We start from the raw sequence: 57671 nt of genomic DNA, 5'->3' as shown, positions 1-57671 counted from the left end.
GGCGTCGCCTGCGACCTGCCCGCGGGTCTGACCGACCGCATCGCGGTGTGGTGCGACGAGGCCTCCGCCTTCATCGTCGATATGGAGCGCATGCTCACCGGCAACCGCATCTTCCGCCAGCGCACCGTCGATATCGGGGTGATCGACGAAGAGGACGCCATCGCCTGGGGGTTCTCCGGGCCGTGCCTGCGCGCCTCGGGCGTGCCGTGGGATTTGCGCAAGGCGCAGCCCTACGACTGCTATGCCGACCTCGACTTCGACATTCCGGTGGGCAAGAACGGCGACTGCTTCGACCGCTATCTGGTGCGCGTCGAGGAGATGCGGCAGTCGATCCGCATCATCCGCCAGTGCCTGCAAAAGCTCCCCGGCGGCCCGGTGAAGGTGGACGACCACAAGATTTCCCCGCCGCCGCGCGCCGAGATGAAGCGCTCGATGGAGGCGCTGATCCACCACTTCAAGCTGTTCACCGAGGGCTACCACGTGCCCGCGGGCGAGACCTACTCCGCGGTCGAGGCGCCGAAGGGCGAGTTCGCGGTGTACCTGATCTCCGACGGCACCAACCGGCCGTACCGCTGCCACATCCGCTCCCCGGGGTTCGCCCACCTGCAGGCGACGGACAAGCTGTCGAAAGGGCACATGCTCGCCGACATGACGGCGATCATCGGGTCCCTGGATATCGTGTTCGGGGAGATCGACCGATGAGCGAGACCTACCACGTGGAGACGATCGAGACCGTGGAAACGCCGGAAACCTTCGCCTTCACGGCGGAAAACCGGAAGCGGGCGGAGGCGGTGATCGCCAAGTACCCGGCGGGGCGGCAGCGTTCCGCGGTGATGCCGCTTCTCGACCTGGCGCAGCGCCAGGCGGGCTGGCTTTCGCGCGACGCCATGGATTGCGTCGCCGGGATGCTGGGCATGCCGCCGATCAAGGTGTACGAGGTGGCCACCTTCTACACTATGTACAACCTGAAGCCGGTGGGCAGGCTGCACGTGCAGATCTGCACCAACATCTCGTGCTGGCTGCGCGGCGCGCCGGAAATCGTGCGCGCGGCCAAGGACGTGCTCGGCGTGGCGTTCGGCGAAACCACCGCGGACGGAGCGGCGACGCTCTCCGAGGTGGAATGCCTGGGCGCGTGCGCCAACGCGCCGGTGATGCAGGTCAACGACGACCTTTACGAGGACCTCACCTACGACACCGCCAAGGCGGTGCTGGAGGCGCTGTTGAAGGGCGAGGCCCCGCCCTTCGGTTCGCAGACCGGGCGGCGCGGCTCGTGCCCGTGCAAGGGCGCGACGACTCTCAAGGAGCTGGCCGGCGAGCATGCGGCCGCGGAGTCCGCGCCCGCCCCCAAGGCCAAGACGGCGAAATCCGCCAAAGCCGGGAAGGAGACGAGCTGATGCTGCGCGACGAAGACCGCATCTACACCAATCTCTACGGCTTTCAGCCCTGGGCGCTCAAGGCGGCGAAGAAGCGCGGCGACTGGGACGGCACCAAGGCGATCCTGGAGAAGGGGCGCGACTGGATCGTCGGCGAAATGAAGGCCGCGGGCCTGCGCGGCCGCGGCGGAGCAGGGTTCTCGGCGGGGTTGAAGTGGTCGTTCATGCCGAAGGGCGAGGGGCCGCTGCCGCACTACCTGGTGGTCAACGCCGACGAGGGCGAGCCCGGCACCTGCAAGGACCGCGACATCCTGCGCCACGAACCGCACAAGCTGGTGGAAGGCTGCCTGATCGCCGGTTTCGCCATCGGCGCGCATGCCGCCTACATCTATGTGCGCGGCGAATACTACAACGAAACCAAAGTTTTGCAGGAGGCGATCGACGAGGCCTACGCCGCCGGTCTGCTCGGCCCCAACGCCTGCAAGAGCGGCTGGGCGATGGATGTCTACATCCACCGCGGCATGGGGGCCTATATCTGCGGCGAGGAAAGCGCCCTGATCCAGAGCCTGGAAGGCAAGAAGGGCCAGCCGCGCGCCAAGCCGCCGTTCCCGGCGGGGGTGGGCGTGTGGGGCTGCCCGACCACGGTGAACAATGTCGAGACCATCGCCGACGTGCCCACCGTGCTGCGCCGCGGCGCGGCGTGGTTCGCCGACCTCGGGCCGGAAAACAACAACGGCACCAAGATCTTCTGCATCTCCGGCCACGTCGAGACGCCGTGCTGCGTCGAGGAGGAGATGGGCATTCCGCTCAAGGAGCTTCTGAAGAAGCACGCGGGCGGGGTGCGCGGCGGCTGGGACAACCTGCTCGCGGTGATTCCCGGCGGTTCGTCCACGCCGATGATCCCCAAGGACGTCTGCGACGACGTGCACATGGACTTCGATTCGCTGCGCAACGTGCGCTCCGGCCTCGGCACCGCGGCGGTGATCGTGATGGACAAATCCACCGATCTGGTCGCCGCGATCACCCGGCTGGCGCGCTTCTACATGCACGAAAGCTGCGGCCAGTGCACGCCGTGCCGCGAGGGCACCGGCTGGCTGTGGCGCACCATGGTGCGCATGGAGAAGGGCGAGGCGACGGTAGCGGAGATCGACCAACTGCTGGAGGTCACCCGCCAGATCGAGGGCCACACCATCTGTGCGCTCGGCGATGCGGCGGCCTGGCCGATCCAGGGGCTGTTCCGCCACTTCCGCCCGGAAATCGAAAAACGCATCGCCGCCCGCCGGGCGGACGCGAAGCATCGCGCCGCGTAGGAGACTGAGAATGCCGAAACTGACCATCGACGGATTGGAAGTCGAAGTCCCGGCCGGCACGTCGGTTTTGCAGGCGGCGGAAGAGCTGGGTATCGAGATTCCGCGGTTCTGCTACCACCCGCGCCTGCCGGTGGCGGCCAACTGCCGGATGTGCCTGGTGGAAATCGAGAAGGTGCCGAAGCCGGTGGCCTCGTGCGCGCAGCCCGTGGGCGAGGGGATGGTGGTGAAGACCAACTCCCCGGCGGCCTTGCAGGCGCGCAAGAACGTGATGGAACTGCTGCTGATCAACCACCCGCTCGACTGCCCGATCTGCGACCAGGGCGGCGAGTGCGACCTGCAGGACCAGGCGGTGGCCTACGGCAAGGACAAGGGCCGCTACATCGAGGAAAAGCGCGCGGTGACCGAAAAATACCTCGGCCCGCTGATCAAGACCGCGATGACGCGCTGCATCCACTGCACCCGTTGCGTCCGCTTCCTCACCGAGATCGCAGGCGTGCCGGAACTCGGCATGGTCAACCGCGGCGAACACGCCGAGATCACCACCTACGTGGAGCGGGCGCTCACCTCCGAGCTTTCCGGCAACATCGTCGATCTCTGCCCGGTCGGCGCGCTGACCAGCAAGCCCTACGCCTTCACCGCGCGGCCGTGGGAGTTGAAGAAGACCGAATCCATCGACGTGCTCGACGCGGTGGGCAGCAACATCCGCATCGATACCCGCGGCAACCAGGTGATGCGCGTGCTGCCGCGCCTGCACGAGGACGTCAACGAGGAGTGGCTGGGCGACAAGAGCCGCGCCGCCATCGACGGCCTGGCGAAACGCCGCCTCGACACCCCCTACGTGCGCCGCGACGGCCAGCTCCGCCCGGCGACCTGGGCCGAGGCCTTCGCCGCCATCGAGGCCGGGCTCTCCGGCCTCAAGGGGGCGGAGATCGCCGCGATCGCGGGCGACCTGGCGGACGCCGAGTCGATGTTCGCGCTCAAACTGCTGATGCAGGCCCTGGGCTCGCCCAACCTCGATTGCCGTCAGGACGGCGCGGCCCTGGACCCCAAGGTTTCCGCCTCCTGGCGCTTCAACACCGGCATCGCCGGGATCGAGCAGGCCGACGCGCTGTTGATCGTCGGCTCCAACCCGCGCATCGAGGCCCCGGTGCTCAACGCGCGCATCCGCAAGCGGGTCCTCAAGGGCGGCTTCAAGGTCGCCACCGTCGGCGTCAAGACGGACCTCACCTACGCGGCGCAGCACCTCGGCGACGGCGTGGAGGCGTTTCAGGCGGTGGTGGACGGCGAGAACCCGTTCTTCGACGTGCTGAAGACCGCGGAACGCCCGATGATCGTTCTCGGCATGGGCGCGCTCGCCCGCGCCGACGGCGCGCGCATCCTCGGCGCGGCGCGGCACCTGGCGGAGAAGGCGGGCCTGGTCAAGGACGGCTGGAACGGCTTCAACGTGCTGCACACCGCGGCGGCGCGGGTCGGCGGCCTGGAGATCGGCTTCGTGCCCGGCAAGGGCGGCCTCGACACCCGCGGCATCCTCAAGGCCGCGGCGGCCGGCAAGGTGAAGGCGGTGTGGCTCTTGGGCGCGGATCAACTGCCGACCAATCCGCTCGATTCCGCCTTCGTGATCTATCAGGGCCATCATGGCGATGTCGGCGCGCAGGTGGCGGACGTGATCCTGCCCGGCGCGGCCTATACCGAGAAGGACGGCACCTACGTCAACACCGAAGGCCGGGTGCAGCGCGCGCAGCGCGCGGTGTTCCCCCCCGGCGAGGCGCGCGAGGACTGGAAGATCCTGCGCGCCGCCTCCGAAGTGCTGGGCCACGTGCTGCCCTTCGACAGCCTGGATGCGCTGCGCGATGCGCTCGCCGCCGCCGTGCCCGCGTTCGCCACGCCGGACGCCGCGGCGCCCGGGGCCTGGGGCGACTTCGGCGAGGCGGGCGCTCTCGACGCCGCGCTCGGGCCGCTCGGCTCGGCGGTGTCCAACTACTACATGACCGACCCGATCAGCCGCGCCTCGCCGACGATGGCGGCGTGCACGCTGGAGATCATCGAGGCCGGAAACGCGAGGACGGGGACCCATGGCTGAGTTCTGGACCGATTTTCTCTGGCCGCTGATCCTCATCCTGGTGAAGATCCTGGCCTTCATCCTGCCGCTGCTGCTGGCCGTGGCCTATCTCACCTATGCCGAACGCAAGGTCATCGCCGCGATGCACCTGCGCAAGGGCCCCAACGTCGTCGGCCCCTTCGGTCTGCTGCAACCGATGGCCGACGGCCTCAAGCTGTTCATCAAGGAAACCGTGGTGCCCACCGGGGCCAACCCGGTGGTGTTCCTGATGGCGCCGGTGGTCACCTTCACCCTGGCGCTGGTCGGCTGGGCGGTGATCCCGGTTTCCGAGGGCTGGGTGGTCGCCGACATCAACGTCGGCATCCTCTACCTCTTCGCGGTGTCCTCGCTCGGCATCTACGGCATCATCATGGCGGGCTGGGCGTCGAACTCGAAGTACGCCTTCCTCGGCGGACTGCGCTCCGCCGCGCAGATGGTCTCCTACGAGGTCTCGATCGGCTTCATCATCGTCACCGTGCTGCTCTCCGCCGGTTCGCTCAACCTCTCGCAGATCGTGCGGGCGCAGAGCGGCCTGTGGTACTGCATCCCGCACTTCCCGATGTTCGTGCTGTTCCTCATCTCCGCCCTGGCGGAGACCAACCGCACCCCCTTCGACCTGCCGGAAGCGGAATCCGAACTGGTGGGCGGCTACAACACCGAATACTCGGCGATGACCTTCGCCATGTTCTTCCTCGGCGAATACGCCAACATGATCCTGATGAGCAGCCTCTGCGTCATCCTCTTCCTCGGCGGCTGGCTGCCGCCGATCGCGGTGGCGCCGTTCACCTGGATTCCCGGGGTGATCTGGTTCGCGCTCAAGGTTTCGGCGGTGTTGTTCTTCTATCTGTGGGCGCGCGCCACCCTGCCGCGCTACCGCTACGACCAGCTGATGCGCCTGGGCTGGAAGGTGTTCCTGCCGATGTCGCTGGGCTGGGTGGTGATCACCGCGGTGGCGTTGCACCTGTTCGGCTGGCTGCCGCCCCGGGCGTAAAAGGAGAGAGCGAAAGATGACGACCTTGGACCGCACGCTGCGCTCGTTCCTGCTGACGGAACTCGTCTCCGGCTTCGCCCTGACGCTGAAGTACATGTTCAAGCCGAAGGTGACGCTGAACTACCCCTACGAGAAGGGGCCGCTTTCCCCGCGCTTCCGCGGCGAGCACGCGCTGCGCCGCTACCCGAGCGGCGAGGAACGCTGCATCGCCTGCAAGCTGTGCGAGGCGATCTGCCCCGCCCAGGCGATCACCATCGAGGCGGAACCCCGCGCCGACGGCAGCCGCCGCACCACGCGCTACGACATCGACATGACGAAGTGCATCTACTGCGGCCTCTGCCAGGAGGCCTGCCCGGTGGACGCCATCGTCGAGGGGCCGAACTTCGAGTTCGCCACCGAACGCCGCGCCGAAATGATCTATTCCAAGCAGAAGCTCCTGGACAATGGCGACCGCTGGGAAGCCGAACTCGCCATGCGCCAGGAAGCGGACGCGCCGTACCGTTGAAGAGAAGTGTGAATAAACCCATGCAACGGACTGAAGACATGTTCATCTGGGGGAAGACAAACGCGCCGTCCGGCGTGCGCCATCCCGTCCTGTCCAGGGGAGGCCTCGGCAAATGACCGCCTTCGTATTCTACCTCTTCGCGGCGCTTGCGATCGCCTCCGGCGCGATGGTGGTGACCGCCAGGAACCCGGTGCACTCGGTGCTGTTCCTCATTCTCACCTTCTTCAACGTCGCGGGGCTGTTCATCCTTCTCGGGGCGGAGTTCGTGGCGATGATCATGGTCATCGTCTACGTCGGCGCGGTCGCCGTGCTCTTCCTCTTCGTGGTGATGATGCTCGATATCCACGCGGTGACGCTGCGCGAGGGCTTCACCAAGATCTTGCCGGTGGGCGCGGTGGTCGCCCTGGTGCTGTTCGTCGAACTCGCCCTGGTGTTCGGCACCTGGCTGATGGCGCCGGACCTCGACGCGGTGCGCGGCGCGCCCACCCCGGCGGTGGGCGAGCTTTCCAACACCCAGGCGATCGGCGCGGTGCTCTACACCGACTACGTCTACCTCTTCCAACTGGCGGGCATCGTGCTGCTGGTCGGCATGATCGGCTCGATCATGCTGACCCTGCGCGCCCGCGTCGGGGTGAAGCGGCAGAACCCGCGCACCCAGGCGAACCGCCCGCTGGAGGACTGCATCGAGGTGAAGAAAGTCGCGACGGGGAAGGGGGTCTGACGCCATGACCATCGGATTGACGCACTACCTCACCGTCGCCGCCATCCTCTTCACCCTGGGGGTGTTCGGCATCTTCCTGAACCGCAAGAACGTCATCATCATCCTGATGTCGATCGAGCTGATGCTGCTCGCGGTGAACATCAACTTCGTCGCCTTTTCCGCCTTCCTGCACGACCTGGTGGGGCAGATCTTCGTGATGTTCGTGCTCACCGTCGCGGCGGCGGAGGCGGCGATCGGCCTGGCCATCCTGGTGGTGTTCTTCCGCAACCGCGGTTCGATCGAAGTCGAAGACATCAACGCGATGAAAGGCTGAGGACAGATCATGACCGTTGCGATTGTCTTTCTTCCTCTGCTGGGAGCCATCCTCGCCGGGCTGTTCGGCCGGTTTCTCGGGCGGCGCGGATCGCAGATCCTCACCTGCCTGCTGCTTGCGGTGTCCGCCCTCCTCAGCATTCCGCTGCTCTACAAGGTCGGCTTCGGCTCCGGCCCGTTCACCGTGGTGCTGCTCGACTGGATTCACGTCGGCACCTTCAACGTCTCCTGGGCGCTCAAGGTGGATACGCTGACCGCGGTGATGCTGTTCACCGTGACGATGATCTCGGCGCTGGTGCACATCTATTCCATCGGCTACATGAGCCACGACCCCTCGGTGCCGCGCTTCATGTCGTACCTGTCGCTGTTCACCTTCTTCATGCTGATGCTGGTGACCGCCGACAACCTGGTGCAGATGTTCTTCGGCTGGGAGGGCGTGGGCCTCTCCTCCTATCTCCTGATCGGCTTCTGGAGCGACCGGCCCTCGGCCAACGCCGCGGCGATCAAGGCGTTCGTCGTCAACCGCGTCGGCGACTTCGGCTTCATGCTCGGCATCGCCGGGATCTACCTCTCCTTCGATTCCGCCCACCTCGACACCATCTTCGCCGCCGCGCCGGCGATGGCGGGGCAGAGCCTGCACCTCTTCGGCATGGATCTGCCGCTGATCACCACGCTGTGCCTGCTGCTCTTCCTCGGCGCGATGGGCAAATCGGCGCAGATCGGCTTGCACACCTGGCTGCCGGATGCGATGGAAGGCCCGACCCCGGTCTCCGCGCTGATCCATGCCGCCACCATGGTGACGGCGGGCGTGTTCATGGTGGCGCGGATGTCGCCGCTGTTCGAACTGAGCGAGGCGGCGCTTTCCACGGTGGCCTTCATCGGCGCGACCACCGCGATCTTCGCCGCCACCGTCGCCTGCACGCAGAACGACATCAAGAAGGTGATCGCGTATTCCACCTGCTCGCAGTTGGGCTACATGTTCTTCGCCCTCGGCGTCGGGGCGTATCCGGCGGCGATCTTCCATCTGATGACCCATGCCTTCTTCAAGGCGATGCTCTTCCTCGGCGCGGGCTCGGTGATCCACGCGATGTCCGACGAGCAGGACATGCGGCGCATGGGCGGCATCTGGAAGAACATCAAGGTCACCTACGCGATCATGTGGATCGGCTCCCTGTCGCTCGCCGGTCTGCCGGTGTTCGCCGGGTACTATTCCAAGGACATGATCCTCGAGGCCGCCTGGGGCGCGCACTCGGCGATCGGGCAGTATGCCTTCTGGATGGGCGCGGCCGCCGCGCTGCTCACCGCCTTCTACTCCTGGCGGCTGCTGTTCATGACCTTCCACGGCGCGCCGCGCGCCGACGAGAAGGTGATGGCGCACATCCACGAGTCGCCGCTGGTGATGCTGATCCCGCTCGGCCTGCTGGCGGTCGGCGCGGTGTTCGCGGGCATGGCGGGCTACGACGCCTTCGTCGGCGAGGACCGGATGCACTTCTGGAAGGCGGCGCTCGCGGTGGTCGGCCCCGATCCGATCGAGGCGGCGCATCACGTGGGCGAGGCGGTGAAGCTTCTGCCCGTGGTCATCGCGCTCGTCGGAATCGGCGTCGCCTATGCCTTCTACATGGCGCGGCCCGCCTGGCCGGGGCGTCTGGCAGCGATGCTGCCGGGGGTCTACCGGCTGCTGCTCAACAAATGGTACTTCGACGAAGCCTACGAGGCCCTGTTCATCCGGCCCGCCTTCGCGCTCGGCCGCATCCTGTGGAAGCAGGGCGACGTCGGCATCATCGACCGCCTGGGGCCGGATGGCGTGTCCTGGGCGGCGCGGCAGGTGGCGCGGCGCACGGCAAGGCTGCAGAGCGGCTACGTCTATCACTACGCGTTCGCCATGATCATCGGGCTGGCGGTGTTCGTGACGGCCTACGTCATCGGAATGGAAGGTTGAGGCGATGAACGAGTGGCCCCTTTTGAGCATCATCACCTTCCTGCCCTTGGTGGGGGTGGTCTTCATCCTGATGATCCGCGGCGACGAGGAGATCGTCACCCGCAACGCCCGTAACGTCGCGCTGCTCACCGCGGGGGCGACCTTCGTGATGTCGCTGTTCCTGTGGTTCGGCTTCGAGAACGGCACCGCGGAGTTCCAGTTCGCCGAACAGAACGACTGGCTGCCCGGCACCGGCATCTCCTACCACATGGGCGTGGACGGGCTTTCCGTGCTGTTCGTGCTGCTGTCCACCTTCCTCACCCCGATCTGCATCCTGGCGAGCTGGGAGTCGATCAAGACGCGGGTGAAGGAATACATGATCGCCTTCCTGATCCTCGAAACGATGATGGTCGGGATGTTCTGCGCGCTCGATTTCGTGCTGTTCTACGTGTTCTTCGAGGGCGTGCTGGTGCCGATGTTCATTCTCATCGGCGTCTGGGGCGGCTCGCGGCGCGTCTATGCGGCGTTCAAGTTCTTCCTCTACACCCTGGCCGGTTCGGTGCTGATGCTGGTGGCGCTTCTCGCCATGTTCATGGATGCGGGCACCACCGACATTCCGGCGCTCCTCGCCCACCACTTCGCGCCGGGGCTGCAGATGTGGCTGTTCCTCGCCATGCTCGCCTCCTTCGCGGTCAAGGTGCCGATGTGGCCGGTCCACACCTGGCTGCCGGATGCGCACGTGGAGGCGCCGACCGCGGGCTCGGTGATCCTGGCGGGCGTGCTGCTGAAAATGGGCGCCTACGGCTTCGTGCGCTTTTCGGTGCCGATGCTGCCGCAGGCGGCCGCCGAGTTCACGCCGCTGATCTACGGCCTCTCGGTGGTGGCGGTGATCTACACTTCGCTGGTCGCCCTGGTGCAGGAGGACATGAAGAAGCTGATCGCGTATTCCTCGGTCGCGCACATGGGCTTCGTCACCATCGGCATCTTCACCATGACCACCCAGGGCGTCACCGGCGCGCTCTACCAGATGCTCTCCCACGGCATCGTCGCGGGCGCGCTGTTCCTCTGCGTCGGGGTGGTCTACGACCGCCTGCATACCCGCGAGATCGCGCGCTACGGCGGCCTGTTGCACCGCATGCCGAAGTACGCGCTGGTATTCATGCTGTTCATGATGGCCTCGGTCGGCCTGCCCGGCACCTCGGGCTTCGTCGGCGAGCTTCTGGTCATCCTCGGCGCGTTCCAGGTCAACACTCCGGTCGCCGCGCTGATGTCCACCGGCCTGGTGCTCGGGGCGTGCTACATGCTCTACCTCTACCGCCGCATCATCTTCGGCAAGCTGGAGAAGGAAGACCTCAAGGCGCTGCCCGACATGAGCGGGCGCGAGGTCCTGATGTTCGCGCCGCTCGTCGTCGTGGTGCTGTGGATGGGAATCTATCCCATGCCGTTCCTGGACATGATGTCGGCATCCGTCGATAACCTGATCGCCAATTTCGAGACCGCGCGCGCCGCCGCCGAGACCGCGCCGGCGCTCCTGGCGCTGAACTGAGGGCGAGGAGAGGATGATGAGTGAACTTCCGAACCTGATCCCGGCTCTCCCCGAGATATTCCTCGCCTTGGCGGGCATGGCGCTCCTGATGCTCGGCGTGTTCCGCAAACGCGACGCGACGCGGCAGGTCGGCCATCTGGCGCTTGCGGCCTTCGCCGCCGCCGCGGTGCTGGCGCTGACGTTCGGCGGGCCGCGCCAGGTCACCTTCAACGGCCTGTTCATCACCGACGCGTTCGCGGTGTTCGCCAAGCTGATGGTGTTCGGCGCTTCGGCGGCGACGCTCATCCTCGCGCTCAAGTGGATGGAGCAGGAGAACGCGGCGCGCTTCGAGTTTCCGGTTCTGGTGGTGTTCGCGGTGCTCGGCATGTGCGCGATGATCAGCGCCAACGACTTCCTCTCCCTCTACATGGGACTGGAAACCCAAAGCCTGGCGCTCTACCTGATCGCCGCCTATCAGCGCGACGCCACGCGCTCCACCGAGGCGGGACTGAAGTATTTCGTCTTGGGCGCGCTCGCCTCCGGCCTCTTCCTCTACGGCGCGTCGCTGATCTACGGCTTCACCGGCACCACCAACTTCGACTCCCTGGCGCAGGGGTTCGAAGGGGCGGAGACGGTCTCCCCCGGCGTCGTCGTCGGCCTGGTGTTCATCATCTGCGCGCTCGCCTTCAAGGTCTCGGCGGTGCCGTTCCACATGTGGACGCCCGACGTCTACGAGGGCGCGCCGACCCCGGTCACCGCGTTCTTCTCGGTGGCGCCCAAGGTGGCGGCGCTCGCCCTGTTCCTGCGGGTGATGTCCGCGCCGTTCGGCGACCTCCTGGCGCAGTGGCAGCAGGTGATCGTGGCGATCTCGGTGGCCTCGATGATGCTCGGCGGCTTCGCCGCGATCGTCCAGACCAACATCAAGCGCCTGATGGCCTACAGCTCCATCGGCCACGTCGGCTATGCCCTGGTCGGCCTCGCGGTGGGCAGCGCCGAGGGCATCGGCGGGGTGCTGGTCTACATGACCATCTACCTGTTCATGAACGTCGGCACCTTCGCGGTGATCCTCTCGATGCGCGCCAACGGCCGCCTGGTGGAAGGGATCAACGACCTCTCCGGCCTGTCGAAAAACCGCCCGGTGATGGCGGCGGCGCTGGCGGTGATGATGTTCTCCATGGCGGGGATTCCGCCGTTCGCCGGCTTCTTCGGGAAGTTCTTCATCTTCAAGGCGGCGGTGGATGCGGGGCTGATCCCGCTCGCGGTGGTCGGCGTGCTGACCAGCGTGGTGGCGGCGTTCTACTACCTGCGCATCGTCAAGATCATCTACTTCGACGAGGCGGGCGACCAGTTCGAGCCGATGACCGCGCAGGCGCGGCTGGTGCTGGGCATCGCCAGCGTGTTCGTCGCGGTGTTCTTCCTCTTCCCGCTGCCGCAGATCGTGCTTGCGGCGGACACCGCGGCCAAGGCGCTGTTCGGGGGCTGAGGTGGAGAACAGCCACACCGTGGCGCTGCCCGCGGGCTGGCGGCTCTTCCGCCGCGGCACGGTGGGCAGCACCAATCGCGAAGCGCGCCTGCTTGCCGATGCGGGCGAGCCGGAAGGCGCGGTGGTCTGGGCCGACGCGCAGACCGAGGGCCGCGGCCGCCAGGACCGGGTGTGGGAAAGCGGCGGCGGCAATCTTCTGTTTTCGCTGATCGTGCGGCCGGAGTGCGGCCTGGCCGAGGCCGGGCAACTGAGTTTCCTCACCGCGGTGGCGCTTGCCGAGGCGGTCGCCGAGGTGGCGCCCGCGGTGCCGGTGACGTGCAAATGGCCGAACGACCTTCTCGGCGCGCACGGCAAGATCTCCGGCATCCTGCTGGAAGGCTGCCTGCCGAAGGGCGCTCTGCCGCCCGCGGTGGTGGTCGGCGTCGGCGTCAACATCGCCTGGCAGCCGGGCGAAGGGACGCTCTATCCCGCGTCCTCGCTCGCCCGCGAGGGGGCGGAGGTCTCCCGCGAGGCGGTTCTGGCCGCGTTTCTCGCGCGGTTTTCCGCCTGGCTTGCGCATTGGCGGGCGGAGGGGTTCGCCCCGCTGCGCGCCGCCTGGCTCGCCCGCGCGCGCGGCGTGGGACAGGCGATCACGGTGCGCCTGCCGGGAGAAACCGTCAAAGGCGTGTTCGAAAACCTGGACGGCGACGGCGGTCTGGTGCTATCCGGGCTGCCGGAGGGCGAGCGCGTGATCCACGCCGGGGACGTTTTCTTCGGCTGAGCCAGGGTCCGCGCCGCACAAAAGGGGCGGGAGCGACACCGAAATGATCCTGACGATCGATTCCGGCAACACCAATATCGTGTTCGCGGTCTACGACGGCGGACGCCTGCGGGCGAGTTGGCGCGCCGCCAACGACACCCGCAAGACCCCAGACGAGTTCGGCATCTGGCTGGCGCAGCTGATGGGGCTGGAAGGGCTGAAGCGCGAGGACGTCACGGGGGCGATCATCGCCTCGGTGGTGCCGGGCATCGTCTATTCGCTGAAGAGCCTGTGCCTGCGCTATTTCCAGGTGGAGCCTCTGGTGGTGGGCGAGGCCAACGTCGATGTCGGCATCCGCCTGCTTCTGGAAAGCCCGGAAGAGGCGGGCGCCGACCGCATCGTCAACGCGGTGGCGGCGTACCAGACCTATGGCGGCTCGCTGATCGTGCTCGACTTCGGCACCGCCACCACCTTCGACGTGGTGACGGCGGAGGGCGCCTACGCGGGCGGCTGCATCGCGCCCGGCATCAACCTGTCGCTGGAGGCGCTGCACATGGCGGCGGCCAAGCTGCCGCGCGTCGCCATCGAGCCGCCGCAGAAGGTGATCTGCACCTCCACCGTTTCGGCGATCAAGTCCGGGGTGTTCTGGGGCTATGTGGGCCTGATCGAAGGCCTGGTGGCGCGCATCCGGGAGGAATACGGCGCGCCGATGACGGTGATCGCCACCGGCGGCCTGGCGCCGCTGTTCCACCGCCACACTCCGGTGATCCAGCATCTCGACCCCGACCTCACGTTGCGCGGCCTGGAAATGATCTATCGCCGCAACGCGGGGAAGACGGCATGACCTGGGCGACCCACGATCCGGAAGAAGGACTGGTTCTCGTGCCGCTCGGCGGCGTCGGCGAAATCGGGATGAATCTCTATGCCTACGGCTGCGACGGCCAGTGGCTGGTGGTGGACTGCGGCATCTCCTTCCACGACGACGCGACGCCGGGCGTCGATGTCCTGATGGCCGACCCCAGCTTCCTCGCCGAGCGCAAGGAGTCGGTGTGCGGCCTGGTGCTCACCCACGCGCACGAGGACCACATCGGCGCGGTGGGGCACCTCTGGCCGTCGCTGGACTGCCCGATCTACGCCACGCCGTTCACCCTGGCGATGCTGGACGGCAAGCTCAAGGAGGCGGAGCTGGACCCGCCGGTGGTGACCGTGCCGGTGGGCGGCTCCTGCACCTGCGGGCCGTTCGACATCCGCTTCGTCGCGCTCACCCATTCCATCCCCGAGCCGAGCGCGCTCCTGATCAAGACTCCCTACGGCGACGTGGTGCACTCCGGCGACTGGAAGCTCGATCCGGACCCGCTGCTCGGCCACGCGGTGGCGGAAGAGACGCTGGGCGCCATCGGCGACGCCGGGGTGCTGGCGGTGGTGGGGGATTCCACCAACGCGCAGGTGGAAGGGCATTCCGGCTCCGAGGCGGACGTGCGCATCGCGTTGACGCGCGAGATCGCCAAGTGCAAGGGCCGCGTCGCGGTTGGCTGCTTCGCCAGCAACGCGGCGCGGGTGGAAAGCATCGCCAAGGCGGCGCGCGCCGCGGGGCGCGACGTCTGCCTGCTCGGACGCTCGCTGCACCGCGTGGTGGAGGCGTGCGAGACGATCGGCCAGCCGCTGGATATCGGCCCCCTGGTTGCGGAAGCCGACGCGGGCTACATCCCCGACGACCGTATCCTGTTCATCGCCACCGGCTCGCAGGGGGAGCCGCGCGCCGCGCTGGCGCGCATCTCGGGGGCCACCCACCCCAACGTCAGGCTGGGGGAGGGGGACACGGTGATCTTTTCCTCCCGCGTCATTCCGGGCAACGAACGCGCGGTTCTCGACGTTCAGAATCGCCTCGCCGGGATCGGAGTCGAGGTGGTGACGGTGCGGGATTTCCCGGACATTCACGTTTCCGGTCATCCGGCGCGGGAAGAACTGGAAACCTTCTACCGCCTCTTGCGGCCGCAGGCTCTGGTCACCGTGCACGGCGAGAATCTCCACATGGAGGCGCATGCCCGCCTCGCCCAAAGCTTGGGGATTCAGAAGGTTATCGTTCCGTTCGACGGGGTGGTGGTGCGCCTTGCCCCGGGCGAGCCGGGAAAGGTTGGAACCGTTCCAAGCGGCCGTCTAGCTTTAGACGGCAACAGACTCCTCGACCGCAACTCGGAAATACTTCGCAACCGGCGGCGCATCATGTATAACGGCTGCGCCGTTGTGACGATTGCGGTGGATGACAAGGGGGTTATGTTGTCGCCACCGCGCATAACGGCTCCAGGGTTGCTAGAGGCAGGGGACGTCGCCGCCGACAAGGCGTCGAACGCTGCCGTCGAAGCGGTTTCTGCGTTGCCCGCGAGGGGGCGCCGTTCCGACGAAACGCTTCAGGAAGCTGTCAGGCGGGCCGTCCGCCGTGTCCTGTTCGTCGAGACGGGGAAGAAGCCTGTCACCTATGTGCAGGTTCTGAGGGTATAACACTTCAAGTTTCGCAGGAGAGTGAAAATGAAACTCAGGTTGAACCACGTGGCGATCGCCGTGCCGGATCTGGACGCCTCCGCCGCGATGTATCGCGATGTGCTCGGCGCCGACGTGTCCGGTCAGATGGACTTGGCGGAGCATGGCGTGAGCGTTGTGTTCGTGCAGTTGCCGAACACCAAGATCGAGCTGATCCACCCCTTCGGTGAGAAGTCCACGATCGCGGCCTTCCTCGAGAAGAACCCGAACGGCGGCATCCACCACATCTGCCTCGAGACCGACGACGTCGTGGCCGCCGCTGCCGAAATGCAGAAGGCCGGCAAGCGCGTCCTCGGCCCGCCGAAGATCGGCGCCCACGACCACCCGGTGATTTTCCTTCACCCGAAGGATTTCAACGGCGCTCTGGTCGAGCTCGAAGAGGTCAAGGACTGAACGCGAAGCCATCCGAGCCGGGGGGCGTGGCTCCCCCGGCCAACTGGTATTGCGACATCGCACCCGGTCATCCCTGGCACGGGCCGTATCACGATTGTGAATACGGCTTTCCCGTCGCCGATGACCGGGTTCTTTTTGAGCGCCTGAGTCTGGAGATCTTCCAGGCGGGACTCTCGTGGCTGACCGTGCTGAAGAAGCGCGAAGCCTTCAAAGCCGCCTTCGCCGGTTTCGACATCGCCGCCGTCGCCGCCTTCGGGCCGGAAGACCGCGCCCGCCTGCTGGCGGATGTGGGGATCATCCGCAACCGCCTGAAGATCGACGCGGTGATCGCCAACGCGCAGACCGTCCTCGACATCGCGAGCGAGTCGGGGTCTTTCGCCGCATGGATCGCGGCGCATCACCCGCTGGACCTGCCCGGCTGGGTGAAACTGTTCAAGTCCCGCTTCCGCTTCGTCGGCGGCGAGATCGTCAACGAATTCCTGATGAGTATCGGCTATTTGCCCGGCGCGCACGCACCGGAGTGCCCGGTGTTTGCGGAGATCGCGCGGCTTTCGCCGCCGTGGATGGCCGCGGACAAAAAAAACCGGCAGGATCGGTGACAGATCCTGCCGGGAAGTTGAACTTGGCGTAATCAAGAGAAACGCCGGACCCACGATGTGCGGCGGCCGTCCTCCTCAAACTTGGGCTGAAAGAGAGTGTGCCGGATTTTTTTATGGGTTTCAACAACAATGATGAACGAATTTCAGTTGCCGGGTTATTTTGATTCATCGTTAAGGAGGCGTGCATGCAATTCAACCCAGCGTTTGCCGTGCTCATCGGTCTTGTCCTCGCCGCCGCGCCCGCCGCGGACGCGCAGACGGACGATGCCTGCGCCCGCGCGGTGAAGGCGCAAAGCACCGGCGGCGCGGACTACAAGCCGGGGGTGGACGTCTACGGCCGCCCGGTGGCTCCGGCGGACGCGCAGCCCACCCTGCGCATCGAACCTCCTCAAGTGATCGAGTTTCCGGTGACGCTCGATGTGGCGAAGCGCCTGGGCTTCGACGCGCGCGGCCCCTACGAGGCCAAGACCACGGTGGCCAACGTGCGAATCGACAACGGCCGGGTCACGGTGAACGGCCAGGTGGTCCACACCGATAACGAGGCGGATCTCATCGCCGCCTGCCGCGCGGCGAGGCGCTGAGCCGATGTGGATGACGCGTCTTCGCCTCGGCAGCGGCATCGTCCTCTTCGTCTATGTCCTCGGGCATTACCTCAATCATGCCCTGGGGATCGTCTCGGTCGATCTCTCGGTCGCGGCGCAGGCGATCTTCACCGCGCCGTGGAAGACCGTTCCCGGTTTGATTCTGCTCATCGGCTCGGGGCTCACCCACATGGGCCTCGCCATGGTCGCCCTGGCGCGGCGGCGCACCCTGCGGATGTCGGCGATGGAGGTCACCCAGTACCTCGCGGGCCTGGCGATCCCGGTGATCATGGCGGAACACGTCAGCATCGGCCTGATCGGCAGCCTGGTGGACGGCACCAGCGTCAACTTCTTCGACATGGACCTGATCCACTGGGTGATCTTCCCCTCCAAGGCCTACACCACCATCGGCGCGATCTTCGTGGTGTGGCTGCACGCCTGCATCGGCATTCACTTCAACCTCAAGCTCAAGCCGTGGTACCCGCGCACTGCGCCGTTCCTCCTCGTCGCCGCGGTGCTGATTCCGGTGCTTTCGGTGGCCGGGCACGTGGCGGGCGGCATGGCCGCCGCGGCCCGCGTGCAGGATGTGGAAGAGGCGCGCATGGCGCTGGCCGAGGCGGGGATCAGCCCCGAGGTCTGGGGGTGGATCGTGGCGCGCGGGCGCTGGCTCTCGGCCTCGGTCGGCGCGGTGATCGCCACGGTGCTGCTCTACCGCATGGCGCGCCAGGCGATGCTGCGCGGCGGGCCGATGCTGCGCCTCGCCGGAAGCGGCGGGCGAAGCCTGCCGGTGGACCCCGGCGCCACGGTGCTGGAGGTGCTGCGCGACCATGGCGTGCCGCACGCCTCGGTGTGCGGCGGGCGCGGGCGCTGCACCACCTGCCGGGTCAAGGTGGTGGATGGTGCGGAGTCCCTGCCGGAGCCGCACCCGGGCGAGGCCGCCGCCCTGCACCGCATCGAGGCGGAGGCGGGGGTGCGGCTGGCCTGCCAGCTGCGCCCGCACGCGAACCTCGCGGTGTTGCCGCTGCTGCCGCCCGGCGTCACCGCGCGCCAGGGTCGGCAGAAGGCGCACCTCGCCGGGCGCGAGCAGACGGTGGCCTGCCTGTTCATCGACCTGCGCGGCTCCACCCGCCTCGGCGAGAGCCGCCTGCCTTACGACGTGCTGTTCATCCTCAACCAGTTCTTCACCGAGATGGAAGCGGCGCTCACCGCGCATCGCGGCCACTACGCCACCTTCACCGGCGACGGCCTGATGGCGCTGTTCGGGCTTGCGGGCGGCGAGGAAGCGGCCTGTGCCGACGCCTGGGGCTGCGGCTGCGACATGCTCGGCCGGGTGGCGCGGCTGAACCAAGCCCTGGCGGAGGAATTGCCGTTCCCGCTGCGCATCGGCGTCGGCATCCACTTCGGCGTCGCCATCGTCGGCGATATCGGGCCGCCTGCGGTGCGCCACGTCTCGGCGATCGGCGACACCATCAACACCACGGCGCGGCTGGAGAGCATGACCAAGGACCTCGGCGTGCCGATGGTGATCTCCGCCGCGGCGGCGGAGCGCGCCGGGCTGGCCCCGCCGCCGGAAACCCGGCGCGAGGTGGAGGTGCGTGGCCGCGTCGGCACGCTTGCGGTGCACGCCCTCTCCGAGGAATCCATTGCGGCCTTGCGCGGCGCGGAGGCCACGCCCTGAGTCTTTCCCCGAACAACCGTTGCAAAGCCTTTCCGGACCCGCTATCCCCTTGGGGCAAACCCGTCAATTGCCGAGTGGTCGTGACATGCGTCTTTCCGCCTATTTCCTGCCCGTCCTCAAGGAGACTCCCAGCGAGGCGCAGATCGTTTCCCACCGTCTGATGCTGCGCGCCGGGATGATCCGGCAGGCGAGCGCCGGCATCTATTCCTGGCTGCCGATGGGGCTTCGGGTGCTGCGCAAGATCGAGGCGATCGTCCGCGAGGAGCAGGACCGCGTGGGCGCGCAGGAGCTTCTGATGCCGACCGTCCAGTCGGCGGAGCTGTGGCGGCAGAGCGGGCGCTACGACGCCTATGGGCCGGAGATGCTGCGCATCCGCGACCGCCACGAGCGCGAGATGCTCTACGGTCCGACCAACGAGGAACAGATCACCGAGATCTTCCGCGACCTCGCCAAGAGCTACCGCGACGTGCCGCGCATGCTCTACCACATCCAGTGGAAGTTCCGCGACGAGGTCCGCCCGCGCTTCGGCGTGATGCGCGGCCGCGAATTCCTGATGAAGGACGCCTATTCCTTCGATCTGACGCCGGAGGCGGCGCGGGTGTCCTACTACAAGATGTTCGTCGCCTACCTGCGCACCTTCGCCCGCATGGGCCTGAAGGCGATCCCGATGCAGGCCGAGACCGGGCCGATCGGCGGCGATCTTTCCCACGAATTCATCATTCTGGCGGAAACCGGCGAAAGCCGGGTGTTCTGCCACAAGGCCTTCCTGGAGAAGGACCCCCTGGCGCAGGAACCGGACTACGAGGCCGACCTGGAACCGGTGTTCAAGGATTGGACCAGCCATTACGCCGCCACCGAGGACGTGCACGACCCGGCGAAGGCCGCCGAACTGGGCGACGACCTGATCACCGCGCGCGGCATCGAGGTGGGGCAGGTGTTCTATTTCGGCACCAAGTATTCCAAGCCGATGAACGCCACCGTGGCGGGGCCGGACGGCCAGCCGATTCTCCTGGAAATGGGCTCCTACGGCGTCGGCGTCTCCCGCCTCGCCGGTGCGATCATCGAGGCCTGCCACGACGACGCCGGGATCATCTGGCCGGAGAGCGTGGCCCCGTTCAAGGTCGGCCTGGTCAACCTCAAGAGCGGCGACGCGGACACCGATGCGATGTGCGAAAAGCTCTACGGCGAACTCGCTGCGGCGGGCGTCGAGGCGCTCTACGACGACCGCGACGAGCGCGCGGGTTCGAAATTCGCCACCATGGACCTCTTGGGTCTGCCCTATCAGCTCGTCGTCGGCCCGAAAGGGTTGAAGGACGGCGTCGTCGAGATCAAGGCGCGCGCCACCGGCGCACGTGATACGCTGTCGCCCGAGGCCGCCATCGCGCGGCTCACCGCCTGAGCAGGAGTTCGTTCGTGTTCGGTCCCTTCGAGCGCATGGTCGCCTTCCGGTACCTGCGGGCGCGCCGCAAGGAAGGCTTCGTGTCGGTGATCGCCGGGTTTTCGTTTGCCGGGATCATGCTGGGGGTGGCCACCCTGATCATCGTGATGTCGGTGATGAACGGCTTCCGCGCCGAGCTTCTCGGCCGCATCCTCGGGGTCAACGGCCACCTCGCGGTCTATGCCCTGGCGGGGCAGGGGATCGCCGGATACGACGAGATGGCGCGCAACATCCGCGGGATTCCGGGCGTCACCTACGCCATGCCGGTGGTGGAGGGGCAGGTGATGGCCTCGGCCAACGGCGTCAACCTCGGCGCCCTGGTGCACGGCATCGCGCCGGGCGACCTGCGCGCCCGGCCGATCTTCGCCGACAACATCACGGAAGGCGACCTGCGCTCCTTCGGCGGCGCCGATGCGGCGGTGATCGGCGAGCGCATGGCGCGCAAGATGGGGCTTTCCGTCGGCGACCGCATCACCCTGATCTCGCCCAAGGGGCAGGCCACGGTGTTCGGCTCGGTGCCGCGGGTGCGCGCCTACACCGTGGTGGCGATGTTCAAGGTCGGCATGTCGGAATACGACTCCACCTACGTGTTCATCCCGATGGACGCGGGGCAGCTGTTCTTCGCCATGCCGGGCCTGGCCTCGCAGATCGACATCGGCCTCGCCGATGCCGACGATACCGGCCGCGTCGGCCGCGATGTCAACCGGATGATCGGCCAGTCGCTTTCGGTCTACGACTGGCGGCACGCCAATTCGTCGTTCTTCAACGCGGTGCAGGTGGAACGCAACGTGATGTTCCTCATCCTCACCCTGATCATCCTGGTCGCGGCGTTCAACATCGTCTCCGGCCTGATCATGCTGGTGAAGGACAAGGGCCGCGACATCGCGATCATGCGCACCATGGGGGCGACGCGGGGCGCGGTGCTGCGCATCTTCCTGATGGCCGGGGCCTCCATCGGCGTCGTCGGCACCGCCGCCGGAGTGGCGCTCGGGCTGACCTTCTGCGCCAACATCGAGCACATCCGCCGTTTCATCGAAACCTTGAGCGGCGCGGACCTGTTCAACGCGGAAATCTATTTCCTTTCCAAGCTGCCCGCCGTGGTGGACCCGGGGGAGGTGGTCTCCGTGGTGCTGATGGCGCTGTTCCTGTCGCTCGCCGCCACGATCTATCCGGCATGGCGCGCGGCACGCCTCGATCCGGTGGAGGCGCTGCGCTATGAGTGAGCGGACCCTCATTCTTTCCGCCGTCTGCCGCCGCTTCGTGCAGGGGGATGCCGCGCTCGAAGTGCTCTCCGGCGCGAACCTTACGGTGCGGGCGGGGGAGATCGTCGCCCTGGTCGGGCCGTCGGGTTCCGGCAAGTCCACGCTGTTGCAGATCGCGGGCCTGCTCGAACGCCCGGACGAGGGCGAGGTGAGCATCTGCGGCCGCGCCTGCGGCTCGTTGGGAGATACGGAGCGCACCCGCCTGCGCCGCGAGTCCCTGGGCTTCGTCTATCAGCACCACCACCTGCTGCCGGAGTTTTCGGCGCTGGAGAACGTGGTGCTGCCGCAGATGATCGCGCGGCAGAACCGCGGCGCGGCGATCAGCCGCGCCTGCGCCCTGTTGGACCGCCTGGGCCTCGCGGCGCGGCGCGGCCACCGCCCGGGGCAGCTTTCCGGCGGCGAGCAGCAGCGCGTCGCGATCGCCCGCGCGCTCGCCAACGAGCCGATGCTGCTGCTCGCCGACGAGCCCACCGGCAACCTCGACCCCGCCACCGCCGATGCGGTGTTCGCCGAACTGCTGGACCTGGTGCGCGCGCACGGCCTCGCCGCGCTGATCGCCACCCACAACCCCGACCTCGCGGCGCGCATGGACCGCCGCGTCGCCCTGCGCTCCGGCGTTCTGGTCGAAGTGTAGAGGGGCGGGGGATGACGGCCGGGTTCATCCACCTGCGCGTCCACACCGCCTATTCCCTGGCGACCGGCGCGATCAAGATGAAGGAGCTGATCGCCATGGCCGCCGCGGGCGGCTTTCCGGCGGTCGCCGTCACCGACCTCGGCAACATGTTCGGCGTGGCGGAGTTCTCCTCCTACGGCGCGGACGCGGGCCTGCAGCCGATCGTCGGCACGGTGCTCAACCTCACGCCGGTGCGGCCGCGGGTGGACCCGAAAACCGGGCGCGACGCCCGTTTCGACGACCCGGACCGGGTTCTCCTCCTGGTGCAGAACGAGGAGGGCTACGCCAACCTGCTGAAGCTGGTCAGCCATTCCTACCGCGATGCCGACGGCTCGGTGCCGCCGCAGGTGGATTTCGCCTTTCTGGCGGAGCACGCCGCGGGCCTCATCCTCTTCACCGGCATGACCGACGGCGCGGTGGGGCGGGCGCTTCTCGCCGGAAACGCGGCGGAGGCCGCCGCCTCTCTCGCCGCGCTCGCCGCCGCCTTTCCGGGGCGGACATATGTGGAGGTGCAGCGCCACGGCCTGCCCGACGAGGAGCGCATCGAGGCCGCGCTGGTGGACCTGGCCTATGCCCGGGACCTGCCGCTGGTGGCGACCAACGACGTCTATTTCGGCCCGCGCGAAATGTTCGAGGCGCACGATGCGCTGATCTGCATCAGCGACGGCGTGACGCTGAATCAGCCGGACCGCCGCCGCTTCACCGCGGAGCACGGCTTCAAATCCGCCGCGGAGATGCGCGAACTCTTCGCCGACCTGCCGGAGGCGTGCGACAACACCCTGGTCGTCGCCCGGCGCTGCGCCTTCCGCGTGCCGCAGCGCAAGCCCCTGCTGCCCGCATTCACCGACAACGGCGCCTCGGAGGAGGATATCCTCCGCGAGAAGGCGAAAATCGGCCTGGATAAACGTCTTGAGGTGCATGTCTTCACACCGGAGATGAACCAGGGGCAACGCGAGGAGGCGGCGAAGCCCTACCGCGAGCGCCTGGACTACGAACTCGGCGTGATCGTGCAGATGGGGTTTCCCGGCTACTTCCTCATCGTTGCCGACTTCATCCAGTGGTCCAAGGCGAAGGGCATTCCGGTGGGACCGGGGCGCGGCTCCGGCGCGGGCTCGGTGGTCGCCTGGGCGCTCACCATCACCGACCTCGACCCCCTGCGTTTCAACCTGCTGTTCGAGCGGTTCCTCAACCCCGAACGCATCTCCATGCCCGACTTCGACATCGACTTCTGCCAGGACCGCCGGGAAGAGACGATCCGATACGTGCAGGAGCGCTACGGGCGGGAGAAGGTGGCGCAGATCATCACCTTCGGCAAGCTCCAGGCGCGCGCGGTGCTGCGCGACGTCGGCCGCGTGCTCGGCATGCCCTACGGCCAGACCGACAAGATCTGCAAGCTGGTGCCCAACAACCCGGCCAAGCCGGTGACCCTGGGCGAAGCCATCGCGGGCGAGCCGAAACTCCGGGAGATGCGGAATTCCGACTCCCAGGTGCGGCAGCTCTTCGATATCGGCCTGAAGCTGGAAGGGCTCTACCGCAACGCCTCCACCCATGCGGCGGGCGTGGTGATCGGCGACCGCCCGCTCGACGAACTGGTGCCGCTCTACCGCGACCCGCGCTCCGACATGCCGGTGACGCAGTTCAACATGGCCTGGGTGGAGAGCACCGGCCTGATCAAGTTCGACTTCCTCGGCCTGAAGACGCTCACCGTGCTCGCCACCGCGGTGAAGCACCTGGAGAAGAAGGGGGTGCGCCTGAGCCTGGAGGCGCTGCCGCTGGACGACCGGCCGAGCTACGAAATGCTGACCCGCGGCGACACCGCCGGGGTGTTCCAGCTGGAAAGCCAGGGCATGCGCGACGTGCTGCGCAAGCTGCGCCCCGACACCCTGGAGGACATCATCGCGGTGGTGGCGCTCTACCGCCCCGGCCCGATGAGCAACATCCCGAGCTACATCAACCGCAAGCACGGCGACGAGCCGGTGGAATACATGCACCCGAGCCTGGAGGCGGTGCTGAAGGAAACCTACGGCATCATCATCTACCAGGAACAGGTGATGCAGATCGCCCAGGTGCTGGCGGGCTACACCCTCGGCGGCGCGGACCTGTTGCGCCGCGCCATGGGCAAGAAGAAGCAGTCGGAGATGGACAAGCAGCGCCAGACCTTCCTGGAAGGCGCGGCGGCCAAGGGGGTGAACGCCACCCAGGCGGCGCACATCTTCGAGCACGTGGACAAGTTCGCGGGGTACGGCTTCAACAAGTCGCACGCCGCGGCCTATGCCCTGGTGGCGTACCAGACGGCGTATCTCAAGGCGAACCACCCGGTGGAGTTCCTCGCCGCGACGATGACGCTCGACCTCCACAACACCGACAAGCTGGCGCACTTCAAGCAGGAACTGGACCGCCTGAAGATCAAGGTGCTGCCGCCGGACGTCAACGCCTCGGGCGCAGAGTTCACCGTGGAATACGATGCGGAGGGCAGGGGCGCGGTGCGCTATGCCCTGGCGGCGCTGAAGAACGTCGGCGAGGCGGCGATGCAGGCCCTGGTGGCGGCGCGTGAGGCGGGCGGCCGGTTCAACAGCCTGATGGACTTCGCCGAGCGGGTGGAGCCGCAGGTGCTCAACCGCCGCTCCCTGGAGAACCTGGTGCGCGCAGGAGCGTTCGACAGCCTGGAGCCGAACCGCAGCCGCATCCTCGAAAATCTCGACATCCTCATCAAGTACGCCCAGGCGGCGGCGGAGGAACGCACCTCCAATCAGGTGAGCATGTTCGGCGGCGGCGGGGTGGCGGTGCCGCCGCCGAAGCTCGCGCCCTGCGAGGACTGGCCGCCGATGGAGCGCCTGAACCAGGAGTTCGGCGCGGTGGGCTTCTACCTCTCGGCGCATCCGCTGGATGCCTACGCCTCGCTGATGGAGCGCCTCGGCGTGGTGCACGCCGCCGACCTCGCCGCCTCGGTGCGCAGCGGCGGGGTTTCGCGGGTGAAGATGGCGGGGATCGTCGTGGCGATGCGCGAACGCATCGGCAAGACCGGCAAGCGCTATGCCTTCGCCGAATTCTCCGACGCCACCGGCTCGTTCGAGGTGACGCTGTTCTCCGAGGTGCTGGGGGCCGCCCGCGAGCTGCTGGAGGCCAACCAGCCGCTCCTGATGACCGTGGAGGTGCGGGCCGAGGACGACCAGCTACGCCTCACCGCGCAGGAGGTCTCCTCGCTCGACCGCGCCGCGGCGCGCGCGGTGAAGGGCCTGTGCATCGTCATCGAAGACGCCGCGCCGCTGGCGCAGCTGCGCCGCATCCTCGCCGAGGCGCCCGCCGGGCGGCACCAGATCCGCCTCACCGCGCGGCTGCCCGACCGCGAGGTGGACCTGGCCCTGGCGGAAGGCCGCACCCTCGGGCCGCAGACCCTGGCGGCGCTGCGCAACCTTGCGGGAATCGTTTCCCTGCAAGAGCTGTAATCACAACAGGCTTGCCATTCCGCCCGGAAACGGGTATGACGCGCCCATCACTCACGCGGGCCTCGCGGGCGTGCTTATGCACGGTCGCTCCGGTGAAGGGAGACCTTCTCTCGGCCTGCGGACGTTTCAACCGGAAAAGCGAGGATATCATGGCGCTTCCGAATTTCTCGATGAGCCAGCTGATTCAGGCCGGCGTGCACTTCGGCCACAACACCCGCCGCTGGAACCCGAAGATGGCTCCGTTCCTCTTCGGCGTGCGCGACAACATCCACATCATCGACCTGCAGCAGTCGGTGCCGATGCTCTACCGCGCGATGCAGGCGGTGCAGCAGGTGGTCGCCGGCGGCGGCCGCGTCCTCTTCGTCGGCACCAAGCGCCAGGCGCAGGAGCCGATCGCCGATGCGGCGCGGCGCTGCGGCCAGTACTACGTCAACCACCGCTGGCTCGGCGGCATGCTGACCAACTGGAAGACGGTTTCCCAGTCGATCCGCCGTCTGCGCGAGATCGATCAGCGCATCGCCAACGGCGAGCTCCAGGGCCTGACCAAGCGCGAGCAGCTCAACCTCAACCGCGAGCGCGACAAGCTGGAACGCGCCCTCGGCGGCATCAAGGAAATGGGCGGCCTGCCGGACATCCTGTTCGTCATCGACACGATCAAGGAAAGCCTGGCGGTGCAGGAAGCCAAGAAGCTGGGCATCCCGGTGGTGGCGATCTGCGACAGCAATTCCGATCCGGACGACATCGACTTCCCGGTGCCGGGCAATGACGATGCGATCCGCGCGATCAACACCTACTGCGAACTGGTCAGCGGCGCGGTGCTGGACGGCATCCAGGCGGAGCTCACCGCAGACGGAGTCGATATCGGCGAGGCCGCGGATATCGTGATCGAGGAGGTCGCCGCGGTGGCGGAAGCTCCCGCCGCCGTGGAAGCTCCGGCCGAAGGCGAAGCCCTGCACTGAGGCTTCGAAGCTTTACGTCCTTGGCCGCGGCGCCCCTTCGGGGGCTGCCCGGCCTTGGACTTTTTACGTGTCCACCGCGTTTATCTATCCATCGTTAAGCAATCAAGGGATCGAGAATCATGGCCGCGATTACCGCCGCTCTCGTCAAGGAACTGCGTGAGAAGTCTGGCGCCGGAATGATGGACTGCAAGAAGGCCCTCACCGAAACCGACGGCGACATCGAAGCCGCCGTGGACTGGCTGCGCAAGAAGGGCCTTGCCGCCGCCGCCAAGAAGGCCGGCCGCGTCGCCGCCGAAGGCCTGATCGGCGTCGCCGCCGCGGGCGCCAAGGCCGCGGTGGTGGAGGTCAACTCCGAAACCGACTTCGTCGCGCGCAACGAGATCTTCCAGGCCTACGTCGCCAAGGCGGCGAACTTCGCGCTGGACGCCGAGGGCTGCGTCGATACCCTGGCCGCCATGCCCTATGGCGAGGCCAACCGCACCGTCGCCGAACAGCTGACCGAGATGGTCGGCACCATCGGCGAGAACATGCGCCTGCGCCGCACCGCGTGCCTCGCGGTGGAGAAGGGCGTGGTCGCCTCCTACGTGCATGCGCAGGTGGTGCCGGGTCTCGGCAAGATCGGCGTGCTGGTCGCCCTTGAGTCGATCGGCGACGCCGACGCGCTGGAAGCGCTCGGCAAGCAGATCGCCATGCACGTCGCCGCGGCGAATCCGCTGTTCCTCGACGTTTCCTCGGTGGATGGCGCGTCGCTGGCGCGCGAGCGCGACGTGCTTTCCGAGCAGGCCCGCGCCTCCGGCAAGCCGGAGGAGATCATCTCCAAGATGGTCGATGGCCGCATCCGCAAGTACTACGAGGAGACCGTGCTGCTGGAGCAGATCTTCGTGGTCGATGGCGAGACCAAGATCGCCAAGGTGCTGGCCAACGCCGAGAAGCAGATCGGCGCCCCGGTGAAGCTCACCGGCTTCGTCCGCATGTGCCTGGGCGAAGGCATCGAGAAGGAAGAATCCGACTTCGCGGCGGAAGTCGCGGCGGCGGTCAAGGGCGCCTGAGGCGTCCGCTTCCCATCGCATCGAGGGGGCCTTGCGGCCCCCTTTTTTCAGCCGCTTATCGGTTCATCCTCATGCCGCCGGGGGTGGATTCTCGTAAGACAGGCGGTCATAATCGTGTATCATCGCGCCGGGACGCCAATATCCCGTCGCGGCGTTCCGTATGTGTGTGTTCGGGGGGTGTCATGACCGCGCAGCCGAGTTTTCGCCGTATCCTGCTGAAGTTGTCGGGCGAGGGCCTGATGGGCCAGCAGGAGTACGGGTTGGACGAACGCGTCGTCGAGCGTCTGGCCAAGGAAATCAAGGTGGCGCACGACGCCGGCCTGGAAATCTGCCTGGTGATCGGCGGCGGCAACATCTTCCGCGGCGTCACCGGGGCGACGCGCGGCATGGACCGCGCCACCGCCGACCACATGGGCATGCTCGCCACGGTGATCAACGCGCTTGCGGTGCAGGATGCGCTGGAGCGCGTCGGCATTCCCTGCCGCGTGCAGTCGGCGATTCCGATGTCGGCGGTGTGCGAGCCCTACATCCGCCGCCGCGCCGTCCGCCACATGGAAAAGGGCCGCGTGGTGATTTTCGCCGCGGGCACCGGCAACCCGTTCTTCACCACCGACACCGCCGCCGCCCTGCGCGCCGCGGAGATGAACTGCGACGTGCTGATGAAGGCGACGCAGGTGGACGGCGTCTATTCCGACGATCCCAAGACCAATCCCGACGCGGTGCGCTACGACCGGCTGACCTTCACCGAGGTGCTGGTCAAGGGCCTGAACGTCATGGACGCTTCGGCGATCGCGCTGGCGCGGGAAAACAACATTCCGATCCTGGTCTTCTCCCTGCATGCGGAGCGCTCTCTCGGGCGCGTGCTGGAAGGGGAGAAGGGCATTTGTACGATCATCACGAGGGAGGACTGAGGCCATGTCCGCGGATGCGTTTGATTTCGACGAACTGATGCTCGACATCGAAAGCCGCATGGAGATGGCCGTGGACGCCTTGAAGAAGGAGTTCGCGGGCCTGCGCACCGGGCGCGCCTCGGTGGGCCTTCTCGAGCCGATCCAGGCCGAGGTCTACGGCGCGCTCACCCCCTTGAAGCAGGTGGGCAGCATCGGCGTGCCGGAGCCGCGCATGCTCTCCGTCCAGGTGTGGGACAAGGGCGCGGTCAAGGCGGTGGAGAAGGCGATCCGCGATTCCGGCCTCGGCCTCAACCCGGTGGTGGACGGCCAGACGGTGCGCGTGCCGATTCCGCCCTTGACCGAGGAACGCCGCCGCGAGCTTTCGAAGATTGCGGGCAAGTATGCGGAACAGAGCCGCGTCTCGGTGCGCAATGCGCGGCGCGACGGCATGGAGGCGCTGAAGAAGGCGGAGAAGGACGGCGCCGTCTCGAAGGATGACCACCACCAGTTCAGCGAGGACATCCAGAAGATGACGGACAAGACCATCAAGCAGGTGGACGACATCTTCACCGCCAAAGAACAGGAAATCATGCAGGTTTGATGGTGGACAGGTCGGAGGCGCAAACCGCGCGCGCGCAGAACGGCTTGCCGCCGGTGCCGCGCCACGTCGCGATCATCATGGACGGCAACGGGCGCTGGGCGAAGGCCCGGCACCTGCCGCGCGCGGCCGGCCACCGCAAGGGAGTGGAGGCGGTGCGCGAAGTGGTGCGCGTCGCGGGCGAGATCGGCGTTTCCTATCTCACCCTGTTCGGTTTCTCCTCGGAGAACTGGAAGCGCCCGGAAACCGAGGTGCGCGACCTCATGGGGCTGTTGCGGCTCTACCTGCGCCGCGAGGCGCGCGAACTGCACGGGCAGGGGGTGCGCCTGCGGGTGATCGGCGACCGCGCGCGGCTTGCCGCCGACATCCGGGAGCAACTGGCCGAGGTGGAGGCGCTGACCGCCGCCAACACCGCGCTGACCCTGGTGATCGCGCTCAGCTACGGCGGCCGCGCCGAGATCGTCGAGGCGGCGCGCCGCCTGGCGGCGGAAGTGCGGGACGGCGCCCTGGCGCCGGAGGCGATCGACGAGGCGGCCTTTTCGGCGCGGCTGTTCGCGCCCGACATTCCCGACCCGGATCTTCTGATCCGCACCAGCGGCGAGCAGCGCATCAGCAATTTCCTGCTGTGGCAGCTGGCCTATACCGAGTTCGTGTTCGTCGAGACTCTGTGGCCGGACTTCGACCGGGCGGCCCTGCTGGCGGCGCTGGGGGAATACGGCCGGCGGGAAAGGCGATATGGTGCGATCACCGCCTGAAACCGCAAAGACGGGCGGATTGCCGGTCCGGATTCTGTCCTCGCTTCTGATGATTCCGGCGATGCTGGCGGCGATCTATGCGGGCGCGCCGGTGTTCGACGCGGTGATCGTCGCGGTGGCGGCGGCGTTGATCTGGGAGTGGCAGGGCCTGCTTGCGCCGCGCGCCGGGCCGATGCGCGGCGCGGCGATCGCCGGAACCGTGGCGGCGGTGGCCGCCGCAACCGCCCTCGGCTGGGAATACGGATTCGCCTGCGCCGTTGCGACCGCCGCGGCGGTGGGGATTCTGGCGCGGCGGCGCGGCAGGGCCGATCTCGCGCTTTTGTGCTTCGGGCCGTTCTATGTGGCGGTGCCGTGCCTCGCGGTGCTCGCCCTGCGCCATGGCTACGGCTTTTCGGTCACCGCGGCGCTGTTCGCCATGGTCTGGGCCACCGACATCGGGGCCTATGCCTTCGGGCGCGGCATCGGCGGGCCGAAGCTTGCGCCGCGGATCAGCCCCAACAAGACCTGGGCGGGGCTCGTCGGCGGCATGGCCTGTTCCGCCGCGGCAGGCGCGGTTTTGGCCGTTTTCGGCGTGTTCCCCGGCGCGGGGGCGGCGCTTCCGGCGCTCTTCGGCGCGGCGCTCGCGGTGGTGGCGCAGGCGGGCGACCTGTTCGAATCGGCAGTGAAGCGGCGCGTCGGGGCAAAGGATTCGAGCCGCCTGATCCCCGGTCACGGCGGCCTCTTGGACCGCGTGGACGGCGTGATGACGGCGGCTCCGGCCGCCTTGTGGGTGTTCGGAATGATGCGCGACATGGGAGCGATGGGATGACGGCGGAACCCAGGCGGGTTTCGGTGCTGGGCGCGACCGGGTCCATCGGCTCGAGCGCGCTCGACCTTCTGGCGCGCGCGCCCGAGGCGTTCGCCGTCGAGGCGCTGACCGCGCACAGCCGCGTCGATGCCCTGGCCGCCGCGGCGAAGCGCATCCGGCCCGCGGTGGCGGTGATCGGCCGGGCGGACCTCTATGCGCCGCTCAAGGAGGCGCTCGCGGGCACCGGCATCGCCGCGGCGGCGGGCAAGGAGGCGCTGATCGAGGCGGCCTCCCGCCCGGTGGACTGGGCGATCGGCGGCATCGTCGGCGCGGCGGGGCTGGAGCCGACGCTCGCGGCGGCGCGCCACGCCAAGGTTCTGGCGCTCGCCAACAAGGAATGCCTGGTCTGCGCCGGTGAGATCTTCAAGGCGGAGGTGGCGCGCTGCGGCACCGCCCTGATCCCGGTGGATTCCGAGCACAGCGCGATCTTCCAGGCGCTCGCCGGGGAGGCGGCGGCCTGCGTCGAGCGGATCATCCTCACCGCTTCGGGCGGGCCGTTTTCCATGCTGACCCGCGCCGAGATGGCCGATGTGTCGCCGCGCCAGGCGGTCAGGCACCCGAAATGGAGCATGGGCGCGAAAATCTCCGTGGATTCCGCGACGATGATGAACAAGGGGCTGGAGGTGATCGAGGCCTTCCACCTGTTCGCCACGCCGGAGGAGCGCATCGAGGTGGTGATCCACCCGCAGTCGGTGATCCACTCGATGGTGGAGTTCTGCGACGGCGCGGTGCTGGCGCAGATGGGCGCGCCCGACATGCGCACGCCGATCGCGGTGTCTCTGGCCTGGCCCGCGCGGATGAAAACGCCGGTGCGGCGGCTGGATTTCGCGACGCTGGGGGCGCTCACCTTCGCGCCGCCGGATACGGAGAAGTTTCCCTGCCTGGCTCTGGCCCGCCAGGCCTTGCGGAGCGGCGGGGCGTTCCCTACTCTCTTGAACGCGGCCAACGAGGTCGCGGTACAGGCCTTCCTGCGCCGGGAGATCGGTTTTCTGGATATTCCCGAAGTCGTCGAGGCGGTGCTGGGCGGTCCCGGCGTCGCGCCGCCGCGCACCCTGGAAGATGTCCTTGCCGTAGACGCGCTCGCGCGGCAGGCGGCGGTCCTGGCGATCCGGGGCCTGGGCCGAACCGCCGTCGCGCAGCGCGCCGTGAACAGGACAGGGAACATCTGATGGCGTACCAAGGCTTGGCCTTTCTCTTCGTGCTTTCCGGCGTGGTCTTCATCCACGAGCTCGGCCACTTCCTGGTGGCGCGCTGGTGCGGCGTGCGGGTTCTGGCGTTCTCCATCGGCTTCGGGCGGGAGCTGTTCGGCTTCAACGACCGGCGCGGCACGCGCTGGAAGTTCTGTCTGGTGCCGCTCGGCGGCTATGTCCGCATGCTGGGCGATGCGGACGAGACCAGCGGCAAGGCCGATCACAGCCAGATCGTCACCGAGGAGGACCGCCGCTGCGCCTTCCCGACGCAGCCGGTGGGCAAGCGCATCGCCATCGTCGCGGCGGGGCCGCTCGCCAACGTGATCTTTGCGATTCTCGTCTATGCCGCGGTGTTCATGACGGTGGGCCAGCCGACGACGGCGCCGACGGTGGGCCGCGTGCTGCCCGGCTCGGCGGCGGAAGCGGCGGGAATCCTGCCCGGCGACCGTTTCGTCGAGATCGACGGGCGGCGCATCACCCGCTTCGAGCAGGTGCGCGCGATGACGCAGCTCTCCATCGACCGTGCGATGCGGGTGCGGGTGGCGCGCACCGGCGGGGAGGTGACGCTTTCGGTCTCGCCCCGCATCGTCGAGCGGGCCGATCGCTTCGGCTCGGTGGAGCGCACGCCGATGATGGGCGTGCTTTCCAGCGGCGAGACGATTCTGTACCGCCATGGGCCGGTTTCCGCCCTGGTTTCGGCGACGCAGATGACCGGGGGCATGGTGCGCGACACCTTCGTCGCGATCTCCCAGATGGTGCGCGGCATGCGCGGTTCCGACGAGATCGGCGGGCCGATCCGCATCGCCGAGATATCGGCGGAAGCGGCGAAAGCGGGCCTGCTGCCGCTGATCACCATGATGGCGTTTCTCTCGGTGAACCTCGGCTTGATCAATATCTTGCCTATCCCCTTGCTAGACGGGGGGCATTTGCTGTTTTATGCGTTCGAGGCCGTACGCGGTCGTCCGCTGCCCGAGCGGGTGCAGGACATCGGTTTGAAAATCGGTGTCGGCCTGGTCGGGGCGCTGATGATCTTCGCGACCTGGAACGATGTTTCGCGGTACATTCACCGCTGGCTGTCGTGAACGGCGGCCAGGGGTGATCGGCGTTCGAAAAGGCTGGGGGCCGGAAGATGAGTTTTAAGCCGAGGGATCTGGGTCGCCACGGATGGCGTGCGACGCTCGTGGCGGGGCTGCTGCTGGTCCTGCCGCTCTCCTGCGCCTGGGCGCAGAACGTCGCGAACATCCGCGTCGAGGGGACGCAGCGCATCGAGGACGCGACGATCCTCTCCTACATGGCGATCAAGGAGGGAGACCCGATCGACGCCGAACGGGTCAACCAGTCCCTGAAGAGCCTGTTCGCCACCGGCCTGTTCGCCGACGTGCGAATCCGCCGCGACGGCGAGGACCTGGTGGTCTCGGTGGTGGAAAATCCGGTGATCAACCGGGTCGCCTTCGAGGGCAACAGACGGGTCAAGGACGAAGACCTGCAGACGGAGGTGCGCCTGCGCCCACGCTCGGTCTACACCCGCACCCGCGTGCTCGCCGATGTCGAGCGCATCCAGGAGGTCTACCGCCGCAGCGGCCGCTACGGCGTGACCGTCGAGCCGAAGGTGATCCAGCAGGACCAGAACCGCGTCGATGTCGCCTTCGAGGTCAACGAAGGCCCGGTCACCTACGTCCGCAAGATTTCCTTCAACGGCAACAAGCGCTACGACGACGGCAAACTGCGCGACCAGATTCTCACCAAAGAGGAGGCGTGGTACCGCTTCCTCAGCAATACCGACACCTATGATCCGCAGCGCATGGCCTTCGACAAGGAGAAGCTGCGGCGCTTCTATCTGGCGCACGGCTATGCCGACTTCTCCATCGTCTCGGCGGTGGCGGAGCTTTCCGCCGACCGCGAATACTTCTTCCTGACCTTCACGCTGGACGAGGGCGACCGCTACAAGATCGCCAAGATCGACATCGAGACCACGCTGCCGCAGCTCAAGGATCCCGGCATCCTGCGGAAAGACCTGACCTTCGAGGAAGGGGAGTGGTACAACGCCGACGAAGTGGAAAACACCGTGCAGGCGCTGACCGACGCGGTGGGCGCCCTGGGCTACGCCTTCGTCGATATCAAACCCGACATCGAGCGCGACCGCGAGAAGCACGCCATCTCCATCACCTTCCGCATCGACGAAGGGCCGCGCGTCTATGTGGACCGCATCGAGGTCACCGGCAACCTGCGCACCATGGACGAGGTGGTGCGCCGCGAGTTCCGTCTGGTCGAAGGCGACCCCTTCAACAGCGCGAAGCTGCGCCGCACCCGCGAGCGCCTGAAGAACCTCAACTTCTTCAAGAAGGTGGACATCACCACCGAGCCTTCGACGACGGAGCCGGACAAGGTGACGCTCAAGGTCAACGTCGAGGAGCAGTCCACCGGCACGGTGACCATCGGCGCCGGGTATTCGAGCAACGACGGCGCGAAGGTGATGTTCGGCCTGGGCGAGAACAACCTTCTCGGCCGCGGCCAGCAGCTGAATTTCAACCTGAGCCTGGCGGAATCCGGCACCGAGGCGGACATTTCGTTCACCGAGCCGTACTTCCTCGACCGCGATCTCGCCGCGGGCTTCGACATCTTCCGCATCACCCGCGACTGGCAGGACGAAAGCTCCTACGACTACACCACCCTCGGCACGGCGCTGCGCGCGGGCTACAGCTACTCGGAGCACCTGCGCCACGCCTGGAAGTACACGATCCGCCAGGACGAGATCGACAACGTCGAGAGCGACGCGTCGCAGTACATCAAGCAACAGGAAGGCACGTCGGTCCTGTCGCAGATCGGCCACAAGCTCACCTACGACCGCCGCGACAGCCACCTGGATCCGACCGAGGGCTACTACCTCACCGGCGGCAACGATCTCGCGGGCCTGGGCGGCGATGCGCGCTTCGTGCGCACCAACCTCGGCGCGGGGCAATACTTCAACCTCGCCGACGGCTACGTGCTGGGTCTGACCGGCAACTTCGGCTACATGTTCGGCCTCGGCCGCGACATCAGCATCAGCCACCGCTACTTCAACGGCGGCGAACAGAAGGTGCGCGGCTTCGCCGCCGCGGGCATCAGCCCGCGCGACAAGTCCACCGGCGATGCGCTGGGCGGCAACTGGAGCACCAACGAAAGCGCCGAGCTAACCTTCCCGCTGGGCACGCCGGAGGAGCTGGGCCTGTCGGCCAAGACCTTCATCGACATGGGCACCATCGGCAAATACGACAGCATGGTGTCGCAGAACGTGGACTATTCCAGCGCGATACGCATGTCGGTGGGCATGGGCTTCGTCTGGCGCTCGCCGATGGGACCGGTCAATCTGACCTTTGCCCTGCCGCTGCTCAAGGAATCGTTCGACGACACGGAATCCCTTCAGTTCAGCTTTGGCACGAGGTTCTAAGACCATGTCTTTCAAATCGCTGGCGGGCATTCTTGCGGCGGCGCTCCTGGCCGGAGGGGCGCTCTGCGTCCCGGCGGCCGAGGCGGCCTCCGCTCCGAAGCCCGCGCCGGTCGTCCGCGTCGTCGATATCCAGGAGGTCATGGAGCGCTCCACGGCGGTGCAGGGCATCCGCCGTGAGCTCGATGCCTACCGCAAGACCTACGACACGGAGTTCGCCGCCAAGGAGAAGGCCCTGAAGGACGAGGAACGCGAGCTGGTGCGCCAGCAGTCCCTGATCGATCCTGCCGCCTATCGAGAGAAGGTGCAGGCCTTCCAGCAGAAGTTCGCCACCTTCCAGCGGGAACTCAAGACCCGCCAGCAGCTTTTGCAGAACGCCTACGCCGCGGCGCTCAATCAGGTGAGCGCCCAGGTGCAGCGCATCTGGGCGGCGGTGGCCGATGCGGAGGGAGCGACGCTCCTGCTGCCGCGCGGCCAGGTTTTGCTGTTCAGCCCCGGCTACGACGTGACGCCGGACGTGATCGACCGCCTGAACAAGGCGCTGCCGTCGGTGAAGTTCCCCGATCCGATGACCAAAGCGCCCGCGGCCGGTTCGAAGAAGAAGTAAGGGCGAGCAGGAGACCGACATGACCGATTCCCGTTTTTTCCGGCGCGCCGGGCCGTTCACCCTGGCGCAACTTGCCGAGATCGGCGGCGGCGACCTCGGCGATGCGTCGCTGGGCGACCGCCTGCTCACCGATGTCGCGCCGCTCTACCGCGCCGAAGCGGAGGATGTGAGCTTCCTCGACAACCGCAAGTACGTGCAGGCGTTCGAGGCGTGCGGCGCCGGGGCGTGCGTGGTGCACCCCGATCTTGCGGAGATGGCGCCCGCGGGCATGGGGCTGATCCTCTCGCCGGAGCCCTACCGCGCCTATGCGCTGATCGCCCATGCGTTCTATCCGCAGAGCATGACCGGCGAGGCGGAGATTTCCCCCCATGCGATGATCCACCCCACCGCGACGATCGGCGAAGGCTGCCACATCGAACCGGGCGTGGTGATCTGCGAGCGCGCCGAGGTCGGCGCGCGCACCCGCATCTGTGCGGGCGCGGTGCTGCGCGACGGAGTGGTGGTCGGCGACGACTGCTACATCGGCTCCAACGTGGTGCTGAGCTATGCGCTGATCGGCAACAAGGTGTGGATTCACTCCGGGGCGGCGATCGGGCAGGACGGTTTCGGCTTCGCCATGGGGCCGAAGGGGCACCTCAAGGTGCCGCAACTCGGCCGGGTGATCATCCAGGACGACGTGGAGATCGGCGCCAACACCGCCATCGACCGTGGAGCCGGGCCGGACACGGTGATCGGCGAGGGTTGCCGTATCGACAATCTGGTGCAGATCGGCCACAACGTGGAGTTGGGCCGTGGCTGCGTTCTGGTCGCGCAGGTGGGGATTTCCGGCTCCACCCGCTTCGCCGACTTCGTCGTGGCGGGCGGTCAGGCGGGGATCACCGGGCACCTCAAGATCGGCGCGGGGGCACGGATCGGGGCTCAGTCCGGGGTGATGCGGGACGTTCCGGCGGGGCAGACGGTGATCGGTTCTCCGGCGGTTCCGGCGAAGGAGCACTGGCGCCAGATCGGCGTGGTCGAGCGTCTGGCGAAAAAGCACGGCGGCGCGTGACGCCGCCCGGTAAAAGTAAGGCGATCTCCCTTGGGGGGCGCAACAACGAGAAGGGCCTCAAGGTAATGGATGCAGAGGGGAACACCGCGAAGATCATCGACATCCAGCGCATCATGCAGATGATCCCGCACCGTTATCCGTTCGTCATGGTCGATCGCATCACCGACGTCGTGCCCGGCGAGAGCGCCGTGGGGATCAAAAACGTCAGCATGAACGAACCCTATTTCCTCGGGCATTTTCCGGGTCATCCGGTGATGCCGGGGGTTCTCATCGTCGAGTCCATGGCCCAGACCGCGGCCGTCCTGGTGGTGGAGACCATGGGACCGGACGCCGAGGGCAAGCTGGTGTACTTCATGAGCGTTGACGAATGCCGCTTCCGCAAGCCGGTGGTGCCGGGCGACCAGCTCTTCGTGCACGTGAAGCGTGAGCGCCGCCGCGGCAACGTCTGGAAATTCCGGGGCGAGGCGAAGGTCGATGGCCAGATCGTGGCCGAAGCGGTGTATGCCGCGATGATCCTGGATAACTGACATGGCGCAGATTCATCCGACGGCACATATCGACCCCAAGGCCGAAATCGCCGCCGATGCGGAGGTCGGGCCGTTCTGCACGGTGGGTCCCAGCGTGGCGCTGGGGGCCGGAGTGCGGCTGATCTCCCACGTTGCGGTGGACGGCATCACCGAGATCGGCGACGGCACGGTGGTCTATCCCTTCGCGTCCCTCGGCCACCGGCCGCAGGATCTGAAATACCATGGCGAACCCTCGCGCCTGGTGATCGGCAAGCGCAACCAGATCCGCGAAGGCGTGACGATGAACCCGGGGACCGAGGGGGGCGGCATGCTCACCAAAGTCGGCGACAACGGGCTGTTCATGGTTGGCGCGCACGTGGCGCACGACTGCATCGTCGGCGACAGCTGCATCTTCGCCAACAACGCGACGCTGGGCGGCCATGTGGCGGTGGGCGACTTTGCGATCATCGGCGGGCTTTCCGCGGTGCACCAGTTCGTGCGCATCGGCCAGCACGCGATGATCGGCGGCGCCTCCGGCCTGGAGACCGACGTCATCCCCTACGGCTCGGTGCTGGGCAACCGCGCGCACCTCTCCGGCCTCAACATCGTCGGGCTGAAACGCCGCAACTTCAGCCGCGAGACCATTCACACCCTGCGCCGCGCCTATCGGCTGCTGTTCGCCGAGGAAGGCACGATGATCGAGCGGGTGGAGGACGTGGCCAACCTCTTCGCCGACTGCGAGCCGGTGATGGAGATCGTCGCCTTCATGCGGCAGGAGACCTCTCGCGGCATCTGCCAGCCGGGAGGCGCGCCGGAAAAGGAAGCCTAGGGACGTGGACGGCAACGGCGCGGCACAAGGCGGGATCGGCATTCTGGCCGGGGGAGGGGCTCTCCCCCGGCTGCTCGTTTCCGCCTGCCGCGCGCAGGAAAAGCCGGTGTTCGTGCTGGCTCTGGAGGGGTACACCGACGCGGAGACGGTGGAGGGCGTGGCCCACGCCTGGGTGCGCCTCGGCGCGCTGGGCGAGGCGTTCCGCCTGCTCAAGGAGGCCGGGGTCGCCGAGGTGGCGTTCGCCGGGGCGATGAAGCGCCCGTCGCTCGGCAACCTGCGGCCGGACGCGCGCGGCGCGGCCTTCCTGGCGAAGATCGGCATGCAGGCGCTGGGCGACGACGGGCTGTTGCGCGCGATTTCCACGGAATTCCAGGCCGAGGGGCTGCGCCTCGTCGGCGCGCACGAGGTGCTGGCCGGCATTCTCGCCAAGGAGGGCGTCTACGGCGCGCTGCGCCCGTCGGCGGAGGACGAGGCGGACATCGCCCGCGGCTTCGAGGTGGCGAAGGGCCTGGGCGCGCTGGACGTCGGCCAGGGCGCGGTGGTGCAGCAGGGCATGGTGCTCGCCGTCGAGGGCGCGGAAGGCACCGACCGCATGCTGGCGCGCAGCGGCGAACTGCGGCGCGAGGGGCGCGGCGGGGTGCTGGTGAAAGTGTGCAAGCCGGGGCAGGACCGCCGCCTCGACCTGCCGACGGTGGGCGCCGCCACGGTGGAGGCCGCCGCCGCGGCGGGGCTTTCCGGCATCGCGGTGGAGGCGGGGGCCGCCCTGGTGATCGACGCGGCGGCGATGGCCGTCCGCGCCGACGCACTCGGCCTCTTCGTCGTCGGCCTGCCCGCCGTGGCGAATGCGCCGCTGATCTATCTGGTGGCCGGGGAACCCTCGGGCGACGTGCTCGGCGCGCGCCTGATGCGGGCGCTGAAGGAGCGCACCGGCGGCGACGTGCGCTTCGCCGGGGTGGGCGGCGAGAGCATGGCGGAGGAGGGGCTCGCCTCGCTGTTTCCGCAGTCGGAGATCGCGGTGATGGGCCTCGCCGAGGTGATCCCGCGCATCCCTGCCGTGCTGCGCCGGGTGAAGGACGTGGCGGCGGACATCCGCGCCAAAAAGCCCGCCGTGGCAGTGACCATCGATTCCCTCGGTTTCAACGGCCGCGTCGCCAAGGCCCTGATCGCCGCGAAAAGCCGCATCCCCCGGGTGCATTACGTCGCCCCCATGGTCTGGGCGTGGAAGCCCAAGCGCGCGGAAAAGATCGCCCGTCTGTTCGACCACCTGATGTGCCTGCTCGCCTTCGAACCGCCGTACTTCACCGTGCACGGTCTCGCCGCCACCGCGGTCGGCCACCCGGTGGTGGAAGGCGGGGCGGGGCGCGGCGACGGCGCGGACTTCCGCCGCCGCCACGGCATCGCGCCGAGCGACACCGTGATCTGCCTGCTGCCCGGCTCGCGCCGCAACGAGGTGACGCGCATGCTGCCGGTGTTCCGCCAGGCGGTGGAGCTTCTGCGGGCGCGGCATCCGGATTTGCAGGTGGTGCTGCCGACGGTGGCCACGGTGGCCGCAGAGGTGGCCGCGGCGACCCGCGCCTGGACCCGCCCGCCGCACATCGTGCACGGCGAGACGGAACGCTGGAACGCGTTTGCCGCCTGCGACGGGGCGCTCGCCGCCTCGGGCACGGTATCGCTGGAGCTGGCCCGCGCGCGGCGGCCTTTCGTCATCGGCTACCGCGCCTCGGCGATCTCCGTCTGGCTGGCAAAGCGCATGATTTCAATAAAATATGCGACTCTGTTGAACCATATTTCCAACCGCATGGTGGTGCCGGAATTCATCCAGGAGGCGTGCACGCCGCGCGCCCTGGCCGAAGCGCTGGACCGCCTGATCTGCGAAACCGCCGCGCGCGCCGCCTTCCTGGCGGAGACCGATGCGGCGCTTGCCGAACTCGTCGGGCCGAACCCGCGCCCCAGCCTCGCGGCGGCGGACGTGGTGCTGCGCGCCGCGGGCATTGCGCCCGTTCCCGCGGCGGCCCATATGGACGTTTCTTCCCTTCCGTCCGCATAACAAGGATCGACCATGAGCAACCGTCTGCTGCATACGATGATCCGGGTCCTCGACCTGGAGGCGTCCATCGCTTTCTATACCGGGCAACTCGGCATGCGGCTTTTGCGCCGCACCGATTTCGAGGGCGGGCGCTTCACCCTGGCCTTCGTCGGCTACGGCGACGAGGCGAGCGCCGCGGTGCTGGAACTCACCCACAACTGGGACCAGGCCGAACCCTACGAGATCGGCAGCGGCTTCGGCCACCTCGCCATCGGCGTGCCGGACATCCACGCCGCGGTGGAGGCGATGCGCGCCGCGGGGGTGAAGATCACCCGCGAGCCCGGCCCGATGAAGGGCAGCGGCACCGTCCTCGCCTTCGTCGAGGACCCCGACGGCTACAAGGTGGAGCTTCTGGAGCGCGCCTGATCCTTGCTCCGGCACAAAAAAACGGCGGCCACGCGGGCCGCCGTTTTTTGTTGTTGCGTGCGGATCAGCGCTTGCCGATCGGCACGTAATCGCGCTGCGTCGCGCCGGTGTAGAGTTGGCGCGGGCGGCCGATCTTCATTTCCGGATCGGTGATCATCTCCAGCCACTGCGCGACCCAGCCGGTGGTGCGGGCGAGCGCGAAGAGGGCGGTGAACATCGAGGTCGGGATGCCCATGGCGCGGAAGATGATGCCGGAATAGAAGTCCACGTTGGGGTAGAGCTTCTTCTCGATGAAATAGTCGTCCTGCAGGGCGATGCGCTCCAGTTCCATGGCGATCTGCAACAGCGGCTCGTTGTGGATGCCGAGGTCGTCGAGCACTTCGTGGCAGGTCTTTTCCATGATCTTGGCGCGCGGGTCGAAGTTCTTGTAGACCCGGTGGCCGAAGCCCATGAGCCGGAAGGGATCGTCCTTGTCCTTGGCGCGCTCGACGAATTCCGGCACGCGGTCCTTGCTGCCGATCTGCATCAGCATGTTCAGCACCGCCTCGTTGGCGCCGCCGTGCGATGGCCCCCACAGCGAGGCGATGCCCGCCGCGATGCAGGCGAACGGGTTGGCCCCCGAAGACCCGGCAAGACGCACCGTGGAGGTGGAGGCGTTCTGTTCGTGGTCCGCATGCAGAATGAGGATGCGGTTCATCGCGCGGGCGAGCACCGGGTTGACGGTGTAGGTCTCGCACGGCACCGAGAACATCATCTGCAGGAAGTTGGCGGCGTAATCCAGGTCGTTGCGCGGATAGGTGAACGGCTGGCCGATCGAGTACTTGTAGGCGTTCGCCACGATCGTCGGCATCTTGGCGATGAGGCGGGTCTCCGCGACGATGCGCTGGAAGTCGTCGGTGAAGTCCAGGCTGTCGTGATAGAAGGCCGACAGCGCGCCGACGATGCCGCAGGAGATCGCCATCGGGTGGGCGTCGCGGCGGAAGCCGCTGTAGAACCGCAGAATCTGCTCGTTGAGCATCGAGTGGTAGGTGATGTCGTGGTCGAACTGCTTCATCTGCGCTTGGTCCGGCAGGTTGCCGAACAGCAGGAGGTAGGCGACCTCGAGGAAGCTGGAATTTTCCGCAAGCTGTTCGATCGGATAGCCGCGGTGCAGCAGGATGCCCTTGTCACCGTCGATGAAGGTGACCTTGGACTCGCAACTGCCGGTGGAGGTGAAACCCGGATCGTAGGTGAAGCACCCGGTATCCGCATAGAACTTGCGGATATCGACGACGCGCGGGCCGGTGGTGCCGTGGATCACCGGAAGATCGAAGGACTTCCCCGTGGCGTTGTCGATGATGGTGAAGGTGTCGGAGGGGCTTTTCTTGTCGTTGGTCATGGCGACTCCCTGTGTCGATGCCGGGCCGCGGGACATCGGAGAGCCCGGATGCCGGATGGAGCGCGGCTGGCGGCATCGAACGTGTGTTTGTGGCTGTTCTTAACCTGTTTCTCCCCGAGGCGATTTCAAGGCATAGGCATGTCTTTTCACGGGAAAGACGCGGCCCGCAGGTTCATTTTGCGGCCTCGTCGAGGCGCGCCAGCACCTCTTCGCGTCCGAGAATCTCCATCACTTCGAACAGCGGCGGCGACACCGTGGAGCCGGTGACCGCGGCGCGCAGCGGCTGCGCCACCTTGCCGAGCTTCAGCCCCCGGGCTTCGGCGAGGCCGCGCACCGCCGCTTCCAGGGCGTCGTGCCGCCATTCCGCCGTCCCGGCCAGCAGGCCGCGCGCTTCGGCCAGCAGGCCGCCCGCTTCCGCCACCTGGGCCTTGGCCTTGTCGTCGAACCCAAGCGGCCGCATCCGGGCGTAGACCATCGCCCCTTCGGCCAGTTCGTTGAGGTCCTTGGCGCGCGGCTTCAGCCCCGGCATGCCGCGCAGGATGCGCCCCGCCGCGTCCGCGGGCAGGGCGGCCCCGAGCGCCTTTTCCATCAGCGGCGCGACCAGGGCGGCGAGCTCCGCATCCGGGGTTTCGCGCAGGTAGTGCGCGTTGAGGCTCATCAGCTTGGTCATGTCGAAGCGCGAAGGGCCCTTGCCCACCGCGCCGATATCGAACCATTCCACCGCCTGCTCGGTGGAGATGATCTCGTCGTCGCCGTGGCCCCAGCCGAGGCGCAGCAGGTAGTTGCGCAGCGCCGCGGGGAGGATGCCCATGTCGCGGTAGGCCTCGGCCCCCAGCGCGCCGTGGCGCTTGGAGAGCTTCGCGCCGTCCGGACCGTGGATCAGCGGGATATGGGCGAATTCCGGCACGTCCCAGCCGCAGGCGCGGTAGAGCGCGGTCTGGCGCGCCGCGTTGGTGAGGTGGTCGTCGCCGCGGATGACGTGGGTGATGCCCATGTCGTGGTCGTCCACCACCACCGAGAGCATGTAGGTGGGGGTGCCGTCGCCGCGCAGCAGGATCATGTCGTCGAGCTGGGCGTTGGCGAAGGTGACGTCGCCCTGCACATGGTCGCGGATCACCGTCTCGCCCTCGCGCGGCGCCTTCATGCGGATCACCGGGGCGACGCCCTCCGGCGCTTCGCTCGGGTCGCGGTCGCGCCAGCGGCCATCATAGCGCATCGGCTGGCCATTGGCCTTCTGCTCCTCGCGCATCCTGGCGAGCTCTTCCGGGGTGCAATAGCAGTGGTACGCCTGCCCCTTGGCCAGCAGTTCGCGCGCCACTTCGGCATGGCGTCCGGCGCGGGAGAACTGCATCACCGGCTCTTCGTCCCAGTCGAGTCCGAGCCAGGCGAGGCCGTCGAAGATCGCCTCCACCGCGGCCTGGGTCGAGCGTTCGCGGTCGGTGTCCTCGATGCGCAGCAGGAAGCGGCCGCCGTGGTGGCGCGCGAACAGCCAGTTGAACAGGGCGGTGCGCGCCCCCCCGATGTGAAGGAACCCCGTCGGCGACGGAGCGAATCGTGTCACGACGCTCATGCGATTGGAAACCCGTGCAGCATGTGAAGACGAGAGAATAACGCCGCTCGCGGCGGCGGAAATGCACTATTCTGTGCCGGGCGTGGGTTTTATCACAAGCCGCCCGGTGACGGCAAAGGGTTATCCGGGGAAGGGGAGGCTCGGCGCGCGCATGGAGAGAGCGGCGGAGAGGTTCCGGCAGGCCGCAGGATGGGGGGAGCGTGCGCCCTGGCTGTTCGTCGCGGGCGTTGCGGCCTACCTGTCGCTCGCCTTCGAGCCCAGCCCCGCCGCCTGGGCCGCCGCTGTTGCCGCGCCGGCCGTTTGCGCGATTCCGGCGCGGCGCGGTGGGATTGCCGCCGTGGCGTTCCTTGCGCTTTTTGCGGTGCTGGCGGGGGCGGCGTGGGCCGCTTTCTCGGCGCATCGCGCCGCCCACCCGGTGTGGACGCAAAGCCGCGCCCGCGCCGAAGTGGAAGGCCGCGTCGCCGCGGTGGAGATGCGCGCCCGCGGCAGCCGCGTCACCCTCGATGCGGTGAGGCTCGACGGCGCGGACACGCCGATGCGGGTGCGGGTCAACCTCTCCGCGCGCCACGGCGCGCCACGGCCGGGGGCGCGGGTGATATTGGCGGCGGTGCTCTATCCGCCGCCCGGTCCGGCCTATCCCGGCGGCTACGATTTCGGGCGGCAGGCCTGGTTTTCGCGCCTCGGCGCGGTGGGCTACGCCAGCCGCGCCTGGCGCGAGACCGCGCCACCGGAGCCATGGGATTTCGCCGCGCGCCTGCAATCCTGGCGGGGGGAGGCGGCGCGCCGCATCCTCGCGGCGCTTCCTGACGGCGATCCCCGCGCCGCCATCGCCGCGGCGCTGATCGTCGGCGAGCGCGGCGCCATCCCCGGAGCCCTCGCCGAGGCCTACCGCGCCTCGGGCCTCGCCCACATGCTGGCGATCTCCGGCCTGCACATGGGGCTGCTCGCCGGGCTCGCCTTTCTCGCGGTGCGGCGCGGCCTGGCGCTGGCGCCCGCAGTGGCGCTGCGCTATCCGATCAAGAAATGGGCCGCCGCCTGCGCCCTCGTGCTCACCGCCGCCTACCTGCTGATCTCCGGCGCGGCGGTGCCGACGCAGCGCGCCTTCGTGATGGCCGCGGCAGCGCTGCTCGCGGTGCTGCTCGAGCGTTCGCCGTTCTCGCTGCGCCTCGTCGGGGCCGCCGCCCTCGCGGTGGCGATGATCGGGCCGGAGGCGGTGCTCGGCGCGAGTTTCCAGATGTCCTTCGCCGCGGCCGCCGCGCTGATTGCGGTGTACGAGGCGCTGCGCGGGCATGGCCTGCCCGGCGAGTGGCCGCCATGGCTGCGGCTGCCGCTCGCCTATGCCGGGGGCGTGCTGCTCACCACTCTCGTCGCCTCCGTCGCCACCGCGCCGTTCTCTCTGTTCCATTTCGGGCGGCTCTCGCTTTATGCGCTGCCCGCCAACCTGCTGGCGCTGCCGGTGCTCGGCCTGTGGGTGATGCCCTGGGGGCTGGCCGCCGCCCTGGCGCTGCCGTTCGGCGCCGCCGGGTTTCCGTTGGCGCGCATGGCGGAGGGCATCGGCTGGATCGACCATGTCGCGGCGATGGTTTCCGCCTGGCCGCTGCATCAGGTCAGGGTGCCGCAGATGCCGGGCTTCGGCCTGGCGCTGTGCGCCGCGGGACTGCTGTTCTGCGCGCTCGCCGTGGGGCGCGTGCGCCTGCTCGGCGCGCTTGCGCTTGCCGCCGGGGTGGCCTCGCCGTGGGTGTTCCCGCTGCCGGACGTGCTGATCGCCGACGGCGGGCGCGCCGTGGCGGTGCGGCTGGCGGAAGGCGGCTACGGCTTCGCCGGGGACGAACGCGCGGAGTTCGTGCGCACGATGTGGCGGGAGCGCACCGCAGCGGAGGTGCGCTTCGGCCGCGGCTGGACCTGCGGCATGAGCGGCTGCGCCGTCGCCCTGCCGTCCGGGCGGGGCGTGGCGGCGGTGCGGCAGGCGGAGGGACTGGCCGCGGCGTGCGCGGAGGCCGCGGTGGTGGCGGCGGCGGTTCCCGTCACCGCCGAAGCGCGCGCGGGCTGCGGCGCGGCCCTGCTGCTGGATGCGGCGGACCTGGCGCGGCACGGCGCTGTGGCGCTGTGGCTGGATGGGGAGGGGGCGGTGCGGCGCTTCGACAGCGCGGGGCTGCGCCGCGGCCGCCGCCCGTGGGGCGGCGGTCAGTAGCCGTCGTCGGCCTGCATTGCCCAGAGGTGCGCCGCGGCGAGCGCCCGCCACGGCGAAAACGGCGCGAGCCACGTCTCGGTTTCTTTTTCCGATATCTTGTCGTCGCGGCGCAGCAGGCGCCGCAGGTTGCGCCGCACCGCGACGTCGCCGTGGAGCGAGCCGTCGACGCAGCCGAAACCGCGCAGCAGCGCGTAGTTGACCGTCCACGGGCCGATGCCGGGCAGCGCGCGCAGCGCAGCGCCGATCTCTTCGGCATCCGGCGCTGCGGCCCAGGCGTCGAGCGGCAGGTCGCCCGCCGCGACCGCCGCACTCAGACGCAGCAGGGTGTTCGCCTTGCTCAGGGAGAAGCCGAAACCGCGCAACTCCTCCGCCGCGAGCGCGGCGACGCGTTCCGGCGTCGGGTGGCAGCGCAGGCCGCCCGAGTGCGGCTCTCCGGTAGCTGCGATCAGCCGCCGCCGGATCGACAGCGCCGCGCCGACGCTGATCTGCTGGCCGGTGATCGCCCACGCCAGCGCGTCGAACGGCGTCGCCGCCACCGCGACCCGCAGGTCCGGTCGCCGCGCAATTAGCGGGCCGAGAAGCGGGTGGCCGCGGTGCGCCGCCTCGAACCCGGTGGTGTCCTGGGTGAGGCCGAGCATCCGCCGTGCGGTGCGCTCCAGCGCGTGCAGGCCGCCGGGAGACGCCGCGCCGTCGATATCGAGACGGAACGCCGCATGGCCGTCCGCAAAGGCGATCGCGAGCCGTGCAGGACGGCCTGCCCAGACGAGTCCTTTTTCCAGCCCCGCGGCGGAGACACGCTCCGATATTTCCTGCGCATCGCGGCGGTGATAGGCGAGGATGTCGCCGCTGCGGAAGCCTTTGGGCAGGTCGATGACGCCGGAAAGCATATTCATCCGCCGCGCTCGCGGTCGAGAAGAGCGCGCTTGCGGCCGAGGCCCCAGCGGTATCCGGCAAGGCTGCCGTCGCTGCGCACCGCACGATGGCAGGGGACCGCCACCGCGATCGGGTTGGCGCCGCACGCCGCGCCGACCGCGCGCACCGCCCGGGGGGCGCCGATGGCCGCGGCGATCTCGGCATAGGTGCGGGTCTCGCCCGCGGGAATCCGGCGCAATGCCTCCCACACCCGGCGCTGGAACGCGGTGCCGCGGATGTCGAGCGGCAGTTCGCAGCCCGCCGCCGGGGTTTCGATCATCGCGACGATGCGGGCGACGAGACCGGCGAAGTCCGCGCCGCCTTCGGCGATCTCCGCCGCGGGGAAGCGTGCGTGCAGGTCCGCCACCAGCTCCCCGGCGTCGTCGCCGAGAAAGATCGCGCATACGCCGCGTTCGCTCCGCGCCGCCAGCACGGCGCCGAGCGCGGACTCTCCGAGAGCGTAGCGGATCGCGGTCGCCGCTCCGCCGGAGCGGAAGCGTTTCGGCGTCATTCCGAGCGCCGCGTCGGCCTCGGCGTAGAAGCGGCTGCTCGCGTTGTAGCCCGCGGCGTAGAGGGCGCGGGTGACCTTCTCCCCGTCTCCGAGTTCCCGCTGCACCCGCGCGATGCGGTGCGCCGCGGCATAGGCGCGCGGCGTCACCCCGGTGGCCGCCTTGAACAGTCGGTGCAGGTGCCAGGGGCTCATCCCGGCCTCGGCTGCGAGATCGGCGAGGCGCGGCGGTTGTTCGGCGGTCTCGATGGTGCGGCAGAGCGATGCGATCAGCGCGGCGCGCGCGCTCGCCGGTGCGGCGGCATCCGGTTTGCAGCGGCGGCAGGGGCGGAACCCGGCGGCCTCGGCCTCCGCCGCGCAGGCGAAGAAGCGGACGTTCTCGGGCCTGGCGCGGCGCGACGGGCAATCCGGGCGGCAATAGACGCCGGTGGTGACCACGGCGTAGACGAAGCTCTCGCCCGCCGCATCGCGGGCGAGGAGGGCGGGCCAGCGCGGGTCGGCGAGAGTGGCGGCGCGGGCGGCCTTGGCGGAGGGAGTCATGCGCATCGGTCCTTCGAAGGTTGGCGATGCAGGCAGTCTGGCGCGGCAGCGTGGCGGAAACACTCCGCCCCTTGCTCTCGAATTCAATAGCGGCGGATGAGGCCGACCAGGCGGCCCTGCACCGAAACCCGGTCCGGCCCGAAGATGCGGGTCTCGTAGCGCGGGTTGGCGGGCTCCAGGGCGATGGATTCGCCCTTGCGGCGCAGGCGCTTCAGCGTCGCCTCGTTCTGGTCCACCAGGGCGACGACGATGGCGCCGTTCTCCACCGTGTCGGTCTTGCGGATGAGCACGGTGTCGCCGTCGAAGATCCCCGCCTCGATCATCGAATCGCCTTCGATGGTCAGCGCATAGTGCTCGCCGCCGGTGAGCATGCTGGCCGGCACGTCCACCGAGGCGGAGAGATCGGCGAGCGCCTCGATCGGCGTGCCCGCGGCGATTTTGCCGTAAAGCGGGATGGAGACCGCATCCGCGCCGGAGGCGACCGCCGCGCCCGCGATCTGCTTGCGGAAGCCGCCCGCGATCACCGTGGGCTGGAAGGCCGCGGCCTCCACCGGGGCGGCGGCCATGTCTTCCGGCAGCTTGATGATTTCCAGCGCGCGGGCGCGGTGCGGCAGGCGGCGGATGAAGCCACGTTCCTCCAGGCTGGAGATCAGCCGGTGCACGCCCGACTTGGAACGCAGGCCGAGCGCGTCCTTCATTTCGTCGAAGGAGGGGACGATGCCGAAACGCTTGAGGTGGGAATCGATCAGCAGCAGCAGGTTGCGTTGCTTCGCGGTGAGCATCGGCGGTGGCCTCCGGTTAGGACGATACCACCTTTGTTCTAGTTTGGTTCACCGAAAGATGCAAGCCTAAACTGGGCCTCAGCCGTGCAGCAGGGTGCGGGTGGCGGCGGTCACGTCGGCCTGGCGCATCAGGGATTCCCCGACCAGGAAGCGCCGCGCGCCGACGGCGGCCATGCGGTCGAGGTCGGCGCGGGTCTTCAGCCCGCTTTCCGCCACCAGCACGCGGTCCGGCGGGCAGGCGGCGGCCAGCGCCTCGGTGACCGCAAGGTCGGTGACCATGGTCTTGAGGTTGCGGTTGTTCACCCCGAGGAGGCGGCTTTTCAGCTTGAGCGCGCGGCCGAACTCCCCGGCATCGTGGATTTCCACCAGCACGTCGAGGCCGAGGTCGATCGCCGCCTGTTCCAGGTCGCGCGCCTGGTCGTCGGAAAGCGCCGCCATGATCAGCAGGATGGCGTCCGCGCCCCAGGCGCGCGCCTCCACCACCTGGTAGGGGTCGAGCATGAAGTCCTTGCGCAGTGCGGGCAGGTCCACTGCGCCGCGCGCCGCGGCCAGAACCTCCGGCCCGCCCTGGAAATACGCCCGGTCGGTGAGCACCGAGAGGCACGCCGCGCCGCCCGCCGCATAGGCGCGGGCGAGGGAGGCGGGGTCGAAATCGGCGCGGATCAGCCCGGCGGAGGGCGAGGCCTTCTTGATCTCGGCGATCAGGCCGAAGCCGCCGTTCGCCGCGGCGCGGTCCAGCGCGGCGGCGAAGCCGCGCGGCGGCGGGGCTTCCGCCGCGTCGCCGATCAGGCGCGCCAGAGGCACGGCGGCTTTCGCCGCCGCGATCTCCTCGCGCTTGGTGGCGCAGATCTTCGCCAGAACGTCGGACACGGGTTACGCCTCGTTGGTGATCCGCACGAAGTCCGCCAGGACCTGCTTCGCGGAGCCATTCTTCATGACTTCCATGGCCTTGGAGACGCCTTCTTTAAGGGTTTTCTCAACATCGGCGACCACCAGGACCGCCGCCGCGTTGAACGCCACGGCATCGCGCAGGGGCAACAGCGCCGCCGGAACCTCGGGCTCCAGGATGGCGCGCAGGGCCGCGGCGTTGAAGTCCGGGTCGCCGCCCTTCAGCGCCTCGGGCGCGACGCGGGGCAGGCCCACGTCCTCCGGCGCGATGGTGAAGGTGGTGACCTTGCCGCCCTTGAGTTCCGCCACCGCGGTCGGGCCGGTGGTGGTGATCTCGTCCAGGCCGTCGGAGCCGTGCACCATCCAGGCGCGCTCCGCCCCCAGGTTGCCCAGCACCTGGGCCAAGGGCGCCAGCCACTCCTCGGCGAACACGCCGATGACCATGCGCTTCACCCCGGCGGGGCTGGCGAGCGGGCCGAGGATGTTGAAGATGGTGCGGGTGCCGATCTCCTGCCGGGTCGGGCCGACGTGCTTCATCGCGCTGTGGTGGCGGGTGGCGAGCATGAAGCCGATGCCCGCCTCGGCGATGGCGCGCTCCACCACCGGCAGTTCGGCATCGAGGTTGACGCCGAGCGCCTTGAGCACGTCGGCGGAGCCGGATTTCGAGGTCTGGGCCTTGTTGCCGTGCTTGGCCACGGTGACGCCGCAGGCGGCGATGACGAGGGCCGCGCCGGTGGAGATGTTGTAGCTGCCGGAGCAGTCGCCGCCGGTGCCGACGATGTCCACCGCGCCCGCCGGAGCCTTCACCGCCAGCGCCTTGGCGCGCATGGTGCGCGCCGCGCCGGTGATTTCCGCCACCGTCTCGCCGCGCAGGCGCATCGCCATCAACAGCGCGCCGATCTGCGAAGGAGTGGCCTGGCCCGACATGATCACGTCGAAGGCGTGCGCCGCCTCGTCCTCGGACAGGGTTTCGCCCGTCGCGAGGCGGGCGAGGATGGGTTTCAGGTCGCTCATGGCTTTCGCTCTTTCGTTCAGGCAGCCGCCGCGAGGGCGAGGAAGTTCTTGAGGATGTCGTGCCCGTGCTGGGAGGCGATGCTCTCCGGATGGAACTGAACGCCGAAAATCGGCAGCTCGGCATGCGCCAGGCCCATGATCAGGCCGTCCGGGCTTTCCGCGGTGACCTTGAGGCAGGCGGGCAGGCTTTCCTTTTCCACCAGCAGGGAATGGTAGCGCGTCGCCTGGAAGGGGTCGGGAATGCCCGCGAACACGTCGCTGCCGGTGTGGCGGATTTCGCAGACCTTGCCGTGCCACGGCTCGGGCGCGCGCGCCACCTTGCCGCCGAAGGCCTGGCCGATGGTCTGGTGCCCGAGGCAGACGCCGAAGAGGGGAATGCGCTTCTCCGCCGCCAGGGCGACCAGCGGCAGGCAGATGCCCGCGCGGTCCGGGTCGCAGGGGCCGGGGGAGAGGATGATGCCGGCGGGGTTCTTCGCCACCGCCGCTTCGGCGGAGAGCGCGTCGTTGCGCGCCACCTCCACCTCGGCCCCGAGTTCGCCCAGGTAGTGCCAGAGGTTGTAGGTGAAGCTGTCGTAGTTGTCGATCAGCAGGTACATGGACGGAAACCCCGGTTCGTCGGCAGTTTTATTCGGCGCACAGGATGGACGCCCGGCCGGAGCGCGTCAAGGGCGGCAAGGGGTTGCTGGCCTTGATCCGCCATTCCGGTGTATGGTCCGGAACCGCGTGTCCGTTTGGGATCGTTCCAAGGAGGCCGTTTTGGCCCGTACCCCCCGCAAGCCGCCGCGCAGGCGCACCGCGCTCGCCACCCTTCGGCGTTTCGCCGGGAAACGGCGCTTCCGTTGGACCCCGGGCCTGGCGGCGGCGTGCCTGGCCGTCGCCCTGAGTATCGGAGCGGTTCTGGGGTGGTGGGGCGCTTCCCGCATCCTGCCTCATGTTCCGGCGCCGCAGCGTGCCGCGGTGCAGCCTCCGCCTCCGCCGCCGATGCCGCAACCGCAGGCGAAGCCTGCCGAGCCGGAGCCGGAACCGCAGGTTTCCGCCCTGCCGCCGCCTGCGGAGACGCCATCCGCCTTGCCCGCCTGGCGGCGCAACGCGGTGCCCTTCACCCCGGTGGCGGGCAAGCCGATGATCGCCATCGTCATCGACGATATGGGCGTGGACGCGCGGCGTTCCGCGCAGGTCATCGCCCTGTCGCCGCGGCTCACCACCTCGTTCCTCACCTATGCGCGCAACCTGCCCGCCCAGGCCGCGGCGGCGCACGCCGCGGGGCACGAACTGCTCCTGCACATGCCGATGGAGCCCTCCGGCTCCGGCTACGACCCCGGCCCCGACGTGCTGCTCACCGCGATGCCGCCGGAGACGATCCGCGAGCGCCTGCGCCAGTCACTGGCTTCGTTTTCCGGCTATGTGGGGATCAACAACCACATGGGAAGCAAGTTCACCGCCGATGCGGCGGCGATGCGCGTGGTGATGGAGGAGCTCCGCGCCGACGGCCTGCTGTTCCTCGATTCTCTGACTTCCGGCAAGTCGGTGGGGGGCAAGACCGCGCGCGCCGAGGGCGTGCCCGCCCTGGTCCGCGACGTCTTCCTCGACGACAGCCCGGACCCCGCGGCGATCCGCGCCCAGTTGCGCCGCGTCGAGGAACATGCCCGCAAGACCGGCCGGACGATCGCCATCGGCCACCCGCGCGACACCACCATCGCGGCGCTGCGCGACTGGCTGCCGGAGGCGGAGGCCCAGGGCTTCCAGTTCGTGCCGCTCTCCGCCCTCGCCAAGGCGAAATCCGGCGAATAGCGCCATAGCATCGGCTTCTCCCATTCCCATATGAGGTTGGAACGGAGGTTGGCAGCGTTCCATGCCGCACCCGCAATGGGAGAAGGATGATGCGTCTTCTCTGCACTCTGTTGCTGACGGGATTTCTCGCCGTGCCTTTGCCCGCGCGTGCCCAGCAGATGTGCGCCGACGGCGGCGCAGTGGGCGCGCCCGCGGCGGAGGTGCCGGGCAAGCCCGGCGAGTTCCGCCGTGCCGAAGGCGGGGTGGCCTGCCTGGGCGGCAAGCCCGGCCTCCGGTCGTGTCAGGCGATCGGGCCGGTGGGCATCGGCATGGACCGCGAGGCGGTGATCGGGCGGGCGGGAGAGCCCTGGGAAGTGCGCCCCCTGGGCAAGGGAGATATCGCCTTCCACCTCATCGGCACGGAGGAAAAACCGCTCGGCTACTACGTGGTGACCTATCTGCAGGACGTGGTGGTGGGGGTGCAGGCCACCCTCGCGTCGCCTGCGGTGGACGAACTGCCGGTGGGGCTGTCCTCGGTGCGTCCGGGCCAGGTCGCGCAGCGGGCGCTCGACGTGTTCGGCGCGCCGAAGAAGGTGTGCATCGGCGGCGGTTCCGACGGCGAGGTTTGGGAGTACGCGCCGTTCCCGCTGTCCATCGACATGCAGTACGGACGCGTCTTCTCGATCAAGATCTTCGACCCGGAGGCCGACCTCTTCGGCAAGACCGCCGCGGCGGGCTGAACCGGGAGGCAGGAAAAACAAAGACTTCGCGGAGGGTCGCGGACCCTCCGCGAAGTTTTGGTTTTCAGCGTGCGTAGCGGGGCGCGATTTCGGCGGCGCGCAGGAGGGCGCGGGCCTTGTTGCAGCTTTCCTGGAATTCCTTGTCCGGGTCGCTGTCGGCGACGATGCCGCCGCCCGCCTGCACGTACATCGCGCCGTCCTTGACCACCGCGGTGCGCAGCGCGATGCAGGTGTCCATGTCGCCGTTGCCGGAGATGTAGCCGATGCATCCGGCATAGACGCAGCGCCGCACCGGTTCCAGTTCGTCGATGATCTCCATGGCGCGCACCTTCGGCGCGCCGGAGACGGTGCCCGCGGGGAAGCCCGCCATCAGCGCGTCCATGGCGTCGCAGTCCGCACGGATGCGGCCATCGACGTTGGAGACGATGTGCATGACGTGGGAATAGTACTCCAGCACCATCTGCTCGGTGACGGTGACCGAGCCCACTTCGGCGACGCGGCCGACGTCGTTGCGCCCGAGGTCCAGCAGCATCAGGTGCTCGGCGCGTTCCTTCGGGTCGGCGAGCAGGGCCTCGGCGAGCGCCGCGTCTTCCGCCTTGTCCTTGCCGCGCGGCGCGGTGCCCGCGATCGGGCGGATGGTGACCACGCCGTCGCGCAGCCGCACCAGGATTTCCGGGCTCGCGCCGACCACGTGGAACGCCCCGAAATCGAGGAAGAACATGAACGGCGAGGGATTGGTGCGCCGCAGCGCGCGGTAGAGCGCGAAGGGCGGCAAATCGAACGGAATGGCGAAGCGCTGCGACAGCACCACCTGGAAGATGTCGCCCGCGAGGATGTATTCCTTGCCCTTTTCCACCATCGCCTTGAAGGCTTCCCGGGTCATGTTGGAGGCAGGGGCGGGGGTGGGCGCGGCCTCTCCCGCGCGCGGCGGCGGCAGCGAGCGCCCGACGTTGGCGAGCGCATCGGCAAGGCGCTCGCGCGCGCGGTCGAAGGCGGCGGTGGCGGAGACCCCGGCTTCCGGGCGCACCGGCGTGACTAGGGTGAGGGTATCGGCGATGGTGTCGAACACCGCGATCAGCGTGGGGCGGACGAACAGGCCGTCCGGCACGTTGAGGAGGTCCGGGTTTTCGTCCGGAATGTTCTCCACCAGGCGCACCGTGTCGTAGCCCATGTAGCCCACCAGCCCCGCGGCCATCGGCGGCAGGCCCTCGGGAATGTCGATGCGGCTCTCGGCGATCAGCGCGCGCAGGGAATCGAGCGGCGGCGTCGCCTCTGGGGTGAAGGAGTCGGGCGAGAAGCGGGCCTGGCGGTTGATTTCCGCGGTCTTGCCGCGGCAGCGCCAGACCACATCCGGGTTGAGCCCGACGAAGGAATAGCGGCCGCGCACCGCGCCGCCCTCCACGGATTCGAGGAGGAAGCTGTTGGGCCGCCCCTCGGCCAGCTTCATCATCACCGAGACCGGGGTCTCCAGGTCGGCGGGCAGGACCATCCAGACGAGTTGCGGCGTTCCGGCTTCATAGGCGGCGCGGAAGGTTTCGAAATCCGGGACGACCTGCATGTCAGTTCAACTCCTGCACCAGGCTGTCGATGCTGCGGTGCTGGCGCATCTGGAAGCTGTCGGTGAGCTGGGTGGTGAACGGCATCATCAGGGACTCGCCGAGCGCGGTGCGCAACTGGCGCTTGCCCTGTTCGATGCTGTCCTTGAAGTCGGCGACGTTCACCGGGTGGATGGCGGCAAGCCGCGCCACGATCGCGCCGTCGGTCGCGGGCGCGCTGGCGGTCTGGCCGACCTCCAGGTCGAACAGCGACTTCAGGAGGCTCGGCGGCAGGGTGCTGCCGCGGCGGAACAGCGGCTGCGTGGTGGTGAGGGTGACGTGCTGCGCCTTGGCGAAGGCGGCGGCGTCCTTCGTCTTGGCGAAGTCGGCGGCAAGGGCCTTGGCCTTTTCCACCGCGGCTTCCTGCTGCTTCCCGGCGCGCCACGCGGCGAGCAGGTCGGCGCGGATGGAGGCGAAGGGCTTGAGCGCGGCGGGGGTCACCGCATCGGTGCGGACGACGTAATAGCCGCCCGGCTCGCCTTCGTATTCCGAGAGCGGGCTCTGCGTTCCCGCATCCTGGCCGAAGCCCGCCTTGACGATTTCCGCGGCGGCGGGAATGGCGGCGGCCTCCTTGCCGTCCGGGCCCTTGGCGTCGGCGGTCACCGCGGGCAGGGTGACGACGGTCAGGCCGTTGAGCTTGGCGGCTTCCTCCAGGGTCGATCCGGCGGCAAGCGCGTCCTCGACCGCGGTGGAGGCGCGGTAGAGCGCGCCCAGGGTCTGTTCGGTCTTCACCGCGGCGGTCACCTTGTCGCGCACCTCCTCCAACTTCGGCTGGTGCGCGGGGCGGATGTCCTCCACCACCAGCACGTGCCAGCCGAGCGCGGACTTGAGCGGCGCCAGCACCGCGCCCTTGGCGGCGGCGAAGGCGGGCTCGGCGAGCGAGGGCAGAAGGCCGTCGCGCCCCATCCAGCCGAGGTCGGTGAGCATCGCGTGGTTTTCCTTGGCGGCGGCGTCCAGGCTGCGGCCTTCCTTCAGCGCGGCGGCCACCTTGGCCGCGGCGGCCTCGTCCTTGACGAGAATCTGGCGCAGCTTGCGGGTCTCCGGCGTCAGGAACTCGGCGGCATGGTGGCCGAAATAGTCGTGCAGCGCGTCCTCGGTGATTTCCAGGCGCTTCTCCACGTCCGCCGGACGGATCGGCAGCACGCTGAGCTTGCGGGTCTCCGGGGCGGTGTAGGCCGCGGCGTGCGCCGTCTGGAACTCGGTGAGGGCGGCGTCGCCGGGGTCGGCGGGCGCGGGCATGTCGGCGGCCTTGATGCCGAACACCTCGGCGACGCGGCGCTCGCCCTCGTAGCGCAGGAGCGTGGACACCAGAATCCGCGGCGCGGACACCGGCTCGGTGACCGAGTTGACGATGCGCTGCCGCGTCATGTCGCCGCGGGTCATGGCGAGGAAATCGATCTCGGTGTAGCCGTTGTTCTCCAGCAGGCGGCGGAAGCGCTCGCGGTCGAACTCGCCCTTGCCGTTCTGGAAGGCGGCGTTGCCGGTGATCAGGGTCTGGATCGCGGCGTCGGAGACGCCGACGTTCATCTTCTGCGCCGCGGCGTCGAGGAGCGCGCGGCTCGCCATCTGCGACAGCACCTGGTCGAACACCCCGAACTTCGCGGCCTCGGCGGCGGTGAGCTGCGGTCCGAAGCGCTGGCGCAGGCGGCGCAGTTCGGTGACGAAGGCGTGCTTCACCTGGCGGCCGGAGACCTCGACGTCGCCCACCGAGATCACCGCCTGGTGATCCGGGCTGCGCCGCAGCATGTCGGCGACGCCCCACGCGCCGAAAGCGACGATGAGAATGCCGAAGAGGACTTTCACCAGAAGGCTGGAGAAAAAGCGACCGACGGAATTGGACATGGCGGAGGCAATCCGGGACAGGAGTTTCGGGACGGCGGGACAAACCGCTTCGGCGCGATAATAGGGGGCGATTCCGGGCCGCTGCAAGGCATAACTCGCCGGTCGGCAATGCTTCACAAGGCACGGCCCGGCGCGTATGGTGACGGCGGGCAGGCGGGCGGAGACCCGCCGCGGCGAACATCGAGGAGGCACCTGATGAACAAGCGTCGTCCGCTGATCGCGGGAAACTGGAAAATGAACGGCCTGGCCGCCGATGGCGCAGCTCTGGCGAAGGCGGTGGCGGACAAGGCGCGGGCGGGCGCTCCGCCGTGCGAGTTGCTGGTCTGTCCGCCGTTCACCCTGATCGACCGCGCGATCGCGGCGGTGAAGGGCAGCCCGGTCGCCGTCGGTGGGCAGGACTGCCACGCCGCGGTTTCCGGCGCGCACACCGGCGACGTGGCGGCGGAGATGCTGAAGGACCTGGGCTGCGCCTACGTCATCGTCGGCCATTCGGAGCGCCGCGCCGACCACGGCGAGACCGACGCGGTGGTCAAGGCGAAGGCGGAGGCGGCGCTGCGCGCCGGTCTGGTCGCCATCGTCTGCGTCGGCGAGACCGAGGCGGAGCGCGACGCCGGCCGGACCGAAGCGGTGGTGGCGCGCCAGGTGAAGGGCTCGCTGCCCGCGGGCGCGACGCCTGCCAACCTGGTCGTCGCCTACGAGCCGGTGTGGGCGATCGGCACCGGGCGCACCCCCACGCCGGCGGACGCGCAGGCGGTGCACGCGCGCATCCGCGCCGAGCTGAAAGACCTGATCGGCGAGGCGGCGGATGCGGTGCGCCTGCTCTACGGCGGCTCGGTGAAGCCCTCGAACGCCAAGGAACTGATGGCGCAGGCCGACATCGACGGCGCGCTGGTCGGCGGCGCGGCGCTCAAGGCCGAGGACTTCTGGGGCATCGTGCAGGCCTACGCGTGAGGAAAATGCTCTAGCCAAAGCCGCCGCCTGCGATTACAAAGGCGCTCATTGCGCGTCCGCGATTGCGGCGCGGACACTTTAGGGATTCTTGCGTCACATGCTGACCGTCGTTCTGGTTATCCATTTGCTGCTGACCATCGCCTTGGTCGGCCTCGTGCTGTTGCAGAAGTCCGAAGGCGGTGGCCTGGCGACCGGCGGCGGCGCCTCGGGCGGCGGGAACTTCCTCTCCGGCCGCGCGGCGGGGAACCTTCTG

General features: G+C 68.4%; 52 protein-coding genes (2 of these 52 running past the window's edge). 42 read left to right on the top strand and 10 right to left on the bottom strand.

All coding sequences use genetic code 11. The annotated features are described in order from the left end of the window. From O7R11_RS01310 to gloA, 37 genes are all read left to right on the top strand, one after another. Positions 1 to 702 carry the 3' portion of an NADH-quinone oxidoreductase subunit D gene (locus O7R11_RS01310; RefSeq protein ID WP_337995668.1) on the top strand. Its footprint begins 477 nt before the window's first position, so 702 of the gene's 1179 nt are visible here — the last part of the coding sequence; its start codon lies off the left edge, out of view; it ends in the stop codon at positions 700 to 702. Next, the gene (gene nuoE, locus O7R11_RS01305; protein WP_337995667.1) at positions 699 to 1394 is read left to right on the top strand and encodes an NADH-quinone oxidoreductase subunit NuoE; all 696 of its coding nucleotides are present in this window, start codon (positions 699 to 701) and stop codon (positions 1392 to 1394) included. Before O7R11_RS01310 ends, nuoE begins: the two co-directional genes overlap by 4 nt. After that, positions 1394 to 2683 (top strand): NADH-quinone oxidoreductase subunit NuoF, encoded by a 1290-nt coding sequence (nuoF, locus tag O7R11_RS01300; protein ID WP_337995666.1) that lies wholly within the window; start codon positions 1394 to 1396, stop codon positions 2681 to 2683. The genes nuoE and nuoF overlap by 1 nt, the downstream gene beginning before the upstream one ends. Positions 2684 to 2693: 10 nt before the next feature. Beyond that, positions 2694 to 4763, top strand: a complete 2070-nt coding sequence (nuoG, locus tag O7R11_RS01295) for an NADH-quinone oxidoreductase subunit NuoG (protein ID WP_337995665.1) — start codon at positions 2694 to 2696, stop codon at positions 4761 to 4763. Then, positions 4756 to 5772, top strand: coding sequence for an NADH-quinone oxidoreductase subunit NuoH (gene nuoH / locus O7R11_RS01290; protein WP_337995664.1), 1017 nt, complete (start codon positions 4756 to 4758; stop codon positions 5770 to 5772). Before nuoG ends, nuoH begins: the two co-directional genes overlap by 8 nt. 16 nt (positions 5773 to 5788) lie before the next feature. Next, entirely contained in the window at positions 5789 to 6277 is a 489-nt protein-coding gene (gene nuoI, locus O7R11_RS01285; RefSeq protein WP_337995663.1) for an NADH-quinone oxidoreductase subunit NuoI, read from the top strand. A gap of 112 nt (positions 6278 to 6389) precedes the next feature. Then, positions 6390 to 6998, top strand: coding sequence for an NADH-quinone oxidoreductase subunit J (locus tag O7R11_RS01280; RefSeq protein WP_337995662.1), 609 nt, complete (start codon positions 6390 to 6392; stop codon positions 6996 to 6998). Positions 6999 to 7002: 4 nt separating this feature from the next. Further along, on the top strand, positions 7003 to 7311 hold the full coding sequence (gene nuoK, locus O7R11_RS01275; protein ID WP_337995661.1) for an NADH-quinone oxidoreductase subunit NuoK: 309 nt from the start codon (positions 7003 to 7005) through the stop codon (positions 7309 to 7311). Between the two features lie 9 nt (positions 7312 to 7320). Further along, on the top strand, positions 7321 to 9249 hold the full coding sequence (gene nuoL, locus O7R11_RS01270; protein WP_337995660.1) for an NADH-quinone oxidoreductase subunit L: 1929 nt from the start codon (positions 7321 to 7323) through the stop codon (positions 9247 to 9249). A 4-nt stretch (positions 9250 to 9253) separates the two neighbouring features. Further along, complete coding sequence (locus O7R11_RS01265) at positions 9254 to 10774, top strand: NADH-quinone oxidoreductase subunit M (RefSeq protein WP_337995659.1); 1521 nt, start codon at positions 9254 to 9256, stop codon at positions 10772 to 10774. A gap of 16 nt (positions 10775 to 10790) precedes the next feature. Next, entirely contained in the window at positions 10791 to 12236 is a 1446-nt protein-coding gene (gene nuoN, locus O7R11_RS01260) for an NADH-quinone oxidoreductase subunit NuoN (protein ID WP_337995658.1), read from the top strand. A gap of 1 nt (position 12237) precedes the next feature. Beyond that, the gene (locus tag O7R11_RS01255) at positions 12238 to 12996 is read left to right on the top strand and encodes a biotin--[acetyl-CoA-carboxylase] ligase (protein WP_337995657.1); all 759 of its coding nucleotides are present in this window, start codon (positions 12238 to 12240) and stop codon (positions 12994 to 12996) included. A 43-nt stretch (positions 12997 to 13039) separates the two neighbouring features. Further along, a complete protein-coding gene (locus tag O7R11_RS01250) occupies positions 13040 to 13819 on the top strand; it encodes a type III pantothenate kinase (protein WP_337995656.1) in 780 nt (259 codons plus the stop codon). Continuing rightward, positions 13816 to 15474, top strand: a complete 1659-nt coding sequence (locus O7R11_RS01245; RefSeq protein WP_337995655.1) for a ribonuclease J — start codon at positions 13816 to 13818, stop codon at positions 15472 to 15474. Before O7R11_RS01250 ends, O7R11_RS01245 begins: the two co-directional genes overlap by 4 nt. 27 nt (positions 15475 to 15501) lie before the next feature. After that, complete coding sequence (gene mce / locus O7R11_RS01240; protein ID WP_337995654.1) at positions 15502 to 15906, top strand: methylmalonyl-CoA epimerase; 405 nt, start codon at positions 15502 to 15504, stop codon at positions 15904 to 15906. A gap of 26 nt (positions 15907 to 15932) precedes the next feature. Then, complete coding sequence (locus O7R11_RS01235; RefSeq protein WP_337995653.1) at positions 15933 to 16505, top strand: DNA-3-methyladenine glycosylase I; 573 nt, start codon at positions 15933 to 15935, stop codon at positions 16503 to 16505. A gap of 185 nt (positions 16506 to 16690) precedes the next feature. Beyond that, complete coding sequence (locus O7R11_RS01230; RefSeq protein WP_337995652.1) at positions 16691 to 17086, top strand: hypothetical protein; 396 nt, start codon at positions 16691 to 16693, stop codon at positions 17084 to 17086. A gap of 10 nt (positions 17087 to 17096) precedes the next feature. Further along, the gene (locus tag O7R11_RS01225; protein ID WP_337995651.1) at positions 17097 to 18764 is read left to right on the top strand and encodes an adenylate/guanylate cyclase domain-containing protein; all 1668 of its coding nucleotides are present in this window, start codon (positions 17097 to 17099) and stop codon (positions 18762 to 18764) included. A gap of 85 nt (positions 18765 to 18849) precedes the next feature. Next, a complete protein-coding gene (gene proS, locus O7R11_RS01220) occupies positions 18850 to 20163 on the top strand; it encodes a proline--tRNA ligase (protein WP_337995650.1) in 1314 nt (437 codons plus the stop codon). A 35-nt stretch (positions 20164 to 20198) separates the two neighbouring features. Continuing rightward, positions 20199 to 21425 (top strand): lipoprotein-releasing ABC transporter permease subunit, encoded by a 1227-nt coding sequence (locus O7R11_RS01215; protein WP_420792965.1) that lies wholly within the window; start codon positions 20199 to 20201, stop codon positions 21423 to 21425. After that, a complete protein-coding gene (locus O7R11_RS01210) occupies positions 21418 to 22098 on the top strand; it encodes an ABC transporter ATP-binding protein (RefSeq protein WP_337995648.1) in 681 nt (226 codons plus the stop codon). The genes O7R11_RS01215 and O7R11_RS01210 overlap by 8 nt, the downstream gene beginning before the upstream one ends. Positions 22099 to 22109: 11 nt before the next feature. Next, positions 22110 to 25583: a DNA polymerase III subunit alpha gene (gene dnaE / locus O7R11_RS01205; protein ID WP_337995647.1), complete on the top strand. Its 3474-nt coding sequence runs from the start codon at positions 22110 to 22112 to the stop codon at positions 25581 to 25583. Positions 25584 to 25732: 149 nt separating this feature from the next. Further along, complete coding sequence (gene rpsB / locus O7R11_RS01200; RefSeq protein WP_337995646.1) at positions 25733 to 26542, top strand: 30S ribosomal protein S2; 810 nt, start codon at positions 25733 to 25735, stop codon at positions 26540 to 26542. A gap of 119 nt (positions 26543 to 26661) precedes the next feature. Continuing rightward, a complete protein-coding gene (gene tsf, locus O7R11_RS01195; RefSeq protein ID WP_337995645.1) occupies positions 26662 to 27591 on the top strand; it encodes a translation elongation factor Ts in 930 nt (309 codons plus the stop codon). Between the two features lie 182 nt (positions 27592 to 27773). After that, on the top strand, positions 27774 to 28502 hold the full coding sequence (gene pyrH, locus O7R11_RS01190; RefSeq protein ID WP_337995644.1) for a UMP kinase: 729 nt from the start codon (positions 27774 to 27776) through the stop codon (positions 28500 to 28502). Between the two features lie 4 nt (positions 28503 to 28506). Next, positions 28507 to 29082 (top strand): ribosome recycling factor, encoded by a 576-nt coding sequence (gene frr, locus O7R11_RS01185; protein ID WP_337995643.1) that lies wholly within the window; start codon positions 28507 to 28509, stop codon positions 29080 to 29082. Next, a complete protein-coding gene (locus tag O7R11_RS01180) occupies positions 29082 to 29834 on the top strand; it encodes an isoprenyl transferase (RefSeq protein WP_337995642.1) in 753 nt (250 codons plus the stop codon). Before frr ends, O7R11_RS01180 begins: the two co-directional genes overlap by 1 nt. A 19-nt stretch (positions 29835 to 29853) precedes the next feature. Next, on the top strand, positions 29854 to 30642 hold the full coding sequence (locus tag O7R11_RS01175; protein WP_337995641.1) for a phosphatidate cytidylyltransferase: 789 nt from the start codon (positions 29854 to 29856) through the stop codon (positions 30640 to 30642). Beyond that, positions 30639 to 31850 (top strand): 1-deoxy-D-xylulose-5-phosphate reductoisomerase, encoded by a 1212-nt coding sequence (locus O7R11_RS01170; protein ID WP_337995640.1) that lies wholly within the window; start codon positions 30639 to 30641, stop codon positions 31848 to 31850. The genes O7R11_RS01175 and O7R11_RS01170 overlap by 4 nt, the downstream gene beginning before the upstream one ends. Beyond that, the gene (gene rseP, locus O7R11_RS01165; protein ID WP_337995639.1) at positions 31850 to 32953 is read left to right on the top strand and encodes an RIP metalloprotease RseP; all 1104 of its coding nucleotides are present in this window, start codon (positions 31850 to 31852) and stop codon (positions 32951 to 32953) included. Before O7R11_RS01170 ends, rseP begins: the two co-directional genes overlap by 1 nt. Before the next feature lie 98 nt (positions 32954 to 33051). Beyond that, positions 33052 to 35298, top strand: coding sequence for an outer membrane protein assembly factor BamA (gene bamA, locus O7R11_RS01160; RefSeq protein ID WP_337995638.1), 2247 nt, complete (start codon positions 33052 to 33054; stop codon positions 35296 to 35298). Between the two features lie 4 nt (positions 35299 to 35302). Next, a complete protein-coding gene (locus O7R11_RS01155; RefSeq protein WP_337995637.1) occupies positions 35303 to 35902 on the top strand; it encodes an OmpH/Skp family outer membrane protein in 600 nt (199 codons plus the stop codon). Positions 35903 to 35921: 19 nt separating this feature from the next. Then, positions 35922 to 36950 (top strand): UDP-3-O-(3-hydroxymyristoyl)glucosamine N-acyltransferase, encoded by a 1029-nt coding sequence (gene lpxD / locus O7R11_RS01150; protein WP_337995636.1) that lies wholly within the window; start codon positions 35922 to 35924, stop codon positions 36948 to 36950. A gap of 65 nt (positions 36951 to 37015) precedes the next feature. Further along, a complete protein-coding gene (gene fabZ, locus O7R11_RS01145) occupies positions 37016 to 37477 on the top strand; it encodes a 3-hydroxyacyl-ACP dehydratase FabZ (protein WP_337995635.1) in 462 nt (153 codons plus the stop codon). Position 37478: 1 nt separating this feature from the next. Then, complete coding sequence (gene lpxA, locus O7R11_RS01140) at positions 37479 to 38285, top strand: acyl-ACP--UDP-N-acetylglucosamine O-acyltransferase (protein ID WP_337995634.1); 807 nt, start codon at positions 37479 to 37481, stop codon at positions 38283 to 38285. 4 nt (positions 38286 to 38289) lie between these two features. After that, entirely contained in the window at positions 38290 to 40332 is a 2043-nt protein-coding gene (gene lpxB / locus O7R11_RS01135; protein WP_337995633.1) for a lipid-A-disaccharide synthase, read from the top strand. Positions 40333 to 40344: 12 nt separating this feature from the next. Continuing rightward, a complete protein-coding gene (gloA, locus tag O7R11_RS01130; RefSeq protein ID WP_337995632.1) occupies positions 40345 to 40737 on the top strand; it encodes a lactoylglutathione lyase in 393 nt (130 codons plus the stop codon). A gap of 64 nt (positions 40738 to 40801) precedes the next feature. Here gloA and gltA read toward each other — a convergent pair whose 3' ends face one another. Together gltA and gltX are read right to left on the bottom strand one after the other, a co-directional pair. After that, positions 40802 to 42115: a citrate synthase gene (gltA, locus tag O7R11_RS01125; protein ID WP_337995631.1), complete on the bottom strand. Its 1314-nt coding sequence runs from the start codon at positions 42113 to 42115 to the stop codon at positions 40802 to 40804. A 172-nt stretch (positions 42116 to 42287) separates the two neighbouring features. After that, entirely contained in the window at positions 42288 to 43685 is a 1398-nt protein-coding gene (gene gltX / locus O7R11_RS01120; protein WP_337995630.1) for a glutamate--tRNA ligase, read from the bottom strand. Positions 43686 to 43836: 151 nt separating this feature from the next. Between gltX and O7R11_RS01115 the strand changes: the two genes are divergently transcribed. After that, positions 43837 to 45876 carry a ComEC/Rec2 family competence protein gene (locus O7R11_RS01115; protein WP_337995629.1) on the top strand — a complete coding sequence of 680 codons (2040 nt, stop codon included), beginning with the start codon at positions 43837 to 43839 and terminating at the stop codon, positions 45874 to 45876. Here O7R11_RS01115 and O7R11_RS01110 read toward each other — a convergent pair. From O7R11_RS01110 to O7R11_RS01085, 6 genes are all read right to left on the bottom strand, one after another. Continuing rightward, on the bottom strand, positions 45870 to 46769 hold the full coding sequence (locus O7R11_RS01110) for a DNA-3-methyladenine glycosylase family protein (RefSeq protein ID WP_337995628.1): 900 nt from the start codon (positions 46767 to 46769) through the stop codon (positions 45870 to 45872). The two genes, O7R11_RS01115 and O7R11_RS01110, sit on opposite strands and share 7 nt — an antisense overlap. Beyond that, positions 46766 to 47836 (bottom strand): bifunctional DNA-binding transcriptional regulator/O6-methylguanine-DNA methyltransferase Ada, encoded by a 1071-nt coding sequence (ada, locus tag O7R11_RS01105; RefSeq protein ID WP_337995627.1) that lies wholly within the window; start codon positions 47834 to 47836, stop codon positions 46766 to 46768. Before ada ends, O7R11_RS01110 begins: the two co-directional genes overlap by 4 nt. A gap of 83 nt (positions 47837 to 47919) precedes the next feature. Continuing rightward, positions 47920 to 48618: a transcriptional repressor LexA gene (lexA, locus tag O7R11_RS01100; RefSeq protein WP_337995626.1), complete on the bottom strand. Its 699-nt coding sequence runs from the start codon at positions 48616 to 48618 to the stop codon at positions 47920 to 47922. Positions 48619 to 48696: 78 nt separating this feature from the next. After that, positions 48697 to 49488 (bottom strand): indole-3-glycerol phosphate synthase TrpC, encoded by a 792-nt coding sequence (gene trpC / locus O7R11_RS01095; protein ID WP_337995625.1) that lies wholly within the window; start codon positions 49486 to 49488, stop codon positions 48697 to 48699. Between the two features lie 3 nt (positions 49489 to 49491). Continuing rightward, the gene (gene trpD, locus O7R11_RS01090) at positions 49492 to 50541 is read right to left on the bottom strand and encodes an anthranilate phosphoribosyltransferase (protein ID WP_420792964.1); all 1050 of its coding nucleotides are present in this window, start codon (positions 50539 to 50541) and stop codon (positions 49492 to 49494) included. Continuing rightward, positions 50538 to 51116 (bottom strand): anthranilate synthase component II, encoded by a 579-nt coding sequence (locus O7R11_RS01085; protein WP_337995623.1) that lies wholly within the window; start codon positions 51114 to 51116, stop codon positions 50538 to 50540. Before O7R11_RS01085 ends, trpD begins: the two co-directional genes overlap by 4 nt. 160 nt (positions 51117 to 51276) lie before the next feature. On the opposite strand from O7R11_RS01085, the gene O7R11_RS01080 reads away from it, so the two are divergent. Together O7R11_RS01080 and O7R11_RS01075 are read left to right on the top strand one after the other, a co-directional pair. After that, positions 51277 to 52311 (top strand): divergent polysaccharide deacetylase family protein, encoded by a 1035-nt coding sequence (locus tag O7R11_RS01080; protein ID WP_337995622.1) that lies wholly within the window; start codon positions 51277 to 51279, stop codon positions 52309 to 52311. An 86-nt stretch (positions 52312 to 52397) separates the two neighbouring features. Next, positions 52398 to 53030, top strand: a complete 633-nt coding sequence (locus tag O7R11_RS01075) for a hypothetical protein (protein ID WP_337995621.1) — start codon at positions 52398 to 52400, stop codon at positions 53028 to 53030. Between the two features lie 64 nt (positions 53031 to 53094). Here the strand turns inward: O7R11_RS01075 and trpE are convergent, their stop codons facing one another. Together trpE and O7R11_RS01065 are read right to left on the bottom strand one after the other, a co-directional pair. After that, complete coding sequence (trpE, locus tag O7R11_RS01070) at positions 53095 to 54588, bottom strand: anthranilate synthase component I (RefSeq protein ID WP_337995620.1); 1494 nt, start codon at positions 54586 to 54588, stop codon at positions 53095 to 53097. A 1-nt stretch (position 54589) separates the two neighbouring features. Then, the gene (locus O7R11_RS01065) at positions 54590 to 56467 is read right to left on the bottom strand and encodes a peptidylprolyl isomerase (protein WP_337995619.1); all 1878 of its coding nucleotides are present in this window, start codon (positions 56465 to 56467) and stop codon (positions 54590 to 54592) included. 195 nt (positions 56468 to 56662) lie between these two features. Between O7R11_RS01065 and tpiA the strand changes: the two genes are divergently transcribed. Then, a complete protein-coding gene (gene tpiA / locus O7R11_RS01060) occupies positions 56663 to 57418 on the top strand; it encodes a triose-phosphate isomerase (protein ID WP_337995618.1) in 756 nt (251 codons plus the stop codon). Positions 57419 to 57515: 97 nt separating this feature from the next. Further along, on the top strand, positions 57516 to 57671 hold the start of the coding sequence (gene secG / locus O7R11_RS01055; protein ID WP_337995617.1) for a preprotein translocase subunit SecG. It continues 249 nt past the right edge of the window; only the first 156 of its 405 coding nucleotides appear in the window; it begins with the start codon at positions 57516 to 57518; its stop codon lies off the right edge, out of view.

Origin of the sequence: Oleispirillum naphthae (assembly GCA_027864655.1) — a bacterium.
Taxonomy (GTDB): Bacteria; Pseudomonadota; Alphaproteobacteria; order Rhodospirillales; family Rhodospirillaceae; genus Oleispirillum; species Oleispirillum naphthae.
This window is presented reverse-complemented; position numbering and strand designations above follow the sequence as displayed.

Bases quoted from the DNA above. Each gene is read 5' to 3' on its own strand.
- nuoE (WP_337995667.1), top strand. From the start codon at position 699: ATGAGCGAGACCTACCACGTGGAGACGATCGAGACCGTGGAAACGCCG.
- nuoL (WP_337995660.1), top strand. From the start codon at position 7,321: ATGACCGTTGCGATTGTCTTTCTTCCTCTGCTGGGAGCCATCCTCGCC.
- nuoH (WP_337995664.1), top strand. From the start codon at position 4,756: ATGGCTGAGTTCTGGACCGATTTTCTCTGGCCGCTGATCCTCATCCTG.
- nuoI (WP_337995663.1), top strand. From the start codon at position 5,789: ATGACGACCTTGGACCGCACGCTGCGCTCGTTCCTGCTGACGGAACTC.
- O7R11_RS01225 (WP_337995651.1), top strand. From the start codon at position 17,097: ATGACGCGTCTTCGCCTCGGCAGCGGCATCGTCCTCTTCGTCTATGTC.
- O7R11_RS01250 (WP_337995656.1), top strand. From the start codon at position 13,040: ATGATCCTGACGATCGATTCCGGCAACACCAATATCGTGTTCGCGGTC.
- rseP (WP_337995639.1), top strand. From the start codon at position 31,850: ATGGCGTACCAAGGCTTGGCCTTTCTCTTCGTGCTTTCCGGCGTGGTC.
- O7R11_RS01280 (WP_337995662.1), top strand. From the start codon at position 6,390: ATGACCGCCTTCGTATTCTACCTCTTCGCGGCGCTTGCGATCGCCTCC.
- lpxA (WP_337995634.1), top strand. From the start codon at position 37,479: ATGGCGCAGATTCATCCGACGGCACATATCGACCCCAAGGCCGAAATC.
- nuoF (WP_337995666.1), top strand. From the start codon at position 1,394: ATGCTGCGCGACGAAGACCGCATCTACACCAATCTCTACGGCTTTCAG.
- gloA (WP_337995632.1), top strand. From the start codon at position 40,345: ATGAGCAACCGTCTGCTGCATACGATGATCCGGGTCCTCGACCTGGAG.
- frr (WP_337995643.1), top strand. From the start codon at position 28,507: ATGTCCGCGGATGCGTTTGATTTCGACGAACTGATGCTCGACATCGAA.
- O7R11_RS01180 (WP_337995642.1), top strand. From the start codon at position 29,082: ATGGTGGACAGGTCGGAGGCGCAAACCGCGCGCGCGCAGAACGGCTTG.
- proS (WP_337995650.1), top strand. From the start codon at position 18,850: ATGCGTCTTTCCGCCTATTTCCTGCCCGTCCTCAAGGAGACTCCCAGC.
- pyrH (WP_337995644.1), top strand. From the start codon at position 27,774: ATGACCGCGCAGCCGAGTTTTCGCCGTATCCTGCTGAAGTTGTCGGGC.
- O7R11_RS01115 (WP_337995629.1), top strand. From the start codon at position 43,837: ATGGAGAGAGCGGCGGAGAGGTTCCGGCAGGCCGCAGGATGGGGGGAG.
- O7R11_RS01110 (WP_337995628.1), bottom strand. From the start codon at position 46,769: ATGAATATGCTTTCCGGCGTCATCGACCTGCCCAAAGGCTTCCGCAGC.
- lexA (WP_337995626.1), bottom strand. From the start codon at position 48,618: ATGCTCACCGCGAAGCAACGCAACCTGCTGCTGCTGATCGATTCCCAC.
- ada (WP_337995627.1), bottom strand. From the start codon at position 47,836: ATGACTCCCTCCGCCAAGGCCGCCCGCGCCGCCACTCTCGCCGACCCG.
- O7R11_RS01265 (WP_337995659.1), top strand. From the start codon at position 9,254: ATGAACGAGTGGCCCCTTTTGAGCATCATCACCTTCCTGCCCTTGGTG.
- O7R11_RS01215 (WP_420792965.1), top strand. From the start codon at position 20,199: ATGGTCGCCTTCCGGTACCTGCGGGCGCGCCGCAAGGAAGGCTTCGTG.
- O7R11_RS01230 (WP_337995652.1), top strand. From the start codon at position 16,691: ATGCAATTCAACCCAGCGTTTGCCGTGCTCATCGGTCTTGTCCTCGCC.
- O7R11_RS01170 (WP_337995640.1), top strand. From the start codon at position 30,639: ATGACGGCGGAACCCAGGCGGGTTTCGGTGCTGGGCGCGACCGGGTCC.
- tsf (WP_337995645.1), top strand. From the start codon at position 26,662: ATGGCCGCGATTACCGCCGCTCTCGTCAAGGAACTGCGTGAGAAGTCT.
- gltA (WP_337995631.1), bottom strand. From the start codon at position 42,115: ATGACCAACGACAAGAAAAGCCCCTCCGACACCTTCACCATCATCGAC.
- O7R11_RS01210 (WP_337995648.1), top strand. From the start codon at position 21,418: ATGAGTGAGCGGACCCTCATTCTTTCCGCCGTCTGCCGCCGCTTCGTG.
- nuoG (WP_337995665.1), top strand. From the start codon at position 2,694: ATGCCGAAACTGACCATCGACGGATTGGAAGTCGAAGTCCCGGCCGGC.
- mce (WP_337995654.1), top strand. From the start codon at position 15,502: ATGAAACTCAGGTTGAACCACGTGGCGATCGCCGTGCCGGATCTGGAC.
- nuoK (WP_337995661.1), top strand. From the start codon at position 7,003: ATGACCATCGGATTGACGCACTACCTCACCGTCGCCGCCATCCTCTTC.
- trpE (WP_337995620.1), bottom strand. From the start codon at position 54,588: ATGCAGGTCGTCCCGGATTTCGAAACCTTCCGCGCCGCCTATGAAGCC.
- O7R11_RS01065 (WP_337995619.1), bottom strand. From the start codon at position 56,467: ATGTCCAATTCCGTCGGTCGCTTTTTCTCCAGCCTTCTGGTGAAAGTC.
- lpxD (WP_337995636.1), top strand. From the start codon at position 35,922: ATGACCGATTCCCGTTTTTTCCGGCGCGCCGGGCCGTTCACCCTGGCG.
- tpiA (WP_337995618.1), top strand. From the start codon at position 56,663: ATGAACAAGCGTCGTCCGCTGATCGCGGGAAACTGGAAAATGAACGGC.
- O7R11_RS01085 (WP_337995623.1), bottom strand. From the start codon at position 51,116: ATGTACCTGCTGATCGACAACTACGACAGCTTCACCTACAACCTCTGG.
- dnaE (WP_337995647.1), top strand. From the start codon at position 22,110: ATGACGGCCGGGTTCATCCACCTGCGCGTCCACACCGCCTATTCCCTG.
- nuoN (WP_337995658.1), top strand. From the start codon at position 10,791: ATGAGTGAACTTCCGAACCTGATCCCGGCTCTCCCCGAGATATTCCTC.
- fabZ (WP_337995635.1), top strand. From the start codon at position 37,016: ATGGATGCAGAGGGGAACACCGCGAAGATCATCGACATCCAGCGCATC.
- O7R11_RS01155 (WP_337995637.1), top strand. From the start codon at position 35,303: ATGTCTTTCAAATCGCTGGCGGGCATTCTTGCGGCGGCGCTCCTGGCC.
- O7R11_RS01075 (WP_337995621.1), top strand. From the start codon at position 52,398: ATGATGCGTCTTCTCTGCACTCTGTTGCTGACGGGATTTCTCGCCGTG.
- rpsB (WP_337995646.1), top strand. From the start codon at position 25,733: ATGGCGCTTCCGAATTTCTCGATGAGCCAGCTGATTCAGGCCGGCGTG.
- O7R11_RS01245 (WP_337995655.1), top strand. From the start codon at position 13,816: ATGACCTGGGCGACCCACGATCCGGAAGAAGGACTGGTTCTCGTGCCG.
- gltX (WP_337995630.1), bottom strand. From the start codon at position 43,685: ATGAGCGTCGTGACACGATTCGCTCCGTCGCCGACGGGGTTCCTTCAC.